52 protein-coding genes (2 of these 52 running past the window's edge) are annotated in these 57,671 nt (G+C 41.6%); 16 read left to right on the forward strand and 36 right to left on the reverse strand.

From position 1 onward, the window contains the following. Positions 1–121: the beginning of a cystathionine gamma-synthase gene (metB, locus tag PASHI_RS13390; protein WP_062566004.1), read on the reverse strand. It extends 1,139 nt beyond the left edge of the window; only the first 121 of its 1,260 coding nucleotides appear in the window; its start codon is at positions 119–121; the stop codon falls past the left edge of the window. A 224-nt stretch (positions 122–345) separates the two neighbouring features. On the opposite strand from metB, the gene metJ reads away from it, so the two are divergent. Next, positions 346–666, forward strand: coding sequence for a met regulon transcriptional regulator MetJ (gene metJ / locus PASHI_RS13395; protein ID WP_036973203.1), 321 nt, complete (start codon positions 346–348; stop codon positions 664–666). Positions 667–766: 100 nt separating this feature from the next. On the opposite strand, the gene PASHI_RS13400 is transcribed toward metJ, so the two are convergent. Both PASHI_RS13400 and rpmE read right to left on the reverse strand, forming a co-directional pair. Further along, entirely contained in the window at positions 767–2,008 is a 1,242-nt protein-coding gene (locus PASHI_RS13400) for a malic enzyme-like NAD(P)-binding protein (RefSeq protein ID WP_054552813.1), read from the reverse strand. A gap of 699 nt (positions 2,009–2,707) precedes the next feature. Next, complete coding sequence (gene rpmE, locus PASHI_RS13405; RefSeq protein WP_036973208.1) at positions 2,708–2,923, reverse strand: 50S ribosomal protein L31; 216 nt, start codon at positions 2,921–2,923, stop codon at positions 2,708–2,710. A gap of 233 nt (positions 2,924–3,156) precedes the next feature. Here rpmE and priA point away from each other — a divergent pair, with 233 nt between their 5' ends. From priA to PASHI_RS13430, 5 genes are all read left to right on the forward strand, one after another. Continuing rightward, entirely contained in the window at positions 3,157–5,337 is a 2,181-nt protein-coding gene (priA, locus tag PASHI_RS13410; protein ID WP_062566005.1) for a primosomal protein N', read from the forward strand. Between the two features lie 16 nt (positions 5,338–5,353). After that, the gene (locus tag PASHI_RS13415; protein ID WP_054563328.1) at positions 5,354–5,881 is read left to right on the forward strand and encodes an SPOR domain-containing protein; all 528 of its coding nucleotides are present in this window, start codon (positions 5,354–5,356) and stop codon (positions 5,879–5,881) included. 80 nt (positions 5,882–5,961) lie between these two features. Beyond that, positions 5,962–6,480, forward strand: coding sequence for an ATP-dependent protease subunit HslV (hslV, locus tag PASHI_RS13420; protein ID WP_008115012.1), 519 nt, complete (start codon positions 5,962–5,964; stop codon positions 6,478–6,480). Between the two features lie 11 nt (positions 6,481–6,491). Beyond that, positions 6,492–7,820, forward strand: coding sequence for an HslU--HslV peptidase ATPase subunit (hslU, locus tag PASHI_RS13425; RefSeq protein WP_062566006.1), 1,329 nt, complete (start codon positions 6,492–6,494; stop codon positions 7,818–7,820). 70 nt (positions 7,821–7,890) lie between these two features. Beyond that, a complete protein-coding gene (locus tag PASHI_RS13430; RefSeq protein WP_062566007.1) occupies positions 7,891–8,265 on the forward strand; it encodes a gamma-butyrobetaine hydroxylase family protein in 375 nt (124 codons plus the stop codon). Between the two features lie 298 nt (positions 8,266–8,563). Here the strand turns inward: PASHI_RS13430 and PASHI_RS13435 are convergent, their stop codons facing one another. The 3 genes from PASHI_RS13435 to PASHI_RS13445 form a co-directional block, all read right to left on the reverse strand. Then, on the reverse strand, positions 8,564–10,444 hold the full coding sequence (locus PASHI_RS13435) for a methyl-accepting chemotaxis protein (RefSeq protein ID WP_062566008.1): 1,881 nt from the start codon (positions 10,442–10,444) through the stop codon (positions 8,564–8,566). 105 nt (positions 10,445–10,549) lie between these two features. Beyond that, positions 10,550–11,599: an MJ1255/VC2487 family glycosyltransferase gene (locus PASHI_RS13440; protein WP_062566009.1), complete on the reverse strand. Its 1,050-nt coding sequence runs from the start codon at positions 11,597–11,599 to the stop codon at positions 10,550–10,552. After that, positions 11,596–12,132: a phosphatase PAP2 family protein gene (locus PASHI_RS13445; RefSeq protein WP_062566010.1), complete on the reverse strand. Its 537-nt coding sequence runs from the start codon at positions 12,130–12,132 to the stop codon at positions 11,596–11,598. Before PASHI_RS13445 ends, PASHI_RS13440 begins: the two co-directional genes overlap by 4 nt. A 212-nt stretch (positions 12,133–12,344) precedes the next feature. Between PASHI_RS13445 and rraA the strand changes: the two genes are divergently transcribed. Then, the gene (rraA, locus tag PASHI_RS13450; protein WP_054552822.1) at positions 12,345–12,842 is read left to right on the forward strand and encodes a ribonuclease E activity regulator RraA; all 498 of its coding nucleotides are present in this window, start codon (positions 12,345–12,347) and stop codon (positions 12,840–12,842) included. A gap of 5 nt (positions 12,843–12,847) precedes the next feature. Continuing rightward, the gene (locus tag PASHI_RS13455; protein ID WP_062566011.1) at positions 12,848–13,897 is read left to right on the forward strand and encodes a formimidoylglutamase; all 1,050 of its coding nucleotides are present in this window, start codon (positions 12,848–12,850) and stop codon (positions 13,895–13,897) included. Between the two features lie 235 nt (positions 13,898–14,132). On the opposite strand, the gene PASHI_RS13460 is transcribed toward PASHI_RS13455, so the two are convergent. Together PASHI_RS13460 and hutI are read right to left on the reverse strand one after the other, a co-directional pair. Beyond that, positions 14,133–15,809, reverse strand: a complete 1,677-nt coding sequence (locus PASHI_RS13460) for a GGDEF domain-containing phosphodiesterase (protein WP_062566071.1) — start codon at positions 15,807–15,809, stop codon at positions 14,133–14,135. Positions 15,810–15,930: 121 nt separating this feature from the next. Continuing rightward, positions 15,931–17,172 (reverse strand): imidazolonepropionase, encoded by a 1,242-nt coding sequence (gene hutI / locus PASHI_RS13465; RefSeq protein ID WP_062566012.1) that lies wholly within the window; start codon positions 17,170–17,172, stop codon positions 15,931–15,933. A gap of 142 nt (positions 17,173–17,314) precedes the next feature. On the opposite strand from hutI, the gene hutC reads away from it, so the two are divergent. Beyond that, a complete protein-coding gene (hutC, locus tag PASHI_RS13470; protein ID WP_055021370.1) occupies positions 17,315–18,022 on the forward strand; it encodes a histidine utilization repressor in 708 nt (235 codons plus the stop codon). Here the strand turns inward: hutC and PASHI_RS13475 are convergent, their stop codons facing one another. Further along, positions 18,023–18,793 carry an NAD-dependent epimerase/dehydratase family protein gene (locus tag PASHI_RS13475; RefSeq protein WP_062566013.1) on the reverse strand — a complete coding sequence of 257 codons (771 nt, stop codon included), beginning with the start codon at positions 18,791–18,793 and terminating at the stop codon, positions 18,023–18,025. It abuts the gene before it with no gap. A gap of 113 nt (positions 18,794–18,906) precedes the next feature. On the opposite strand from PASHI_RS13475, the gene PASHI_RS13480 reads away from it, so the two are divergent. After that, positions 18,907–20,931, forward strand: a complete 2,025-nt coding sequence (locus PASHI_RS13480) for a methyl-accepting chemotaxis protein (protein WP_062566014.1) — start codon at positions 18,907–18,909, stop codon at positions 20,929–20,931. Here the strand turns inward: PASHI_RS13480 and PASHI_RS13485 are convergent. From PASHI_RS13485 to PASHI_RS13495, 3 genes are all read right to left on the reverse strand, one after another. Continuing rightward, complete coding sequence (locus tag PASHI_RS13485) at positions 20,916–21,125, reverse strand: hypothetical protein (RefSeq protein ID WP_062566015.1); 210 nt, start codon at positions 21,123–21,125, stop codon at positions 20,916–20,918. The genes PASHI_RS13480 and PASHI_RS13485 overlap by 16 nt on opposite strands. A gap of 253 nt (positions 21,126–21,378) precedes the next feature. After that, positions 21,379–21,537 (reverse strand): YqaE/Pmp3 family membrane protein, encoded by a 159-nt coding sequence (locus PASHI_RS21865; protein ID WP_064971745.1) that lies wholly within the window; start codon positions 21,535–21,537, stop codon positions 21,379–21,381. 57 nt (positions 21,538–21,594) lie between these two features. After that, positions 21,595–22,161, reverse strand: coding sequence for a BON domain-containing protein (locus PASHI_RS13495; RefSeq protein ID WP_062566017.1), 567 nt, complete (start codon positions 22,159–22,161; stop codon positions 21,595–21,597). 317 nt (positions 22,162–22,478) lie between these two features. Between PASHI_RS13495 and PASHI_RS13500 the strand changes: the two genes are divergently transcribed. Next, positions 22,479–23,138: a LiaF domain-containing protein gene (locus PASHI_RS13500; RefSeq protein ID WP_054563314.1), complete on the forward strand. Its 660-nt coding sequence runs from the start codon at positions 22,479–22,481 to the stop codon at positions 23,136–23,138. An 847-nt stretch (positions 23,139–23,985) separates the two neighbouring features. Here the strand turns inward: PASHI_RS13500 and PASHI_RS13505 are convergent. Further along, entirely contained in the window at positions 23,986–24,402 is a 417-nt protein-coding gene (locus PASHI_RS13505; protein ID WP_062566018.1) for a VOC family protein, read from the reverse strand. Between the two features lie 130 nt (positions 24,403–24,532). Continuing rightward, entirely contained in the window at positions 24,533–25,870 is a 1,338-nt protein-coding gene (gene pmbA / locus PASHI_RS13510) for a metalloprotease PmbA (protein WP_055021365.1), read from the reverse strand. 137 nt (positions 25,871–26,007) lie between these two features. Between pmbA and yjgA the strand changes: the two genes are divergently transcribed. Continuing rightward, a complete protein-coding gene (yjgA, locus tag PASHI_RS13515; RefSeq protein ID WP_054563425.1) occupies positions 26,008–26,529 on the forward strand; it encodes a ribosome biogenesis factor YjgA in 522 nt (173 codons plus the stop codon). A 198-nt stretch (positions 26,530–26,727) separates the two neighbouring features. On the opposite strand, the gene PASHI_RS21870 is transcribed toward yjgA, so the two are convergent. The 8 genes from PASHI_RS21870 to PASHI_RS13540 all read right to left on the reverse strand — a co-directional run bounded on the left by PASHI_RS21870 (position 26,728) and on the right by PASHI_RS13540 (position 35,536). Further along, positions 26,728–27,174: an REP-associated tyrosine transposase gene (locus PASHI_RS21870; protein WP_082710943.1), complete on the reverse strand. Its 447-nt coding sequence runs from the start codon at positions 27,172–27,174 to the stop codon at positions 26,728–26,730. 211 nt (positions 27,175–27,385) lie between these two features. Further along, positions 27,386–27,514, reverse strand: a complete 129-nt coding sequence (locus tag PASHI_RS22355; RefSeq protein WP_279625966.1) for a hypothetical protein — start codon at positions 27,512–27,514, stop codon at positions 27,386–27,388. 217 nt (positions 27,515–27,731) lie between these two features. Beyond that, entirely contained in the window at positions 27,732–27,866 is a 135-nt protein-coding gene (locus PASHI_RS22360) for a hypothetical protein (protein ID WP_279625967.1), read from the reverse strand. 41 nt (positions 27,867–27,907) lie between these two features. Then, positions 27,908–28,036 (reverse strand): hypothetical protein, encoded by a 129-nt coding sequence (locus tag PASHI_RS22365; protein ID WP_279625968.1) that lies wholly within the window; start codon positions 28,034–28,036, stop codon positions 27,908–27,910. Positions 28,037–28,162: 126 nt separating this feature from the next. Next, positions 28,163–30,235, reverse strand: a complete 2,073-nt coding sequence (locus PASHI_RS13525) for a M13 family metallopeptidase (protein WP_054563310.1) — start codon at positions 30,233–30,235, stop codon at positions 28,163–28,165. 695 nt (positions 30,236–30,930) lie between these two features. Beyond that, complete coding sequence (gene mutT, locus PASHI_RS13530) at positions 30,931–31,332, reverse strand: 8-oxo-dGTP diphosphatase MutT (protein WP_062566019.1); 402 nt, start codon at positions 31,330–31,332, stop codon at positions 30,931–30,933. 62 nt (positions 31,333–31,394) lie between these two features. Then, positions 31,395–34,103, reverse strand: coding sequence for a preprotein translocase subunit SecA (gene secA / locus PASHI_RS13535; RefSeq protein ID WP_055022436.1), 2,709 nt, complete (start codon positions 34,101–34,103; stop codon positions 31,395–31,397). 959 nt (positions 34,104–35,062) lie between these two features. Continuing rightward, positions 35,063–35,536: a DUF721 domain-containing protein gene (locus tag PASHI_RS13540; protein ID WP_062566020.1), complete on the reverse strand. Its 474-nt coding sequence runs from the start codon at positions 35,534–35,536 to the stop codon at positions 35,063–35,065. A 592-nt stretch (positions 35,537–36,128) separates the two neighbouring features. On the opposite strand from PASHI_RS13540, the gene PASHI_RS13545 reads away from it, so the two are divergent. The 4 genes from PASHI_RS13545 (at position 36,129) to PASHI_RS13560 (ending at position 40,119) form a co-directional block, all read left to right on the forward strand. Further along, positions 36,129–37,016, forward strand: a complete 888-nt coding sequence (locus PASHI_RS13545; RefSeq protein ID WP_062566021.1) for an NTP transferase domain-containing protein — start codon at positions 36,129–36,131, stop codon at positions 37,014–37,016. Between the two features lie 41 nt (positions 37,017–37,057). After that, positions 37,058–38,137, forward strand: coding sequence for a phosphotransferase enzyme family protein (locus PASHI_RS13550; RefSeq protein ID WP_062566022.1), 1,080 nt, complete (start codon positions 37,058–37,060; stop codon positions 38,135–38,137). 200 nt (positions 38,138–38,337) lie between these two features. After that, positions 38,338–39,741 (forward strand): MBL fold metallo-hydrolase RNA specificity domain-containing protein, encoded by a 1,404-nt coding sequence (locus PASHI_RS13555; RefSeq protein ID WP_062566023.1) that lies wholly within the window; start codon positions 38,338–38,340, stop codon positions 39,739–39,741. Positions 39,742–39,771: 30 nt separating this feature from the next. Next, positions 39,772–40,119, forward strand: coding sequence for a four helix bundle protein (locus PASHI_RS13560; protein WP_062566024.1), 348 nt, complete (start codon positions 39,772–39,774; stop codon positions 40,117–40,119). A gap of 77 nt (positions 40,120–40,196) precedes the next feature. Here the strand turns inward: PASHI_RS13560 and PASHI_RS13565 are convergent, their stop codons facing one another. The 14 genes from PASHI_RS13565 to PASHI_RS13630 form a co-directional block, all read right to left on the reverse strand. Then, the gene (locus PASHI_RS13565) at positions 40,197–42,335 is read right to left on the reverse strand and encodes a YjbH domain-containing protein (RefSeq protein WP_062566025.1); all 2,139 of its coding nucleotides are present in this window, start codon (positions 42,333–42,335) and stop codon (positions 40,197–40,199) included. 258 nt (positions 42,336–42,593) lie between these two features. Continuing rightward, a complete protein-coding gene (gene galU, locus PASHI_RS13570; RefSeq protein ID WP_062566026.1) occupies positions 42,594–43,502 on the reverse strand; it encodes a UTP--glucose-1-phosphate uridylyltransferase GalU in 909 nt (302 codons plus the stop codon). A gap of 261 nt (positions 43,503–43,763) precedes the next feature. Next, positions 43,764–44,720, reverse strand: coding sequence for a DHHA1 domain-containing protein (locus tag PASHI_RS13575; RefSeq protein WP_062566027.1), 957 nt, complete (start codon positions 44,718–44,720; stop codon positions 43,764–43,766). A gap of 163 nt (positions 44,721–44,883) precedes the next feature. Continuing rightward, positions 44,884–45,483: an adenylyl-sulfate kinase gene (gene cysC / locus PASHI_RS13580; RefSeq protein ID WP_062566028.1), complete on the reverse strand. Its 600-nt coding sequence runs from the start codon at positions 45,481–45,483 to the stop codon at positions 44,884–44,886. Positions 45,484–45,640: 157 nt separating this feature from the next. Continuing rightward, on the reverse strand, positions 45,641–46,030 hold the full coding sequence (locus PASHI_RS13585) for a four helix bundle protein (RefSeq protein ID WP_062566029.1): 390 nt from the start codon (positions 46,028–46,030) through the stop codon (positions 45,641–45,643). 232 nt (positions 46,031–46,262) lie between these two features. Then, positions 46,263–47,990, reverse strand: coding sequence for an SLC13 family permease (locus tag PASHI_RS13590; RefSeq protein WP_062566030.1), 1,728 nt, complete (start codon positions 47,988–47,990; stop codon positions 46,263–46,265). 29 nt (positions 47,991–48,019) lie between these two features. After that, a complete protein-coding gene (locus tag PASHI_RS13595; RefSeq protein WP_062566031.1) occupies positions 48,020–49,318 on the reverse strand; it encodes an oligosaccharide flippase family protein in 1,299 nt (432 codons plus the stop codon). A 50-nt stretch (positions 49,319–49,368) separates the two neighbouring features. Continuing rightward, the gene (locus PASHI_RS13600; RefSeq protein ID WP_062566032.1) at positions 49,369–50,760 is read right to left on the reverse strand and encodes an undecaprenyl-phosphate glucose phosphotransferase; all 1,392 of its coding nucleotides are present in this window, start codon (positions 50,758–50,760) and stop codon (positions 49,369–49,371) included. A 179-nt stretch (positions 50,761–50,939) separates the two neighbouring features. Next, the gene (locus PASHI_RS13605) at positions 50,940–52,358 is read right to left on the reverse strand and encodes a phosphomannomutase (protein ID WP_062566033.1); all 1,419 of its coding nucleotides are present in this window, start codon (positions 52,356–52,358) and stop codon (positions 50,940–50,942) included. Between the two features lie 111 nt (positions 52,359–52,469). Further along, positions 52,470–53,876 (reverse strand): mannose-1-phosphate guanylyltransferase/mannose-6-phosphate isomerase, encoded by a 1,407-nt coding sequence (locus PASHI_RS13610; protein ID WP_062566034.1) that lies wholly within the window; start codon positions 53,874–53,876, stop codon positions 52,470–52,472. 15 nt (positions 53,877–53,891) lie between these two features. Further along, a complete protein-coding gene (locus PASHI_RS13615) occupies positions 53,892–54,359 on the reverse strand; it encodes a GDP-mannose mannosyl hydrolase (protein WP_062566035.1) in 468 nt (155 codons plus the stop codon). Between the two features lies 1 nt (position 54,360). Continuing rightward, positions 54,361–55,326 carry a GDP-L-fucose synthase gene (gene fcl / locus PASHI_RS13620; protein WP_062566036.1) on the reverse strand — a complete coding sequence of 322 codons (966 nt, stop codon included), beginning with the start codon at positions 55,324–55,326 and terminating at the stop codon, positions 54,361–54,363. A 66-nt stretch (positions 55,327–55,392) separates the two neighbouring features. Continuing rightward, a complete protein-coding gene (gmd, locus tag PASHI_RS13625; RefSeq protein WP_062566037.1) occupies positions 55,393–56,511 on the reverse strand; it encodes a GDP-mannose 4,6-dehydratase in 1,119 nt (372 codons plus the stop codon). Then, a protein-coding gene (locus PASHI_RS13630; RefSeq protein ID WP_062566038.1) for a WcaI family glycosyltransferase crosses the window boundary here: on the reverse strand, positions 56,504–57,671 show its 3' portion. The gene runs 83 nt beyond the window's last position; 1,168 of the gene's 1,251 nt are visible here — the last part of the coding sequence; the start codon falls outside the window, past its right edge; it ends in the stop codon at positions 56,504–56,506. Before PASHI_RS13630 ends, gmd begins: the two co-directional genes overlap by 8 nt.

Raw genomic sequence — 57,671 nt, forward strand, 5'->3', positions numbered from 1 at the left:
TATCAAAATCAGCAAATGAATAGGTGGTTGATAAGTAAATTGGTGGTACAACCGCACCATGATGTTTATCGGCTTCGATGCCGTGACGAACAGCAATCGTCGCTTTATTTTTTTCGCTCATTTCATCACCTATTCTTAAATTGGATGTTTAGACGTCTAAAAGGTTAGATGATCAAATATGAGAAGTCAAAGCATTTATGGCTTACACATAGAAGTTTATACATTTACACCACTAGATGGCTAAATAACTAGTATTTGACTATCTTTTTTAAAGAGATAGAATTTCCGCATCTTGCGCTGTGAATAAGGCGTAAATCACTGACAACCGAGGCAACGAAACAACTTATGGCTAAATGGAACGGTGAATACATTCACCCATATGCAGAACACGGTAAAAAATCAGAACAAGTAAAAAAGATTACCGTATCGATCCCACTTAACGTATTAAAAGTATTAACTGACGAGCGTACACGCCGCCAGATCAATAACTTGCGTCATGCGACGAATAGTGAGTTATTGTGTGAAGCTTTCTTACATGCTTTTACAGGTCAACCATTACCAAATGATGACGACCTACGTAAAGACAACCCTGAAAAGGTACCTGAAGAAGTTAAAAGAATTATGCAAGAAATGGGATTAGATATCCCAGTGCTTGATTCAGAATAAGTATTTCGGCCATCGGATCACCGCCGATAATCGCAGATATAAAAAAACTCAGCCTAGGCTGAGTTTTTTATTGCGCGATATACCTAATAGCTAATTAAGCTTAACGCATGTAATCTTCTGGCATGTCGATTTGCGCCACACCCGACTCTACTGCTGCTTCAGCAACAGCACGTGCAATACGTGGTAATAAACGCGGATCCATAGGCTTAGGAATGATGTACTCGGCACCAAACTCAAGTGACTCAACGCCAGCTGCTTTTAATACTTCACTTGGTACAGGCTCTTTCGCGATGCCGCGAATAGCATGAACTGCAGCAATTTTCATTTCATCATTAATTGCCGTTGCACGAACATCTAACGCACCACGGAAAATGAATGGGAAACAAAGCACGTTATTTACTTGGTTAGGGAAATCTGAACGACCCGTTGCCATAATTAAATCGTTACGCGCACTGTGTGCAACTTCTGGAGCAATCTCAGGATCTGGGTTTGAGCATGCAAACACGACTGGCTTATCAGCCATCAGCTTAAGATCATCTGCTGTTAACAGGTTAGGACCTGATACACCAACGAATACGTCAGCATCAGCAATAACATCTTGTAATGTACGCTTATCGGTATTGTTAGCAAATAATTGCTTATACTCGTTTAAGTCATCACGACGTGTATGGATCACACCTTTACGGTCAAGCATATAAATGTGTTCACGCAGTGCGCCACACTTAATTAAAAGCTCCATACAAGCCACAGCAGCAGCACCGGCACCTAAACATACGATGATGGCATCTTCGATGTCTTTACCTTGCACTTCAAGGGCGTTAAGCATACCAGCAGCAGTTACAATAGCTGTACCATGTTGGTCATCGTGGAAAACTGGAATATCACAGCGCTCGATAAGTGCTTTTTCGATTTCAAAACACTCAGGCGCTTTAATATCTTCAAGGTTGATACCACCAAACGTATCAGCGATGTTAGCAACCGTATTAATGAAATCTTCTGTTGTGCGGTGTTTAACTTCAATATCAATTGAATCAAGACCAGCAAAACGTTTGAATAGTAACGCTTTACCTTCCATTACAGGTTTTGATGCAAGCGGACCTAAGTTACCTAAACCTAAAATTGCGGTACCGTTTGAAATAACTGCAACCATGTTGCCTTTGCCTGTGTATTTATAGGCATTTGCTGGATCAGCAGCAATTTCACGGACTGGTTCAGCCACACCTGGGCTATAAGCTAAAGCGAGATCGTTAACCGTTTCGGCTGGCTTGGTTAGTTCAACACTAATTTTACCTGGAACGGGGTGAGCGTGGTAATGTAATGCTTGTTCACGAAAATCTGACATAACGCGATAGTATCCTGCAAAAAGTTAAAAAGTGAGAGAGCTTGCATCAGTACGATACCTGTAATGTATAAAAATTCCAAGTATTATCAGGTCTATCCTGTTATATGCTATATCGCTTAATTTTAAAGGATTTCCCAACAATTTCTGTGCATAGTTGCGATTAATCAGACATAAAAATTCACCTATTTATGACCTTTTAAGCACGTGTTTTTGTATTTTATACGCACGTACACTGCAATTAGCCGAAGTTAGCCCAAAACAGCCATTTCAACGAAGTTCACAGCATTTACTCACAAAGTTATTTAAATTTATTATTTCTAATAACTTTTAGATACCAATACGCTTAATTAAGTAGTCTATTTTGAGGCAATGAAACCTTGTTGATAGCAAGGCAAAAATTTCGTTATTTAGTTGTGTTCTAAATCAGAAATTTTTAACGCAGGTAGCGACAGGTTTAATCCCTCAAAATGATTAAGTATTATTGCGGATTGGTATACTCATTTATACAAAAAAGAATATAGCCAAGGGGTGGCACTTTGTCTGCAAAATTAGCGACATAATGGGCATAACAGCCAGAAATAGTTATGCAAGATACATAAGTGAAGATGATAAGTAAGTGGCAGCGTTAATAATGAGTTTTGTGAATTTTAGGCATAAAAAAAGCACCCTAAGGTGCTTTTTTTAACTAAACAGCAGAGATTACTTCTTGCTGCTAAGTGCACCGAAGCGCTTGTTGAAACGATCAACACGGCCGCCAGTGTCTAAAATCTTTTGCTTACCAGTGTAAAACGGGTGACACTCAGAACATACGTCTAAGTGGATGTCTTTACAAAGAGTTGAGCTAGTTTCGAATTTGTTACCACATGAACAAGTTGCAGTGATAGCTTCGTACTTAGGGTGAATACCTTCTTTCATAGGGAACCTCTAGTTAAGGCCGTATCGCTCTCCAAACCCGAAGTCTGGCACCATACGCAGTTAATACAATTAATAGGCCGCGTATTTTATAGCTCAAGTGACCTTGCGACAAGCTTTAAATGCATATTTCGCTAAAAAAATAATCAAGTGGGCTGTTGTTCAGTATTTGTTGGTAGGTTTTTAACAGTAATTTTAGTACATTATCTTTCTATCTTTGTTTCAGTTGAGTTGTTATGCACTTTGTAGAAGTTGCCATAAAAGTCCCTTTACAGCGTACCTTCGATTATAAAGTTGAACAGCTGCTGCATAGCCCTGAGTTAAAGCCTGGTATGCGCGTTCGTGTGCCATTTGGTAGTCAAAAAAAGGTTGCCGTGGTCTTGGCTCTTAAAACGTCAACCGATGTTCCTGCTGACAAAATCAAGTCGATTATTGATGTTATAGACGACACGCCAGTGTTATCTGAACAACATTTAGCGTTACTTAAATTCACAGCACGCTACTACTGTTACCCATTGGGCGAGACTATTCATACGGCACTTCCGGCTGCATTAAGGCAAGGCGAATGCCCAGATAAAACCAGCATTAACATGGTTGAGCTAACCGATAAAGGTGCAAAGCTGCCGTCGCTGAAAGCAAAAACCCAGTTGAGTTTATTAAAACAGCTAGCCGAATCAGGCAAATCATCGGTTACAGAATTAAAAGCACTCGGATTTACCAAAAAAACCATCGACAGTCTGCTTGATAAAGAACTGATCACTCAGTTTATTGAACATGATAACCAATGGCAGCAACGCGCGCCGACTGTTGGTAGCAAGCCGGTGCTTAATAAAGAGCAAGCTGTTGCCTGCACTAGCATTAACCAAGCTCGTGGTTTTACCAGCTTTTTGCTTGAAGGGGTTACCGGAAGTGGTAAAACCGAAGTGTATTTGCAATGCCTAGAAGAAGTACTCAAAAAAGGTCAGCAAGCCTTAGTATTAGTGCCTGAAATTGGCTTAACACCACAAACAGTCAACCGTTTTCGTCGTCGCTTTCCTGATACACCAATTATGCTATGGCATTCAGCCCTAACAGATAACGAACGTTTACAGACCTGGCGTTTTTGTGAAAAAGGCAGCTGCGCCATAGTGATCGGCACACGTTCGAGTATTTTCTTACCCTTTTTATCTCTTGGCATGATCATCGTTGATGAAGAGCACGACAGCTCGTTTAAGCAACAAGATACACTACGCTATCATGCTAGAGACCTAGCCGCTTATAGAGCATACCAGCATAATATTCCGCTCGTTCTAGGTAGTGCCACACCAGCACTTGAGACCTTACATAAAGCAACTAATAACAAATACCAGCTGTTGAGCCTCACTGAACGCGCCCAAACCAGCACCGATAACCAGTTTCAATTAATGGATATGAAAGGCCAGCCTGAGCAGGCGGGGATTGCCCATGCTAGCCTTGCCTATATGCGTCAGCATTTAGAACGTGGCAAGCAAGTGATGGTATTTTTAAACCGTCGTGGTTTTTCGCCTACCCTCATATGCCATGAGTGTGGTTGGCTAAGTGAGTGCTCACGTTGTAGCACCAGTGCAACCTTTCATAAAGCCATTGGCCAGATGATTTGTCACCACTGTGGTGAACAACATCAGGTGCCCCACCAATGCCCTGATTGCGGCAGCACGCAGATTTTTCCAAATGGCAAAGGCACTGAACAAATCGAAGAGTTTTTAACACAAACCTTCCCTGACATTCCGATTAGTCGTATCGACCGAGATTCAACTCGGCGTAAAGGCAGCTTAGAAAAAGCGCTTGATGATATTAACCAAGGCGGTGCGCGCATCTTAGTTGGCACACAAATGTTGGCAAAAGGCCACCATTTTGCCGATGTTAGCCTTGTTTTAATCCTAGATGTCGACAGTGGATTATATTCGTGTGATTTTCGCGCTACAGAGCATTTAGCGCAACTTGTTACGCAAGTGGCAGGCCGTGCAGGTCGCAGTGGTGAACCTGGGCAAGTATTATTGCAAACTCACTTTCCTGAGCACCCGCTACTGCAAGACTTAGTTAATAATGGTTACCAAGATTTTGCCCGTTACGCACTCACAGAGCGAGAAGACGCGCAGCTTCCGCCAATCACAAATATGGCTATGGTTCGTGCCGAAGGACATAACATAAATCAAGTGATGGATTTTTTAACTGATTTGGTTCCTGTCCAGAACGTATCTGGTATACAATTGCTCGGTCCGATACCTGCACCACTGGAACGTGTAGCAGGTAAATATCGCTTTCAGTTACATATTCAGGCGCAGGAACGCTCCCACTTACACCAATATTTAGCGCAAATGGTCGACTATATAAGTACCAGTAAATTAGCGCAAAAGGTGCGTTGGAGCTTAGATGTTGATCCTATAGATATGATTTAAAGGCCAATTAAGAGTCATGGCACAACACGATTACATAAATAAAAAACCAGCAAATCGAAATAATAAAAAACAAGCCCCGGCGAAAAAGCCCTTCCCTATTATTCTTGTTTTAATTGCGCTTATCTTAGTAGGCGGGTTTGGTTACGGCCTATGGTATATCAAACATAATGCTGATCCTGAGTTAGTAGAGCAGCAAGCAAACCCGACTAAAAAAGAAGAAGTAGTTATTCCACCACCTAAGACACCTGAATTTATCAAAGAGATTAAAGAGCACGAAGTTCAGGTTGAAGTAAAAGAGATTGAACAAAAAGGCCCATATGTAATGCAATGCGGCTCTTTTAGAACATTAGAGCAAGCACAAACATTAAAAGCTAAAATCGCTTTTGCCGGCTTAGTGGCCGAAGTTAAGAAAACACAAGGCAGCAATGGTGTTTGGTATAAAGTGCGCTTAGGCCCATACGAAACCAAACGTTTAGCCGAAAGTGACAAGAATAAACTTAAACGCATCAAAATAATGGGCTGCGGAATTTGGCTTTGGACTTGATTTTAGTTCATTCACCCATATAAACACCTCATCAATCGCTTTTTACGAGCGGCCTTGCCGCTCGATGATGAGGAATAATCATGACCACTATTGTAAGTGTACGCCGCGACGACAAGGTCGTTATTGGTGGCGACGGCCAAGTTTCACTTGGTAACACCGTAATGAAGGGCAACGCCCGCAAAGTTCGACGTCTTTATAATGGCAAAGTAATCGCTGGTTTCGCTGGCGGTACTGCTGATGCCTTCACCCTTTTCGAACGATTTGAAAGCAAACTAGAAATGCACCAAGGCAACTTAACCAAAGCTGCCGTAGAAATGGCCAAAGATTGGCGTAGTGATCGTGCACTTAGAAAGCTCGAAGCACTATTAGCAGTTGCAGACGAAACTGCTTCATTAATTATCACAGGTAACGGTGATGTTGTGCAGCCAGAAAACGACCTAATTGCGATTGGCAGTGGTGGTAACTTCGCACAATCAGCAGCCACAGCGCTACTAGAAAACACCGACCTAAGTGCACGTGAAATTGTAGAGAAAAGCCTAACGATTGCAGGCAATATCTGCGTATTCACGAATAATTTCCAAACTATTGAAGAATTGTAATAGGAACTGCCATGTCTGAGATGACGCCAAGAGAAATCGTTCACGAGCTTGATCAACATATTATTGGCCAAGCTAAAGCTAAAAAAGCAGTTTCAATCGCGCTACGTAACCGCTGGCGCCGTATGCAACTGAGCGATGATTTACGCGCAGAAGTAACGCCTAAAAACATTTTAATGATTGGTCCAACTGGTGTGGGTAAAACTGAAATTGCACGCCGCTTAGCTAAACTTGCTAATGCGCCTTTCATTAAAGTTGAAGCAACAAAGTTCACCGAAGTGGGCTATGTTGGTAAAGAAGTAGAAACGATCATCCGCGATTTAGTTGATATCTCAATTAAAATGACGCGTGAACAGCAAACCAAAAAATTCAAACATCGCGCTGAAGAAGCGGCAGAAGAGCGTATTTTAGATGCTCTTTTACCACCAGCACGCGATACCTTTGGTGAGTCAAAAACAGAAGAGAACTCTTCTACTCGTCAATCTTTCCGTAAAAAATTACGAGAAGGTCAGTTAGACGATAAAGAAATTGATATCGATGTTGCACAAGCTCAGCCAAATGTTGAGATCATGGCTCCTCCTGGTATGGAAGAAATGACCAACCAGCTTCAGAGCATGTTCCAAAACATGGGTGGCGATAAGCGCAGCAAGCGTAAGCTAAAAATCAAAGAAGCGTTTAAGCTATTGGTTGAAGAAGAAGCAGCAAAACTTGTTAACCCTGAAGAGTTAAAAGAGCAAGCTATCTTCGCAGTAGAGCAAAACGGTATCGTGTTTATCGATGAGATCGATAAAATCTGTAAACGTGGTGAAGCATCAGGCCCAGATGTTAGCCGTGAAGGTGTACAGCGCGACTTACTTCCTCTAATCGAAGGTTCAACAGTAAGCACTAAACATGGCATGGTTAAAACTGACCACATGTTATTTATCGCATCTGGCGCATTCCAAATGTCTAAACCATCAGACATGATCCCAGAGCTACAAGGTCGTTTACCAATTCGCGTTGAGCTTGAAGCACTAAGTGCTGATGACTTTAAACGTATCTTAACTGAGCCTCATGCTTCATTAACTGAGCAACAACGTGAGCTGTTAAAAACAGAGCAAGTTGACGTTGAGTTTACTGATGATGCCATTGAACGTATCGCGAAAGCGGCTTGGCAAGTAAATGAGAAAACCGAAAACATCGGTGCCCGTCGCTTGCACACAGTGATGGAAAAACTAATGGAAGAAATTTCATTTGATGCCTCAGAAAAAGCAGGTTCAACACTAACAATTGATGCCAATTACGTTGAGCAGCATTTAGGTGCACTCGTTGAAGATGAAGACTTAAGTCGCTTCATTCTTTAATCAACAAATTAGCGTTATAATCTAAAGCCTCCTGTTGGAGGCTTTTTAGTTTTTATAAGGTAAGGCTCACATGAAAGAAGTCACTAGAGTGCATTATCACAGCGTTAGCAAAGTATTAGATGTTCATTTTGATGATCAGACTATTGCTCAATTTAGTGCTGAATTTTTGCGTGTTCACTCACCGTCTGCTGAAGTGCAAGGTCATGGCAATGAACCTATGAAACTCGTACTTGGTAAGCAACACGTAGGAATTAGCAAGATTGAGCCGGTTGGTCATTATGCAATTCGATTAGTGTTTAGCGATAATCATAATAGTGGCTTATTCAGCTGGCACTATTTAAGTGAGCTGCAAGCTAACCATGATGAGCTTTGGCAGCAATACCAAACAAGAGTCTCAGAGCACGAAGCAAGCAAAGACAGCGTGCCTATTAAGTTTGTGCCTTAATACCAACCCACAATAATACTTAATCATTTTGAGGGATTAAACCTGTCGCTAACTGCGTTAAAAATTTCTCATTTACGACTGCATGGATGCAGAAGGTAGAGCAATGCAGGAGCAATTGCCGAGCACAACTAAATAACGAAATTTTTGCCTTGTTATCAACGAGGTTTTATTGCCTCAAAATAGACTACTTAATTAAGCGGATTGGTATTAAAATCTTGTCGCGGTATACACCCCCAAACAACAAAAAAGCGCGATGACGACACCGTCACCGCGCTTTTGTTTTTCATCAGACTAATTCTTAAACTTTAAACTTATCGATTGCCTGGTAGAGCACACGTGCTTGCTCAGACACCTCTTCGCTGGTTTGCGCATTAGTCGCCGCATGGCCCGATGCTTCTTGGGCGATATCACGAATACGTACCACGTTTTTATTCACCTCAGAAGCCACTTGGCTTTGCTCATCAATTGCGGTGGCAATGTGAGTACTCATATCCATAATGGTTTGTACATCTTCGGTGATTGAGCGAAGTAACTCACCGGCTTTACTTGCCTGTGCTGCACTTTCACCACCTTGCGTACGACATTGCTGCATAATGCTCACCACTTCTTGCGTACGCCCTTGCAAGGTCGAAATAATACTCTCGATCTCTTGCGTTGAATCTTGGGTACGCTGCGCAAGTGAGCGAACTTCATCTGCTACTACCGCAAAGCCACGACCTTGCTCACCAGCACGTGCTGCTTCAATAGCCGCATTGAGTGCCAGTAAGTTTGTTTGCTCAGCAATGCCACGAATAACATCAAGGACAGAGCCAATGGTTTCAGCGTCTTTTTCTAACTGCGACACCACGCTTGACGCATTACCGAGTGAATCTGATAAGTGATTAATTTGTACCACCGTCGATTCAACCTCAGAACGACCTTGCTGCGCACTTAAGTTAGTTGACTCAGCTTTTTTCGCTGCGGCTTCTGTGTTGTGTGAAATATCTTGAATCGTCGCCTGCATTTCAGTGGCAGCTGTAGCAACCATATCTGCTTCGTGAAGCTGCTCTTGCATACCTGAGCTTGTTGCTGCTGTCGTTTCTGATAAATGCTCAGTTGCCACGTTAAGGGTACTTAGCGCGGTATTAACTTCATAAATTAGCTTTTTGAAATCACTGATCAAGCTATTAAAATCAACCGTCATTGTGGTGATTTCATCTTTACCCGATTGAGTAATCGACATGCTTAAGTCGTTATTACGACGAATTTCGTTAATCGTATGGTACACACGTTCGATAGGCTGAATAATTGAGCGGCTAGTAAAGTAAACTAATAGCATCACTAAAATGCTCGCAATAATAAATACAAGAATGGCAATCAACTGCGCACTAGCAGCACTCGATTCTACAAACGCTTTTGTTTGATCTGTAAGCTCTGTAACAATAGCATCACTAAGCTCAACACTGCGTTTCATCTCACCGAGCGCCCCTGATTCTAAATCAAGGCCTAAGGCAACTTGTGCATCAACTAAGGCTTTAAATTTACTTTGATAAGTCGCAAGCAAACTAAGTAACTGGTTTTCATAATTTGTATCGAACCCAGCGCTTTTAATCTCTGATCTAAAACTAGCAACTAAATCATCAAACTTGCCCATATACTTTAAATCAAAGCGCAGCATAAAGTCTTTTTCTGCACGGCGAAGCTGTAGCATTAAAGTGAGTAACTTATAGTTTTCGCGCTCGCTTAATAATGTTTCTACTTGATGCACCGCACCACGTAAATCACCATAAAGAGCATCTTTAGGGTGTAAACCTATTTTCTTTTGTAGTACCACAACCTCATTGAAGTCATCGTAATAAGTTTTCGCAAGGCGTCTAAATTCATTTAGCTTAGATGAGTCCATCGACAAATCTTTCACTAACTCGTCTAGTCGCGCCATTTTATTTTTTAGCTGCGAATACTCTTTTTCAAAAAGCTCAAGGCTATCGACATCTTTGTAAAACAAAAAGTTTTTTTCATGTTTACGCATCGCAAGTTCATGAATGTCGAGCTCCTCCGCATTTTGAATTGTTTCGTTGAGCTTTAGCATCATGCGCGACTCAAAGATAATTACACACAGCATCACAATCATTGCAAGACCAACAACGAGCGCGTTTAACTGTAAACGACGCTTAATAGTTAAGTTTTGTAATACATTCATTCAAAGTGCCTTATAGAAACATGCATTTAAAGTATAGCTAAACTATTTAAAGCAGCTAATAAAAAGTGGTTAAACTTGCCGCGCATTTTCCAATATAAGGTACTTTTAAACAATCAGTTTTTCTTCTAAATCAACCTGTTGCCATAGGTGTTTATGCAATTTATCCAGCTTTTCCCATTGTTTTTTTTGCAACCAATCAACCAAAGGTGCTGGATCACTCGGAAAATTCAGTTTTTTGTTCTGTGGCGATTGCAACCAATCATCCATCGCATTGGGGTTTAAATAGCTCATCACATGGGCTGCTCCCATCGACAATAGCGTCTGTGCATTAATCCCCTGCTCAAATTGTTTTCCAAGTGGTTTTAGCAATAGCTTTTTACCTAATTGTAACGCTTCACTTGCAAGTTCAAATCCGGCGTTGCCAATTACACCACCAGCATTAGCGAGATCATTTAAAAAGCCAACGCGTGAAGGCGCTCGCAAGTGAATATTTCCGATTGAACAGTCCTGGGCATCTGGGTGATAACAGTAAAACTCACGCTCAGGAAAGTCTTTAAGGTAGTCGACCACACTGTCTAAATTCTCAAAAGGTAGATACACCAACACCTTATTTTCGACCATCACCGGGTTATCATGATGATGATTTGCAATAAATGGCGGAATGATGTTTTCTGCATAAGGCTGCCAATGCACCCCTAAATAAACACTCGCTGGCGCATAGTTACGGATCAGGGCACGACGAAAGAAAGCTCGGCCAAACATCGGCACTTTATCAGATAAAAACGCCGCTTGATGGCTCATACCAATAACAGGGATACCTTGCTGTTTAGCAGCCCATGCGGTAATCGGCTCAAAGTCATTAAACACCAAGTCATAGTGACGTAAATCAAGATTTTTTATATCTTTTATAAGCTGCAACGGGCGCGCATTTTTCAACGTTTTAAAGCTATCAACTTGCCCCGATTTGCTGGTAAACGACAAACCTCGAAAAGCTCGGTAATCAGCAAAATCGTCCATATCAAAGTAGTCTTGCTCTTTACGACCCGAAAACACATAGTCAACATCGACTCCTAATGCTTTAAAGGTCGTTGCCATTACTCGTGCTCGAGTAATATGGCCATTACCCGTACCTTGAATACCGTACAAAATTCTCATATAGATCCCACCACCATTACAGCTAATACTGCACAACTTGACCCCATCACTGCGCCAATCACCACATCAGCAGGGTAATGCACACCAATAATCACTCTAGATGCCGCCACCCCTGATGCCCACATCAGCCACAGCACAGCAAATTCAGGAAAATAGATAGTCAAAATCGTCGCCACCACAAATGCCCCAGCACTATGCCCCGACGGTAAGCTAAATTGGTCGCTCGGCACCAAATACGCGCCTTGCACTAAGCAGTCGCAGGGTCTAACCCGCGCGATACGCTTTTTAGCTAAAAAGTAAATAGGTCGCTCAATGGCAAAGCCCACCAATATACTCATCGCCAGTTGTTGAAAGTGCAGCTGCTCGGTGAACCACCAAAACCCAAGAAACAACACCACGTAAAGTCCGCCATCGCCGCTTTTAGATAACCCAAGCGCTGATCTTCTGAGCCAAACTGGCGAAGCGTCGTTAAACACGCTTAAAAACAGCTGTTCATCCACTTTAGCCAATTTAGTAAGTATGTTGTTTGCCATGGTGAGCTCCTTGTCATACTTTGCGTCTAATTTTTATACTCATCTCAGCTTAGGCGCTAAAAATAACAATTAGGTGACGCTTTTGAGACACTAATGTTGCGATGGCGAAATTCCTTTGATTTAAACCAATAATCCGCTATTAAGTCGTTGTTATTGAGTTGTATCAGGGTATACTGAGTACTAAACAGACAGTCTCTTTAGAGGATGAAAAAATGGATTACAGCACTTCTGATTTATGCGACCACTTTGCAGATGTGGTTGATGTGCTCGAACCAATGTTTATCAATTTTGGTGGACGCCCAAGCTTTAGTGGTCGAGTAAAAACCGTTAAATGCTTTGAAAATAACGAGCTGATCCGCGAAATTTTATCAACCGATGGCACTGACAGCGTGTTATTGATTGATGGTGGTGGTTCTACCCGACGCGCCCTTATTGATATAGAGCTGGCTGAAATCGCATTAGAAAACAACTGGCAAGGCATTATCGTTTACGGTGCAATTCGCCATGTTGATGAACTTGAAGAGCTAGACTTAGGCATTCAAGCAATTGCCTCTATTCCTGTTGCTGCCGATAGTGAAGGCGCAGGTGAGGACGGCATTGGCGTTAACTTCGCAGGCGTTTCTTTCTTTGATGACGACTTTGTTTACGCTGATAGCACCGGTATTATATTATCTGCTGAAGAATTAGAGTTAGAAATAATAGAAGACTAATCTCGGTGACAAACTACCTTAAAATTTATGATGAAGCGGCGGTAAAGCACTTATGTGTCCGCCGCGCTAACGAACTTAAAGCTTGGCAAGCCCTTGCCCTTCTCGACACTCAAGTTAACGCTCCACAAGCACTCATCGATGCAAAACACTTCGGTATTCGCTATGTTTTAGTTGGCGTATGTGAAGATATTGGCCCTCGCGCTAACTTAGGTAACGGTGGCTCAGGACAAGCGTGGCAAGCATTTTTAAAGCGCTTTTTAAACCAAACGCATAACCAGTTTTTAAACCACGAACGTGTGTTGCTACTCGGCGAAGTTGCCCTTGATGACTTAAACCAACAAGCTGCTGACCTTGATAATAAAAACGACGCCGACTTAGCCAAACTACGTGAATTATGCGCTGATATAGACACCCGCGTTGAGCAAGTGCTTGCAATGATTTTTGCAGCTGGCCTTGAGCCAATTGTAATAGGTGGCGGCCATAACAACTGCTTAGGTATTTTACGCGCCCTTAGTAAGCAACATGGTAAACCAGTCAACGCTATCAACTTAGACCCTCATGCTGACTTCAGAGAGTGTGAAGGCCGTCATAGCGGTAATGGTTTTAGATATGCGTACAGTGAAAACCACCTTGCTGACTACCATGTGATGGGTTTACACGAATTTAAAAATAACCAAGCGATTATGGATGCCCTGACAAGCGCAAACTTCACGTTTGATAGTTACCAAGATATTCAAGTACGTCGTAAAGTCGATTTATCTTCGGCATGTAAACACGCATTAGCGCAGTTTGATAATGCACCGCTTGGAGTCGAAGTCGACCTAGACAGCATCTCACTAATGCCGGTTAGTGCATACACCAACTGTGGCTTTAGTGTAAGTGATGCAGAACATTTTGTGCATTTAGCAGCTAGCCAAACAACTGCTCGCTATCTTCATTTATGCGAAGGCGCCCCGTCACAACACCCAGTTGGTTTAGAAGCAGGTATGAACGACGCAGGCCAAATAATCACCGCCCTTGTGAATGCGTATTTGCAGGCGAGAGAGGCAAGTTAGAAAGAAGCGATGTAACGACTGATTTTTGGGGAAGTCGGGTCGAACGAGCGATACTCAACACATGGAAGCGATCATCTCTCAGCCTTCAGCTGTCAGACGCGCGAAACAAGTTTCACGCCTACCTGTACGACCCTTAAATTGGCAGCAAGATTCGAGATAAAACGCGATGTAACGAGTCAAACTGCTCTCTAACTTTCAATCTGATAGCTGACGGCTGACGGCTGACGGCTTTAACTTACCCCTGATGCTCTAACCGCCACTGTTTTAACCACGACATCATGCCTACGCTGCTAAGCGGGTAATTAAAGTAATAACCCTGAGCGGCGTAGGTGTTCAACGACTTAACAAATTTAAGTTGCTCTAGGGTTTCTACCCCTTCACAAATCACCTTGGCATTATTTTGATTATGCATATCCACCATGCCAGAGACTAGGCTACGAACTTGGCTTTGATGGGCAAAATCAGCGGTCAACGATGCTGCTACTTTAATATACTCAACATTAAGATTAGGCAACTTAGCAAGCCAAATTGGCGTGTCACCAAAGCCATCAATACATAGTTTAATACCAATGCTATTTAGCCTTGCGACCATGGCTTTACCTTGGTCGTCTAGGCTCATAAATAGATCGAGCGGGCATTCAATGATTAAATCGCCCGGCTCTAAGCGGTGTTCAGTCATAATGCGGTCAACAAATTCAATGAACTCTTCATGCAGCATTTCTGGGCCAAACACGTTAATACTGAGTGGTAGTTCAATGCCTTCCATACGCAATGCCATAGCAAGCTCAGCAGCACGTTCAATAACATACGCTGCCACAGGGTAACTTAAGCCAGCGACACGAATATCATCAATGAACTTGTTAGCCGAAAGAATGCCTTGCTTAGGATGCTGCCAACGTAGCAGCAATTCTAAAAACTCAATTTGCTCGTCGCTATTACGAATAACTGGCTGAAAATAAAGCTCAAGTTCGCTGGAAAAATCTAAGTGAGCTAATTCGCGTAGACGTGCTTGTTGCTCTAGTTGCTCAATCATCATTTGTGGGTGATAAGGCACAATTTCTCGCTCAGGGTTTGAATCAAGGGCAAGGTTGGCAAATGAAATTAAGTTCTCGAAGCTGTATTCTGGTTCGTCACAGTTCACGTAACTGGCGCGCACTTTAACTTCAATTGTACAATTAGCAACGTTGAATGGCTTTAATGTGACTTGCCTAATTTGACTGATCAGCTGCTCATGAAGATGTTTTTGCTCTTCGAGTGAGCAAATAAACGCAAAGTTTAAGCCCCCCAAATGCGCTAATTTTTCAGCATGTGCGGTGTTACCTGTCATACTCAGCACAGCATCAACACTGAGCTGCTGTTTAATACGTGTGGCCGATTGCGCTAATAATAAATCACCAAAGTCACGACCAATATGCTGGTTAACATCGTTAAAGCCTTCAAGGCGGATCATCACTAATGCACAGTTTGCTGAGTGCTCTTCAGTCCATGCAACAAAGCTATTTCTAAGTGCATTACGGTCTGGTAAACCAGTCAGTGGAGCAGCATCTAAGTCATCGTTATGGAGCGGTTCAACTTCAACCTGCTCATCTTCTTCGGGCTCTTCGTAATTAAAAAAGCCTGAAATAGATAAAATAACTACCGAGAAAACAAGCCAATATAAGGCTGTGTCGAGTAATAGGTGGGCAGAGTATAAAACCGCGAACGAAATTGCGGCAGAGACACTCAATATTATGGCAAGCCAATTAGTGGTGCGAAATGCTTGCCATAAATGAAAACATAAAGCTAAAGCAAGTAAGATAACCAGCCATGGTAATCCTAAGCTTAAAATAGCTAAACCTAGTACGCCATTAACGACTAGGCTTAGTCTTAAAATAGGGTTTTGGGTTACGCATAGGGCACAGATCATTGCCATAAAAACGCTACCAGCTAAAAACACTGGCACTACATCACTTGTTAAATTTACGAGTTGCGTGCTACTACTCGCTAAACTAAAAATCAATGACATGTAATCCAAACTGCGTAATAAAACTTATCTAACTAAGTCTACCCAAAATCCACAGATTTAACAGTTTATTTACGCCGAATTGGTAACTTAATTGTGCTGGGTGGGATATTTGCCAATGAGCAATATCAGCACGAGCCCCTACTTTTAGCACGCCACGATCATCTAGACCTAACGCACCCGCGGCGTTTCGTGTTACGCCAGCTAATGCTTGCTCTGGTGTCATACGGAAAATAGTGCACGCCATATTCATCATTAAGTGCAATGAACATAATGGTGAAGTCCCAGGGTTGAAATCAGTTGAAATAGCGATAGGAACTTGGTACTGCTGCAGTAGTTCAATTGGCGGATACTTTGTTTCGCGTAAAAAGTAAAATGCACCAGGTAACAATACCGCTGCAGTGCCCGCTTTGGCCATTGCTTGAATGCCAGCTTCATCTAAGTGTTCAATATGATCCGCAGATAAGCCATTAAATTCTGCAACAAGCTCTGCGCCATGTTGATTAGATAACTGCTCAGCGTGCAACTTAACCGGTAAGTTGTGCTTTTTAGCCGCTTCAAACACACGGCGAGTTTGCTCGTTGCTAAAGCCAACGTTTTCACAAAAAGCATCAACGGCATCAGCTAAATCAGCTTCAACAACACGGTCAAGCATCTCACCGCAAACCAAATCGATGTACTCATCACTACGGCCTTTATATTCAGGCGGTAATGCATGAGCACCTAAAAACGTGGTTTTAACATCAACCGGGTGATTTTCACCGAGTAAACGAGCCACTTCGAGAAGTTTAATTTCGTTTTCGCAATCAAGACCATAGCCAGATTTAACCTCGACCGTCGTCACGCCTTCTGCGTATAACGCATTTAAGCGCTCTTTAGCACTAACAAACAGTGCTTCGTGGTCGGCTTCGCGGGTTGCACGTACGGTGCTTGCAATGCCGCCACCGTTTGCAGCGATTTGTTCGTAGCTAACACCTTGCAAACGCTGCTCAAATTCTTCTGCACGGCTACCGGCAAACACTAAGTGAGTGTGACAATCAATCAACCCAGGTGTTAACCACTGCCCTTTTGCAGAGACTGTTGGCGTTGCTAACGCGTCAAACTTAGGTAAATCGGTTTGTGCACCTAACCAGGCAATTTTGCCATCTTTAACGGCAATCGCTGCATTTTCAATGGCGCCGTATGGTGCATCAACAGCAGGATCCATTGTGGCGATATTGGCATCTGTGATCAGTAAATCCCAGAGGGCTTGAGCATTGTTGGTTGTGTGCATTTTTCACCTATCTTGATGCTTGCTAAAGGCTCAGTATGAGCCTAAATTTAAATTTGCTTAAAGTTTATCAACTCATCTTGTATATACAAGAAAATTATGTCACCTTGTAACACACTGTTAACTTAAAAATAAACTTTTCATAATGAGCGTCCCTAAGTTTGCGCAAATAAAAGAATTCATTCTGGAAAATATTCAATCGGGAGAATGGCAAGAAAACGACCGTGTCCCTTCAGAAAACGAACTTACCAGTCAATTTCAAGTTAGCCGTATGACGGCTAGGCGTGCACTTAGTGAGTTAACCGATGCCGGTATCTTAACCCGCAGCCAAGGCCAAGGTACTTTTGTTGCCAGCTTCAAATCACAATCTTCGTTACTAGAAATCAAAAACATTGCCGATGAAGTTAAAGCGCGAAACAGCAATTACAGTTGTACTATTTTAGTGATGGAATCAATCAGCGCAATTGCCCCCATCGCGATTGCTTTGGGTGTCGAGGTCGACAGCCATGTTTATCGAAGTGTGATTGTGCACAATGAGAACGAGCAACCTTTGCAAGTTGAGGAGCGTTTTGTGAACCCTGCTCTTGCTAAAGACTACTTACAACAAGATTTTCACAGCCTAACACCCCATGAATACTTATCGCAAAATGCCCCACTCACCGAGGCTCGCCATACGGTCGAAGCAATCATGCCCAACCAAGAAATGTGTGAATGGCTCAACCTTTACAACGAAGAGCCATGCTTACAAGTGATCCGCCGAACGTGGTCATCGCAAGGCATTGTAAGCTTTGCCCGCTTAGTTTCGCCGGGTAGTAAATACCGACTGGGTGGCCACCTAACTTTTAAAAAATAACTAAATAGGCGCTTTATAACGAAAACTCAGTGACTCAATCGCCGAGCCATCAATGATACGCTCGCCTTTATCATGGCTAGTAAATGTCGGTGGCTGATTACCCTGCTCAGCGCATTTTTGTTGGTAGTAATCTGCTTTTGTAGGATGCGACGGATTGACCACATTATAAATGCTGCTCGCGCTTGACCAATTTTCGAGTACTGAAAAAATCGCCGCTATCACATCTTGCTGATGTACCATGTTCACCACTTGCTGACTTGAGCTAGACAGCTCTTTACCTGCAACAAACTTACCTGGGTCGCGCCCAGGACCAACAAGGCCCGCTAAACGCAACACTTTACCACCGGCATTGAGCACTAACTGCTCAGCATCAAATAGCAGTTGCTGGCGCGCTGATTGGCAATTAATTACTGTACTTTCGTCATAATGACCATTGTCAGTTGGGTAAACACCCGTCGAAGAACATAAAATAAAGCCTTTACAATTTAGTTGCTTGGCAAGCTCAAGTCCTGCTTGCAAAGTAGCTAAATAATTACTTTCTGAGCTGCGACTACGCGGTGGAATTGCACTCACCCACCATGCATCTTCAAGTGAAACATCGTGTTTAAGCACTGTACCTTCAAGCGCAAACTGGCGCTGAAAATCATGTTCGTGCTCGCTACTACGGTGTGTTCCCTGCACTTGCCATGCTAATTCTTTTGCCTCAACACAAAGCGCACTACCAAGCCAACCTGCACCTAAAACGACCAGTTTATTATTTTCATTACTCATTTATCCAACAACCTCATAGTATTTATTATTAACGTTCGCTTAACGGTATAGCGATTTGGGTGCAAATATGATTAGATAGATAACTCTACCCGATAATAAAAACACGTGCATCTATGTTAAATAACCTCTCTTTACGTAAAAAAATATTACTACTCATCGGCGGGACGATAAGTGTACTACTGATCATCGCGTCTAGTTTTTTTGTTAGCCATATTGCTGACCTATCGCGCCAAGCTATTCAACGCGAAGCCGACAGCTATTTACAGAGTGAACGACTTTCAATGCAAGGTTACTTTGCCAAATACGGTAAAGTGGTTCAAACCTTCATTACAAATCCGCATTTAGTGAATTGGTTCGACAATTGGACTGAACGTGATCAAAGCCTTGATAACCAACCTGGATACGACAGCGTTAATCAAGATTTTGTGCGTATCAGTGGCAACGATGACAACATCTTATCTGCCTTCTTTGCATCTGCAACAACAGGTGAGTACTTTAAAGAAAATGAGCGAACCACTCATTATAATGGCCAACCTTACTACGCTTACAAACGTGGTTGGTGGCAAGATGCTTTAAAGATCAACAAACTCTATGTAGGTCCTATTTCTGTGGATTTAACCACAGGTAATGCCTCTGCAGTTGTACAACAGCCTGTTTATAAACAAAACAAACTAATAGGCTTTGGTGGTGTTGATTTACAGCTAAATAATATCAACGACATGGTTGAAGAAATTCGCTTTAATGGCCAAGGCTTTGGTTTCTTACTTGATGGCAATCAAAAAGTTGTGCACTTATCTAAGCGCACTGGCCACAAGCTATCTGTGACTGACGAAGGTCCGAATGGCAAGGAAGGCTTAGATGCCCTCGAAAAACAATTTAACGACACATCAGGCTTTAGCGAATTAAACCGCGCGATGAAAAGCCAAAAAGATGGCAGCAGCTTCGTTACATTCAAAGGTGAGCAATATTACGTTGTTTACAACCGCCTTGAGCTAGAAACCCCTTACCTTGATTGGTACGTGGGTATTTTAATTCCGACCAGTATGATTGATGAGCCAGTAAATGATGCGGTGATGACAACCACAACCTCAGTGATCATCATTCTTGCGATTATCATTGCGATGATCTTCTGGGCCACGCAAATGATCACCAAGCCGCTGACTAAGCTAACTTACATCATGCGTGATATCGCATCAGGTGATGGCGATTTAACACAGAAAATCGAAATCAAGAGTAATGATGAAGTGGGCCAACTTGCTCATCACATGAATACCTTCATCGATAAACTTCGTGCAATGATGCTTAATACTGCTGCGCAGGCTGAGCAACTAAGCCAAGCTGCGAGCCAGTTAAAAATTGTATCGCAAAAAACCAACGATGAAATTCAGCAAGAAAAGCAACAAGTTGACAGTGTGAGTGCGGCGGTAACCGAAATGGCGTCTACAGTAATGGAAATCTCGCGTAATGCCCAGCATACCAATAATGCCGCTGAAGAAGTGCAAACCATTACCGTTGACGGTACGAAACGTTCTACTCAAGCTCAGTCAGTCATGACCGCCCTTGCAAGCCATATTGGTGAAGCGTCTAAAGTGGTTGCGGGTCTTGAGCAAGAAAGTGGCAATATCGGCGCGGTGGTTGATGTTATCAACTCAATAGCTGAGCAAACCAACTTACTCGCACTAAACGCGGCGATAGAAGCAGCCCGCGCGGGTGAACAAGGCCGAGGCTTTGCTGTTGTTGCTGATGAAGTTCGTTCACTGGCAAGCAGAACGCAAGAATCAACAGATGATATTCGCAACATGATCAGCCGTTTACAGCAAATTGCTCAACAAGCATCAACCATGATGCAACAAGGTCAAGAGCGTGCTGAAGGGTCAGTTGAGCAAACACAAATTGTATTGCAAGCACTGCAAGATATCGCCCAATCAGTGACAAATGTACAAGATCAAAGTCATCAAATTGCGACTTCGACAGAGCAGCAAACTGTGGTTGCAGAAGATATCAACAATAGCTTGGCAGCAATTAATCACTTAGTGAATAGTACAGCGGATCATGCCCATGAATTGGCGGATGAAGCACGTGATTTGAATGAATTGGCAGCCGCTTTAAATAAGACGGTGAATCAATTTAAGCTATAAAGATAAATTGCTGAAGCAGTTAAAAACCCGATGTCACCTGAAGATGACATCGGGTTTTTATCGTCAGCCTTCCCTGTTAGTCGTGGCGCAACCGCTTTCGCGTGTTCCATAAATTCGTGCCACTGTTGCTTGTTCCATAAAGCAACTCCTTTGTTGGTCAATCCTTGTGTTGGTTGCGTTTGTACTTGTTCCATATAGTCTCCTCCTTACGCTAGCTTCATCCTGTTTGGCTCCTGCCTAAGCTTATTCCTTGCTGTCATCTCCGTTCACTTTATCCATAAAGCGTTGCCATTGTGCGCTACTCCATAACGCCTTGTTACTTCCTTGTTGTCCTTTGTGCGTAGTTACATTATCCATACTGTAAACTCCTTGCGGTTTATCGTCCGTTACTCCTACAGCCCTTCCTTGCTGTGCTCCATTACCCATCCTTGTAGATTAATGCGGTGATTATCGCTTAGCGATGATATACACAGCATGAATCAAACCTGGAATGTACCCTAATAAGGTTAAAAGAATATTAATCCAGAACTGCGCACCTAAACCTACCTGTAAAAATACGCCGAGAGGTGGAATTAAAACCGATAAAATAATACGTATTAAATCCATGACTCACTCCTTGAAAAAGATAAGCCCAGCCAAAGCTGGGCTATATAGGGCTTGCTATTATTCAGCAACAATAGTTAATTCATCGATTACTTTGCGAACATCTTCAGCATTTTCAGCAATGCTTACCGCTAATTGCTTTTCTGCATCAGACTCAACAGTACCTTTTAGTGTTACCACACCCATGTCAGTATCAACATCGATGTCTGTACCACCAACTTCTGAGTTAAATAAATAACGTGTCGTGATTACAGTACTGATTTTTGCGTCGGTTAAGTCGCTTTCTGCTGAATCAGCTTTTTCTGATTTCATGTGCTTAGCTTTCATGTTTTTAACAACAGTTAGTTTGTTATCAACAGAGCTAACACCGTCTAGGCTAAGAACTAGCTCTTCAGCAAGCTCTTTATCTAATTCGCTATCAACTTTACCTGTAAGTACAACCTTGCCATTCGTTACATCAGTGTTGATGTCAAAGTTGTTAAGGTTTGTGTTCATAAGAAGCACAGTTTCTGCCTTACCATCAATCCAAGCATCTTTACTTTCATTTTCCCAGCTGCTTGCCTGAGCTGACATGCTAGTTGCACCAATTACTAAAGCGGCAATCATAGATTTGTTAAAAGTGTTCATAATCTTTCTCCTTTTGATTAAAGACACTTTTACTAATGCGACTATGATGCCAACTATTTACTTGTTTATTTTCAGTGGGTTAAGCACTTATTCAGCGGCTATTTATATTCATTTAGGTAAAGATTTACAAGCTGCTCGGTAAGAAGTTCACGATGTTGCAAAAATGGCCACTTAGTTGCGGATTTTATTAATCTGTGGTTAATTTAACGAAGTTGTTTATTAGCAAAAAACACAAATCATTGATTTATTTGAAAATAAACTTTGGCCTAAGGCTTGCTTCGTAATTAATAACTAAAAAATCACAACAGGGAACTATCATGGCCGTTAAACTTGAAGATCGCCCAATCGATCAAGTAAGAGAAGAAGTCATTGATCAACTCATTTATAACTACAGTCATGCTGTTATTTCAGCCGAAGCATTTGAACGCCGACTAGACCAGGCAATGGCAGCCACTAGCAACGAAGTACTGGTTGAACTAGTTGCAGATTTAGAGCTAAAAGCAGATATTGACTACAAATCGCATAAGCATGCGCAATTTAAACCTCACTACAGCCACAGCAGCGACAACGAAAGCCTGCAGCTTCGTAGTATTTTGGGTTCAAATGAGCGCAGCGGCCAATGGGTAGTACCAAAAGAAATTCACCTAACAAACTGCCTAGGTTCAATCGAACTAGACTTTAGCGAAGCAATTTTCCAACATCAGCATGTCACCATTTACGTGAACTGCATTTTAGGAAACGACGAAATCTACGTACCAGAACATGTAAATGTGGTATCTAAATTGTTTAGTGTGATTGGCAGCGTAGAGAATAAATCTGTAGCCTTAAATAAAGGCCAAGGCCCAACCATCACTATTGAAGGTAATGTATGGCTAGGCTCAGTCGAGATTTCAGTTAAACGTACTATGAAGGAAAAGTTCATCAGCTTTGCCAACAGCCTAAAAGCCAGTTGGAAAGAAATGAATAAGGTGCAGTAAAAGTTGCGAGGTGCTAGGTGCTAGGTGCGAGGTGCGAGGTGCGAGGTGCGAGGTGCGAGGTGCGAGGTGCGAGGTGCGAGGTGCGAGGTGCGAGTTATCGTAGCCGCAGTTTTACATCGCGCAATATAATAAGATAACGCGCGAAATAAATTTCACGCCTACATCAATCGTAGGCGTCAAGCTTGCTTGGCGCGTCTTACATACAACGCTTTTCCATCAATCAATGCCTGACCTACAAACAACACCGCTCGGCTCAAAACTGACGGCTGAAAGCTGATAGCTCACTAAACTTCACACCCACATCAAAGACATTTAATCGCACAAAGAGGATATGAGGCGCTTCGCTTTAGAGATAACAAAAATATTATTATCACTTCCTCATTCTTTTCTCATTCACTTCTCTTTGTGAATATATTTTCGCGCGAAATAAATTTCACGCCTACATCAACCGTAGGCGTCACGCTTGCTTGGCGCGTCTTACATACAACGCCATTTGATCAACCTATGCCTGACCTACAAACAACACCGGTCGGCTCAAAACTGACGGCTGAAAGCTGATAGCTCACTAAACTTCACACCCACATCAAAGACATTTAATCGCACAAAGAGGATATGAGGCGCTTCGCTTTAGAGATAACAAAAATATTATTATCACTTCCTCATTCTTTTCTCATTCACTTCTCTTTGTGCAATTATTTTCGCGCGAAATAAATTTCACGCCTACATCAATCGTAGGCGTCAAGCTTGCTTGGCGCGTCTTACATACAACGCTTTTCCATCAATCAATGCCTGACCTACAAACAACACCGCTCGGCTCAAAACTGACGGCTGAAAGCTGATAGCTCCCTCACTGGTCATTATTCCTCTCACTCGGGATATCACTAAAATACTCTACAAACTCAACTTCAAAACCTGCGGGGTCGATGAAATATACATTTTTACGATAAGGGTTTTCTGGGCCGTGTTTATCAATTTCATAACCGGCTGAAACAAGTCGCTCAACTACGGCATTAATATCGTTTGTCACATAAGCAAAATGAGCAAGGCCTACTTGGTGGCCTGCTAAATCACGGTTTTCAGCTTCACCGTTATCGCTTAATGCAAGATATTGGTAATCATCACCAAAGTGCAGCCACTTGCGCGGTTTGCCCGACCATTTGCTATCGCCTTGGCTACGCACACGCCAATGCGGGAACGCGGCTTTATAAAAGTGCAGCATGTCATCAACATTACTAACAACAAGGTTTACGTGTTCTAAATACATGGTAGTTTTCCTTTTTATTTTTAAACTGCCACCAAGATAAAACCTCAAGTTAAGTTTAGGTAAAGCGTTTTTTCAAATAAAAAAGCCCCACTAAAGTGAGGCTTTTAAAAAATGATTCGTTATTTATAAATTAACTACCTGCAACCTGCATTTGTTCAATCAATACAGAGCCAGTTTGAATACCGCCGCGACGCTCGATGTCGCCACCTAAGCCCACAACAGCCTTAAACATATCTTTTAAGTTACCAGCAATCGTGATTTCACTTACTGGGTATTGAATTTCACCATTCTCAACCCAGAAGCCCGCTGCACCACGTGAGTAATCACCCGTTACCGTGTTCACACCTTGGCCCATAAGTTCAGTTACTAATAAACCTGTGCCCATGGTTTTTAAAAGCGCTTTTAAATCGGCATGGGTTTGTTCAACTAGCCAGTTATGAATACCACCAGCATGACCCGTTGGTGCCATCGACAGTTTGCGTGCTGCATAGCTTGCTAATAGGTAAGTTTGCAGCTCACCACCTTGAATAATTTCACGGTCTACAGTTTTTAAACCTTCAGCATCAAACGGCGAAGACGCTAAACCTTTTAATAAATGCGGGCGCTCAGAGATATTCACACAATCGCTAAATACTTTTGTACCTAAGCTATCAAGCAAGAAGCTCGACTTACGATAAAGCGCGCCGCCACCAATCGCCGACACTAAATGGCCGAATAACGAGTTAGCAATATCTGCTCTAAAGATCACAGGCACTTTCATGGTACCGAGCTTTTGGCTGTTAAGTTTAGCCAAGGTTTCGGTTGCCGCCTCGAGGCCTACTTTTGCAGCGTCGTTTAAATCATCTTTATGACGCGCGATGGTATAAGCCGAATCGCGCTGCATTTGCTCGCCTTCTTTACCAATCACCATCGTACTAATGCTATGACGCGTACGCGGGTAACCTGCAATCATGCCATGGCTGTTACCATAAACACGTAAACCTTGGTGAGAAGAAAAACTCGCACCATCTGAATTTACAATGCGCTCATCGGCATTTAACGCCGCTTGCTCTGCTTGATGACAAAACTCAACACCTTGCTCTGGGCTAACTTCCCACGGGTGGTATAAATCTAAATCTTGCGGTGCAAATTCAAGTAACTCTTTATCGGCGATACCATTAAATGGGTCGTCAGAGGTGAACTTTGCAATATCAATGGCTTTTTCGACCACTGTACGTAATGTTTTAGGGTTTAAGTCAGCCGTTGAAGCAGAGCCTTTGTTGTTACCCACATAAACACTGATACCTAAGCCACCGTCTTGGTTAAACTCTATTGTTTCAACTTCGCCCATACGCGTGCTGACAGACAAACCTGACGTGCTCGACATCGCCGCTTCAGCCGCAGTAGCACCCAATTTTTTTGCATGCTCCAGTACTTCGCTTACAGCGTCTTTCACTTCAGAAATGTGTTGATAAATAGGATCTTTCATCTTGTGTGTCCTAGGTTCTGATATTTTTTATAGTGTAACGAATGCTAACACACTGCGAGACCAGCATCAGCTAATATTAATCATTAACTAAATGGCGTATAATAGCGAATAGTTAAGTTTACTGAATGAGCATCCTTATGGCGAAGAAGAAAAAGCCACTTATCGAAGAAGAAATTATTTACGTATCAAAAAGCGAATTAAAACGTGAAGCCATGCAATATCATGGTCTGGGTGCTGAAATTGCAAAAATGCCGAAAAAGCAACGCGATCGTTTACCTCTTAATCACGATTTAAAAGAAGCCCTTGTTGTTTCTGATAAAGTAAGTGATAAGAGCGATGCTTACCGTCGTAACTTAAACTACATCGCAAAAGTATTACGTACCACAGAAAACGTTGATGAAATCCAAGCGATGATCGACATCATGCTTAATAAAAACAATCAAGCGGATGTTTTGATGAACAAAATCGAAACCCTGCGCGATGATTTGATTAAACAAGGTGACGACCTGATCAATTCAACAATTGATCAATACCCTTCTCTTGAGCGCCAAAAAATGCGCCAATTAGTGCGCAGCGCCGCGAAAGAAGTGAAAGCAGAAAAGCCGGCCAAAGCATACAAAGAGTTATTCCAGTATCTAAAAGATGCGATTATGCTTTAATTTCCTTCGCGCAAAATAAATTTCACGCCTACATCAAACCGTAGGCGTCACGCTTGCTTGGCGCGTCTTGAACACCACTCAATACTCAACCATCGCGCGCAATAAATTTCACGCCTACATCACCGTAGGCGTCACGCTTGCTTGGCGCGTCTTAAACATCACGTAATACTCGACCATCGCGCGAAATAAATTTCACGCCTACAACCAAATACAATTCCAAAACGGGTAATCGCCAACGTGCTTAACTAATCTTGCGCGTAGAGGGTTTGCGACTACATATCGAGCTTGATGTATTAGGTCGTTTTCATCTCTGATTTGATGATCATAAAAATTACTTTGCCAGACTACGACTTTGCGCCCCTTTCTCTTACGAATAGACATGGTCACCATGCTTTTATACAGCTTAATTACTGCTGATAAGTTTTGCTGAGGGCGAAGTTGAAATATCCAATGTAAATGGTCAGGCATGAGGACAAAGCAGATTGTCTCTACTTTATCTTCTAAATAGTATATTGCTTTGGCAGCATCAACTGCATATAGATAGTTGGCAAATATAGGCACTCGACTCTCACAACAAAGAGTTACTGAATAATAGCAATTTGAATGTGAGTTACGCCCTTTAAGTCTCTTCCTTGACGAAAACATAAACCTATCAATCCTGAAGGTAAAACCTGATCTTAGAACTTAATAATGCACCTAGCCAATTTACACCACAAAATGTTTGAACCTCGCAATACAAAAACATCGCGCGAAATAAATTTCACGAATACATCAAATGTAGGCGTCACGCTTGCTTGGCGCGTCTTGAACACAACTCAATACAAACACATCGCGCGAAATGAATTTCACGCCTACCTCAAACGTAGGCGTCACGCTTGCTTGGCGCGTCTTGAACACCACTCAATACAAACACATCGCGCGAAATAAATTTCACGCCTACATCAATCGTAGCCGTCACGCTTGCTTGGCGCGTCTTGAACATCACACATCACACAAGACAAAAACACCGCGCGAAATAAATTTCACGCCTACATCAATCGTAGGCTTCACGCTTGCTTGGCGCGACTTGAACATCACACAATACAAAAACACCGCGCGAAATAAATTTCACGCCTACATCACCGTAGGCGTCACGCTTGCTTGGCGCGTCTTAAACACCACACAATACTCAACCACCGCGCGAAATAAATTTCACGCCTACATCAAACGTAGGCGTCACGCTTGCTTGGCGCGTCTTGAACACCACTCAATACAAACACATCGCGCGAAATAAATTTCACGCCTACATCACCGTAGGCGTCACGCTTGCTTGGCGTGTCTTGAACATCACACATCACACAAGACAAAAACACCGCGCGAAATAAATTTCACGCCTACATCAATCGTAGGCGTCACGCTTGCTTGGCGCGTCTTGAACACCACTCAATACAAACACATCGCGCGAAATAAATTTCACGCCTACATCAAACGTAGGCGTCACGCTTGCTTGGCGCGTCTTAAACACCACACAACACGCAACTAACGCGCGAAATAAATTTCACGCCTACATCAAATGTCGGCTGAAAGCTGACAACTCCTAAAACAAAAAAGGCTCTGAGCGTTCACTCAGAGCCTTTTTTAAATCGATAATCAATTACCAGATTTTTACGCGATCTTCTGGTTTGATATACATCTTGTCGCCTTCTTTCACATCAAATGCCTGATAGAATTCTGGCATGTTTGAAAGAATACCGATTACACGGTAGTGGCTTGGTGAATGAGGGTCTGTCATTAGGCGGTTGCGTAACTCTTCGTCACGGTATTTACGACGCCAAATTTGTGACCATCCCATGAAGAAACGTTGATCACCCGTGTAACCATCAATGATAGGCGCTTTTTCATCACCAAGTGATAATTGATAAGCAGTGTAAGCAACTGTTAAGCCGCCTAAGTCACCAATGTTTTCACCTAATGTAAGCTGACCATTTACGCTAGCATCTTCAAATGGTTTGTACTCGTTATATTGAGCAACTAACTGACCTGTGCGCTCTTCAAACTGTTTAAGGTCTGATTCGCTCCACCAGTTACGTAAGTTACCATCACCATCGTACTTCGCACCTTGGTCATCAAAGCCGTGACCTAATTCGTGGCCGATTACCGCACCGATTGCACCGTAGTTAACAGCGTCATCAGCTTCTAGGTTAAAGAATGGCGGTTGTAAGATAGCCGCTGGGAATACAATTTCGTTATTCACAGGGTTGTAGTAAGCGTTTACTGTTTGTGGTGTCATGTGCCACTCAGAACGGTCAACTGGCTTACCTAGTTTTGCAGTCATATCTGCATATTCCCACTCGCTGTGGCGAATGTAGTTACCTACTAAGTCATCACCTTTAACTTCAAGTGCTGAGTAGTCTTTCCATTTATCTGGGTAACCAATTTTTGGTGTGAACTTATCAAGCTTTTCTTTAGCAGCGATTTTTGTTTCTGGGCTCATCCACTCAAGGTTTTCAATCGCAACTGCATAACCTTTGATTACGTTATCAACTAACTCTTCCATACGCGCTTTCGCTTCAGGTGGGAAGTTTTCTTTAACGTATACTTTACCTAAGATTTCACCTAATACACCGTTTGATGCATCAACCGCTTTTTTCCAAAGTGGTGATTGCTCTGTTACACCGCGAAGTGTTGTGCTGTAAAAATCAAAGTTAAGGTCTACTAGCTCTTTATCTAGTAAGCGAGCATAGTTGCTAACAAAGTGGAACTTAAGGTAGTTCTGCCACGTTGCTAAGTCTGTATCGTTATAGATACCTGCGAATTTTTCTAGGTAGCTAGGTTGGCGAATGATTACATCTTCAGTTTTGATACCTGATGCATCAAGGTAAGCTGCAAAATCAAAGTCGCCAGTAAGTTTGTTAGCATCTGCAACACTCATCTTATTGTAAGATTTAGTTGCATCACGGCTTTCAACACGGCTCCACTGCGCATCAGCAATGCTTGTTTCAAGATCGATAATTGCTTTAGCCGCAGATTCTGCATCAGCTACACCAGCCTTGCTTAAGATTGCTGTTACGTATGCTTGGTAAGCTTCACGAATTTTTGTGAATTTCTCTTCATCTTTTAGGTAGTAGTCGCGATCTGGTAAACCTAAACCAGACTGATAAACATACATTGCGTTTTCACTAGAATTTTTCGCGTCGTTATTTACGTACCAACCAAACGGTAGGCTACCGCCTTTAATGCGAAGTTCAGCCATTAAAGCAACAAGATCTGACTTGTTCTTAACTGCATCAACGCTTTCTAGCACTGGTGTTAATGGCTTGATGCCTGCCGCTTCACGGCCTGCTTCGTCCATGTAGCTGTTATAGAATGCAGCTAGTTTAGCTTCATCAGAGCCTGGCTTAACGTCTTTATTTGCCGCTGCTTTTTCTAGCACTTCTTTCATCGCTTTTTGCGAATCATCGTAAAGCTGAGTGAATGAACCGTAGTTTGATTTATCACCTGGAATTTCAGTTTTCTCTAACCATTCGCCGTTTACGTGATAGTAAAAGTCATCTTGTGCGCGAACAGACTTGTCCATGTTCGCCAATTCAATGCCTGAATTTAAAGGTGCTTTTGCTTCAGTTACGGTCGCAGTTGCTGGTGCTTTAGTTTCTTGTTCTTTTTCACCACAACCAACAAGACCGAGGGCTAGTGCAATACTTGCCGCGGTAAGTGTTACTTTTTTCATGGGAGTCCCGTACTAATTATTTTTTGATGTATTTATCGAAAAACTAGCAAACCTAATTAATCATTAGTTTTTCGCTTTCACCATAATAAACCTCTCAAGCAAAACAATAAAACCGAATATGTAACAATTCTTATCAAAACAGGATGAGACGCATTTTTGAGCGGTGGGAGGGGGAGATTTAGTGGTTAGTGGTTAGTGGTTAGTGGTTAGTGGTTAGTGGTTAGTGGTTAGTGGTTAGAACAAAGTAAAATACAATTCATGTGTAGCAAGTTTTTTGTTTAATTACACAAAAAATAAAACCACCCTCTCGATCTGATCTGAAATCTAACTACTAAAAACTAACCTCTATTATATAACCTCCGCGCGAAATAAATTTCACGCCTACATCAAACGTAGGCGTCACGCTTGCTTGGCGCGTCTTACATTCATCACCAAGTCTGCAAATTAATAAAGAACCCGCAAACAATGCCGCTCGCTAGAAACTGACAGCTGAAAGCTGATGGCTCACTAAACTTCACACCCACATCAAAGACATCTAATCGCACAAAGAGGATGAGAAGCGCTTCGCTTAAGAGAAAACAAAAAATATTTTTATCACTGCCTCATTCTTTTCTCATTCACTTCTCTTTGTGCAAACATTTTCGCGTGAAATAAATTTCACGCCTACAAGCTTTCCCCTCGCTAACTTTTGTTATTTACCCTTGATACTTTTTCTTTATCTTTTCGATGATCTCAACATTCGCGGCTGGGAAGCTGTAATCATCAAGCTCGCTAAGTGCGACCCATTTGCCTTGTTGGCCTTCTGCGCCATGGGCTGTGCCTGTGAAATCATCAACAATGTGCACATCTAAACGCACGCATTTATCACCATAGTCATGTTCGATAACCATTAGCTCTTCACTGGCGTTTACGGTTAGGTTTACTTCTTCTAACAGCTCGCGCTGTAGCGCAGCAAATACGCTTTCGCCCTGCTCTACTTTACCGCCAGGGAATTCCCATAAGCCACCTTGGTGTTTGTCGTCTGGGCGCTTACAAATAAATAACTGCTGGTCTTTATAAATAACGCCAACAGCAACATGCACTACTTTTTTAGCCATTTGTTGTTTCCTTAATCATAAAAAAAGCGACGCAAGCGTCGCTTTTTATCACCGTGTTTTGGTTATTTTAATTTACCGCAACACTGCTTATATTTATTACCTGAACCACAAGGACACGGCTCGTTACGGCCTACTTTTGGCTCTGCACGTTGTGTTACTACAGCACCTTCTGGTGTTTCGCCACCGATGTGCTCAGCTTCTTCATGTTGGTATTCACGTGGTGCATTTTCGCTACGACGATGTTGCTCTTCAACTTTCTCAACGTCTTCTTCAGCACGAACTTGTACTTTACTTAAAATACCCACAACGTCGACTTTTAAGTTCTCTAGCATTTCAGAGAATAGCTCGAACGACTCGCGCTTGTACTCTTGCTTAGGATTCTTCTGTGCGTAACCACGTAAGTGGATACCTTGACGAAGGTGGTCCATCGCAGCTAAGTGATCTTTCCAGTGTTGATCTAGGCTTTGTAGCATAATCGCTTTTTCGAATTGACGTAGTACAGACTCGCCTACCATCTCTTCTTTTTGCTTGTATGCTTGTTCAACCGCTTCTTCGATACGCTCACGAAGTTTCTCTTCGTATAGTTTGCTATCGTCAGCTAGCCATTGTGAAATTGGCAGCTCGATTAAGAAATCTTGTTTTAAGCGTTCTTCAAGGCCTGGGATATCCCACATTTCAGCTAAGCTTTGCGGTGCAATGAATTGGTCAATCACACCATTTAACACATCGCCGCGAATTGCAGTGATAGTTTCTGAAATATCGCCTTCTTCAAGTAGCTCGTTACGTTGCGAGTAAACAACACGACGTTGGTCGTTTGCTACGTCATCGTACTCAAGTAATTGTTTACGAACGTCGAAGTTACGCGCTTCAACTTTACGCTGCGCGTTTTCGATTGCACGGTTAACCCAAGGGTGCTCAATTGCTTCACCGCGTTGCATACCTAGTTTGCGCATCATATTAGTCATGCGCTCACCAGCGAAGATACGCATTAGCGCGTCGTCCATTGATAAGTAGAAACGGCTTGAACCTGCATCACCTTGACGACCAGAACGACCACGTAGCTGGTTATCGATACGACGAGATTCGTGACGCTCAGTACCAATGATGTGTAAACCACCCGCTTCGATTACTGCATCGTGGCGTTTTTGCCACTCATCTTTAATCGCTTTGATTTGCTCATCAGTTGGGTTTTCTAGCTTTTCAACTTCGCTGTTCCAGTTACCACCTAACACGATATCGGTACCACGACCGGCCATGTTAGTTGCAATAGTTACTGTGCCAGGTAAACCGGCATCAGCAACGATGTCTGCTTCTTGTGCGTGGAACTTAGCATTTAGTACGTTGTGCTTAATTTTTTCTTTACGTAAGAACTGCGATAAGTACTCAGAACTTTCGATAGAAATAGTACCCACAAGTACCGGTTGACCACGTTCTTGGCAATCTTTGATATCAGCAAGGATTGCTTCGTACTTTTCTTCTTGTGTTAGATATACAAGGTCAGCACGATCGTCACGGATCATCGGCTTGTTCGTTGGCATTACTACTGTGTCTAGACCATAGATAGACTGGAACTCAAACGCTTCTGTGTCTGCTGTACCTGTCATACCCGCTAGCGTGTCGTATAAACGGAAGTAGTTTTGGAATGTGATTGATGCCAATGTTTGGTTTTCGTTTTGAATGCGTACACCTTCTTTTGCTTCAACAGCTTGGTGCAAACCTTCTGACCAACGACGACCTTCCATTGTACGGCCTGTGTGCTCATCAACGATGATAACTTCGTTTTCTTTAACAACGTAATCAACGTCTTTTTGATAAAGCTTGTGAGCACGAAGTGCCGCATACACATGGCTTAATAATGTGATGCTTGAAGCTGAGTAAAGTGAATCACCTTCTTGAATTAGGCCGCGCTCAATTAGTAGCTCTTCAACTTTAATTTGACCACGCTCTGTAAGGTGAACTTGCTTAGACTTTTCATCGATCGTGTAATCGCCGTCGCCTTCAACGCCTTCTTCATCTTCTTTTTCTTGAAGCTCTAGGTCAGGCACAATTTTGTTGATTTCGATGTAAAGCTCAGAGCTGTCTTCAGCTGGGCCTGAGATAATCAGCGGCGTACGTGCTTCATCGATTAGGATTGAATCCACTTCATCCACTACAGCGTAGTAAAGTGGGCGTTGTACACGCTCTTCAATGCTAAATGCCATGTTATCGCGCAGATAATCAAAGCCAAATTCGTTATTAGTACCGTAAGTGATGTCGGCAGCGTAAGCGATTTTCTTCTGCTGTGGCATCATGCCTGGTACGTTACAGCCAACTGTTAGGCCTAAGAACTCAAATAATGGGCGGTTAGTTTCGGCGTCACGTTTTGCAAGGTAGTCGTTCACGGTAATTACGTGAACACCTTTACCTGTTAAACCGCGAAGGTATGCAGGTAATGTTGCTGTTAGCGTTTTACCTTCACCGGTACGCATTTCTGCAATGCGACCTTGATGTAAAACCATACCACCTAGTAGCTGTACGTCGAAGTGACGCATGCCATTTACACGCTTAGATGCTTCACGTACCACAGCAAATGCTTCTGGTAGAATGTCATCTAGGCTTTGTCCGTTATCGTAACGCTCTCTAAATTCAGCTGTTTTTGCTTTTAAATCTTCATCAGAAAGCGCTTCTAATTGCTTTTCAAGCGCATTAATTAGAGCGACCGTCTTTCTTAGGTTTTTAATAGTGCGGTCATTGCGACTACCAAAAATCTTGGTAAATAAATTAGATATCATGATAAAACCGTTACAATGTATTCTTTGTTAGCTAGTCATTAGCTAACCCACTTTCTTCAATTGATAATTAATATGCGCTTATGCTCATGATGTAGGGCATATTAATTAACAATTTATCAGTACGCTGTTCAAAACACCGCTTATTTCGTGCGCTATCATACCAGAGTCTGCGCAACATCAAACCTTCTGTGTGTGAAGATATGGAATTTCGGCAAGAAAATTTAAAAATCAGCCATAATCTTTGATCTAACCCCATAAAAAGGGTGAAAACAAGATTACTGAATAGATATGGCGACAATCGAAATAAAATCAAGATCAGGGGAGAAAAAAGGCGATTCGAGGAACGAGATGCGAGGAACGAGATGCGAGGAACGAGATGCGAGGAACGAGATGCGAGGAACGAGATGCGAGGAACGAGATGCGAGATTCGGGGTGCGAGATTCGGGGTGCGAGATGTGAGGTGCGAGGGACGAGGTGCGAGATGCGAGTTTTCGTAGGCGTCACGCTTGCTTGGCGCGACTACCATACAACACGAATCATGCTTATAAACACATAACCAACAGGCGATGCTGAGAAGCTCAAAACTGACAGCTGAAAGCTGACGGCTCCTTAAATTTCACGCCTACACCAAAACGTAGGAACGGCTTTAGCCGTGAATAAAATAAAGATATTCGGCGTTAAAACGCCTCCTACAGAGTTTTATTGCTGAGGAAAACTCAACACCATACACCCCCACAGTTCGGCTGACGTCTGACGGCTGAAAGCTGACGGCTCCTTAAATTTCGGCACTAAAGTACCTCCTACGAGCTAGACCCACAAACCACACCGTTCAACTCAAAACTGACAGCTGAAGGCTGATGGCTCCTTAAATTTCGGCACTAAAGTGCCTCCTATGAGCTAGACCCACAAACCACACCGTTCAACTTAAAACTTGCAGCTTATAGCTTAAAGCTATGCCTTTATTTCTTCCGCCCATGTTGCGCTAAACGCTCTAACTTGGCTTTTAAAGATGGAGGGGCGTCTGCGGCGATGGCGCTGAGGTAATCGGCTGTTTGTTCGCTCATTTGGCGCTTCGAAACAGGCTTTTCTTCTGGCTTACTTGTTGCCGATAAGCGCTGTGTTGCCTGTGGGTTTGCGGTAATTTTAATTTGCCCAAGCTCTACCATGCCAGCGGCACGAAAATGCGAGAGCATATCCATTTTTAAGTAATTTAAACGCAGTGCAATCGGTGCCGAAACCGCTTCGATCATCAAAGTACCATCACGGTAATTACTTACCCGGCATTTTTTCGAAAGCGTTTCACCTAAAAAGTCATCAAGAATGGTTTGTTGAGAAGACAAGCCTTGGGTTTTACCAGCATAAGATGCCAAGCGACCACTCAAGCCCGCCACAATATCGCCAACAGCCTTTGGCGCGTATCTATCTTTTGCCATTAATCGTCTACCTAAAAGGGTTAATCACCACAAAGAGAATATACCACCTACGTAAATATGAAGCTATTAGGTTTGAGAGTCGAGATGCGAGGTTCGAGGTACGAGGTTCGAGATGCGAGATGCGAGATGCGAGGTGCGAGGTGCGAGGTACGAGGTGCGAGGAACGAGGTGCGAGATGTGAGGTGCGAGGTACGAGATGCGAGGTGCGAGTTATCGTAGGCGTCACGCTTGCTTGGCGCGTCTTACACTCAGCACCAAGTCTGCAAATTAATAAAGAACCTACAAACAACACCGTTCAACTAAAAACTTACAGCTGAAGGCTGACGGCTCCTTAAATTTCACGCCTACGTGGGAACGGCTTTAGCCGTGAATTGCTCTAAACACTTCGGCACTAAAGTACCTCCTACGAGGTAGGCCTTTGGCTAAGGCCTACAAATAACACCACTCAACTCAAAACTTACCGCTTATAGCTTATAGCTTATAGCTTATAGCTTATAGCTTATAGCTTATAGCTTATAGCTTAAAGCTTCTCTTCCTCCCCCGTGATTGTTTCTGGTACACTTTTCCTTTGTTTTTTTATTTAACTTTCGCGATGACTCAACACTCTCTTACTTTAATCGTATTGGCTGGCGGGCTGGGTAGCCGCTTTGGCGGAAACAAACAAATTGCCGAAATTCCTGGGCTGGGCTGTACCATCATGGAACTGAGTATTCAGGATGCGGTTAAAGCGGGTGTGAGCCAAGCGGTGATCATCATTAATAAAAAAATTCGTGCTGAATTTGAAGCAACGATTTTACCGCGCCTACCTGAGTCGCTCGAAGTAATCCTAGTTGAGCAAGAAATTAGTGCAGTGCCAAATAGCTATGAGCATCTAGCCACTGAACGACAAAAACCTTGGGGTACAGGTCATGCATTACTTTGCGCAAAACCCTATGTAAATAACCCTGCTATTGTCATTACAGCCGATGATTATTATGGCGAGTCTTCATTTACAATTATTAATGAGCACTTCAAGCAGCATAGCAATTGGGCGATGGTAGGCTACCCAATAAAAGATACGCTCTCCGAAGAAGGTGGTGTAAATCGTGGTGTATGCTCTGTTGATAGCCACCAGCATTTAACCGATGTGGTCGAGTATCTAGATATTAAACTCGAAAATAATGTTTTAAAAGGCAACAATCCACATGGTGAGAGATTACAAATTGCCGATGATGCCCTAGGTTCTATGAGCTTTTGGGGAATAACACCCAGTTTATTTAATGACTTAGAAACAGGTTTTATTGAGTTTTTAGAAAATACTGACAACGGTGTCACGAAAGAGTATTATTTACCAAATGAGATACAACTCGCGATTCAAGATAACCGCCAAGCTGTAACCGTTTATACTGCACAAGAGCCATGGTATGGCGTGACCTACAAAGCTGAACTGGATGCAATAGCACACACTTTATGTCAGTTACGTCGTAAGCTAAACGATTAAACCCTCGCCTCTTCTTGCAAAAAATAAGTAATGGAAAATTAATGAAGTCTAATCCTGTTGCAACTTATCTTTCTGAGCACTTTGGCTTAAGCACAGATAACGTAACGCTAAAGCCAATTGGCAATGGCCACATCAACACAACCATGTTACTTAAATCAGAAGAAAACGCTTTGGTTGTGCAAAAGTTAAATACCGACGTGTTTCCTAACCCTGAGCACCTAGTTGAAAATGCACGACTAATTGAGCAGCACCTAAGTGAAAAACACGACAATGGTGAATACAGCCTAGAAATTATTCGTCATGTTCCAACTATCGAAAGCGACTTTTTAGTTGAATGCGATCAAGGTGTTTGGCGTGCACTCGAATTTATTGGCGGCAGTTATAGTGAAGATGTGGTAGCAACTATCTCGCAAGCACAAACTGCAGCCAATGCATTTGGACAATTCGCGCTGGCATTACAAGATTTTCAGGCTGATCAGCTGCATCATGTGATCCCTGATTTTCATAACTTAGCGATGCGTTTTGATGCCTTTAAAAAGGTAATCGAAAAAGATCCTGTAAATCGTGTGGCCCTTTGCCAAGACGACATCGACTTTTGTTTAGCTCAACAAGGTTTGGTTGATGAGTTAAAACAACTTGAAGGAAACATTCCTTTAAGACCATGCCATAACGACACAAAAATCAACAACATGCTGTTTTGCACACAGTCAGATGATGCAAAAGCCGTCATCGACCTCGATACCTGTATGCCTGGTTATTGGTTATTTGATTTTGGCGATATGGTGCGTACCTTCTGCTCTCCTGAGCAAGAAGACTCTACCAACCTAAGTAATGTACGTGTTCGTGAAGAGATCTTCGCTGCTATCGTTAAAGGTTATGTTGAACCACTACAAAATGTGATCACCGACGCCGAAAAAGAAAGCTTCTGGCTAGGCACCAAAGTCATGACCTTTATGATTGGTCTACGCTTTTTAACAGACTTTATTGATGGCGATAATTACTTTGCCACCAAGCATGCAAACCACAACCTAGAACGCGCCCGCAACCAGTTTGCTTTATATCGCGATATTCTTGAAAAAGAACATACGTTAAAAGCGATATTAGAGATAAATAAGGGGTAAAAATATAGTGGTTAGTGGTTAGTGGTTAGTGGTTAGTGGTTAGTGGTTAGTGGTTAGTGGTTAGAGTAAAATACATTTCATATGTAGCAAGCTCTTTGTTTAATTATACAAAAAATAAAACATCCTCTCGATCAACTGATATCTAACTTCTAAAATCTAACTACTAAAATAATATCTAGCCTTAAAATCAGGAGATTATTATGCATATAAAACACCACGGAGCGGTGAAAGGCGTAACTGGGTCTTGCCATCAGCTATTTATTGATGACACAAATTCTGTACTTGTTGATTGTGGGCTCTTTCAAGGGGAAGACAGTAAACAAGACCTAGCGATTGAGTTTGATATATCAACGGTAAAAGCGCTGATTGTCACACATTGCCATATAGACCATGTTGGTCGCATACCCTACTTACTTGCTGCAGGTTTTAAAGGGCCTATTTTTACCTCGATTGCCACCGCCAAGCTATTGCCTATGGTGATTGAAGATGCCTTAAAAGTAGGTGTAACTCGCGATGAAGCAATGATCCGCACTTGCTTAAAGTTACTAAAACAACAAATTGTCTCTCTAGATTTCAACACATGGTACTGCATTCCCGCAGGAGTGGGCTTTAGCCTCGAAAAAGTAGCCCCAAGTGATCAAAGCCCCTTATATAAAATTCGCCTGCAACGCGCCGGGCACATTTTAGGCTCTGCCTATGTTGAAATTGAGCTAGGTAAAAAACCAAACACGCATAGAGTGGTATTTTCAGGTGATTTAGGTGCACCTTACACGCCATTATTACCAACGCCAAAACCGCCTTACCGCGCCGATACATTAGTTATTGAGTCAACCTATGGTGATAAAAACCATCAAGGTCGTAAAGAGCGCGTAGCCGTTCTTAAAAAGGTTATAGAACGTGCAGTAAGCGATAATGGCGTTGTACTCATACCCGCCTTTAGCATTGGCCGAACTCAAGAGCTGCTCTACGAGTTTGAACAGCTTATTCACTCTGCAAGCAAGCGCTCTATGTGGCATAAACTGCAAATTATTGTAGATTCGCCAATGGCAGCCAATTTCACAAATGAATATTTACATTTTAAAGCGCTATGGGATAACGAAGCAAAAAAACGCGTAAAACAAGGCCGTCACCCGCTCGACTTCAACCAACTACATACAATTGATAGCCACCAAGAACACCTTGCCCTTATAAACTTTTTAGCCTCAAAACAGCTGCCCGCAATAATCATTGCTGCCAGCGGTATGTGCAATGGCGGCAGAATAGTTAATTACCTAGAACGGTTTTTGCCCGACAAAACAACCGATGTCATTTTTGTTGGCTACCAAGGGCAAGGAACATTAGGTCGAGAGATTCAAAAATATGGCCCACGCGGCGGCTATGTATTTATCGATAATCAAAAAGTAATGATTAAAGCGCAAATTCATACCATCAGCGGCTACAGCGCCCACGCAGATCAAAAAGGACTAATCAGATTTGTCACCGGCATGCGTAAAAAGCCAAGTTTAATCAAAATCGTCCACGGTGATGAGCAAGCCAAACAAGCACTAGCAGAAAAGCTAAAAGCAGAGTTAGGCGAAAGAGTAGAGATAGTGGTTAGTGGTTAGTGGTTAGTGGTTAGTGGTTAGTGGTTAGTTATGAACTTTGAAAATCTAGATGTATGGAAACGGTCTGCACGATTAAGTGCTGAAATTTACAAATCAACAAATGAATTAAAAGACTTCGGTTTTAGAGATCAGTTAACCCGCTCAGGCTTATCAGTGCCTAGCAACATTGCTGAAGGAGTAAGCCGTGAAATTTACAAAGAGAAAAGTCGGTTTATAGATATCGCGAGATCTTCGCTTGCAGAAACAAGAACACAAATCTATATAGGCCTGGAGATAGGCTACTTAGAACGTGAAAAAGCATTGTATTGGATATCAGAAACCAAAGAGTTAGGGGCTATGTTAACAGGTCTAAAACAACAGTTTGATAATAGAAGTTAGTGGCTCTAACCACTAACCTCTAATATCTGACTTCTAATGTTTGCCTCGTATCTCGCCCCCGCTACTGCGAGTCGCTATTATTTATAACTCTCATACGCTTCTTTCATTCGCGCTAGGTTGCTATAAATATAGCTCGAAGTTAAACGGCCGCGTCTAAACATTGTATTGTCTAAAGAGACTTGTGTAGAAGGAGCGTAACCTTGGTTAAATACCAAGGTGTTTAATTTTCCTATTTGCGTTGATAGACCAACTCGCCACATTTCACGGCCTTTTAACTGGCCAAACGGTGTTACTTTCATATCTTTACGTGGTGTAAGTGGGATACTAAGCCCAACCCCTGCTTTTTGCGCATCTGTATCCTCATAGAATACTGCTATGTAGCTATCACCAAACCAAAAGCGACTTTCGAGTTTTACGCCACTGTCACCATAAAAATATTTACCAGCCGTAGCATGAAAAGTAATATCTTGCTCTACCCAGTTGTATTGGTATGTGAGAGTTTCGTACTCACGTGATGCGCGGTAGTCTGCATAATCAAAATAAGCAATTTTAGCACTTACTTTGTGACGCCCTTCAGGGCTTAACCAGGCAGTTTCGTTAATAATAGCTTTGTAATCAAAATAGTCTTTAAAGAAACCAATTTGCGTTTGGTTATAAAAGCCATACGGCAGTGCAAAGGTTTGGTGCAGCATTGCATTTACAATACCTTCATCTAGGCTGTAATTATCAAATACACCGTTATCTTCATAGTCGCTACTTTCATCTAAAATAGTTTGGCCGGTAACCTTTATACCACCACCTTGCCACAGCGGCACGTCAAGCTCGGCACGCAAGCCTACAGAGTAATCAAATACTCCAAACTCTGTTGCATAAGTATTAGATAAAGCAGGGCTCAAGGTTAAGCGCGGTTTAAAGTAAGGGCTTGCCTCTGCTTTACCGGCCCATATAACACCTTCAGGAATACTCGCTTTGCCTTGCTGAACATTTAAATCTGGGCTTACACCTTTTTCGATAAATAAGCGGTAGTTATCAACCTTGCCCTGAATCGCAATTAAAGGAATATCTGTTTTAGAAAGTTGTACGTTAAAGTGCGTGCTTTCGTTAGTTACACTTTCAGCAATACGGCCAAGTACAACACCAATGGCATCGATGTCGTTACGGTTAAATACCGAGTTTTCAAAGTTAACAAATACGGTATTCAGGTTATAACCAACCACTATATTTTCGAAGCCATCGTTAATCAGTGCTTGTTTTAATTCAATTACTTGGCTATTTAAGCTTGAGTTAGCTAGCTTTTGCGTATTTGCTGTTGGCGTTTGTTTTACACTTGCTACCGTAAGGGCTTTTGCTTGTTCAACTAATTCTGGCGCCATAGCTGTTTGTATAAAACCGATACCATGGTCATCAATTTTAGCAATTGGCTTTGTAGCAACCGGTGCTACATAAGGGGCTGCTTCAACTTTTTTATAATTTTGTTTATCTTCACTCGAAAGCGGCATACTAAAGTTCACACCCCAATAGGTGTCTTGTTTTGAGTAATCTGTGTTACTGTAAAATCGGCTGGTAAAGGTTAGCTCGCCAATATCATAAAGCCACTTTTTAGGAATAGTCACTTTAGCACCGGCATTAAATGCCTCTGCATCATGCTCTGCTTGCAAACTAAACCAGTCGAACACTTGGTACTCTATACCCCCAAATACACCATCCATCTCGCCATGAGGGCGTTTACTTTTTGCGATACCCGCTGAAAACCTAAAGTTCCATAATTCTTTTGATGCCACAGCATAATATGTTTCATAAAAATTAATATGCCCACCAACGTCTTTGCCACCAATAGCAAGGCTAAACCAATCTTTAGGAATATAAGGTATTTGGTACTTAGCATTAAATGATAAGTCTCTGATTTGTTTTCGACCTTCTCCTACAAACAAATTGTCGTGCATAGTGTTTGAAGCTATAAGGCCACTCACTTCTAAACCATCAAATAAGCCAGCACTAACAATAAAATTATGACCCTTTACATACTGGTTACTGCGATCAAAAAGCTCATTGTTATGACCAAAGCCTATTACTCCTTTTTCTTGAACTTCAGCGTTAGGAGTATTAATAAGGCCAGTATAACCAACGAAAGATTGATATGAGTTAATTTGTTCAGCAAAAACAAGCGGCGAACTTAGAGCTATTGCACTACCTATAAAGACATTAAGCTTAGACATAAACTATTCCGAGTTAAAATTATAAAAATCCTTAAATTAGATTAAATATAACATTAGATGTGAGAAACGAGAAGTTAATAGCGGAGGTGCTAGGTGCTAGGTGCTAGGTGCTAGGTGCTAGGTGCTAGGTGCTAGGTGCTAGGTGCTAGGTGCTAGGTGAACAAGATTATATTTGGGGTGAGGTAAAGCAAGTGGTTAAAAGCAATTAACTAACTTCTAACCACTAAAGCCTGATATCTAACTTCTAATATCTTATTTTTAGACCGCTTTTAAATGTCGCTCTGCTGGCGCTACCATTTCGGTTACAAAATCAGTGAATTCTTCACCTAGGTTTTCGTCACGCATGCTGTATTCAACAATCGCTTTTAAGTAGCCTAATTTATCGCCACAGTCGTGAGCACGACCACTCATGTGGAATGCTTCAACAATTTCGTGCTTCATTAGCTCATCAATAGCGTCAGTAAGCTGAATTTCGCCGCCTGCACCCGCTGGTGTTTTAGCAAGTAATGGCCAAATAGCTTTAGATAACACATAACGGCCAACAACAGCTAGGTTTGAAGGTGCTTCTTCAGCTTTTGGTTTTTCGACCATGGTTTTAATTGGTGCACTTTCGCCCGCTTTAATTTTAACGCCGCCGATATCAGCAATACCATATTTATGTACATTTTCTTGCGGTACTGGCTCTAGCATGATTTGGCTTGCTTTAACTTCATTAAAGCGCTTGATCATAGCTGCAATGTTTTCGGTTTTTTGATCAGCTGTATAGCTATCTAAAATTACGTCTGGCAGTACAACAACAAAGTCGTCATCGCCAACAATAGGTTTTGCACACATAACAGCATGGCCTAATCCTTTAGCCTCGCCTTGGCGTACGTGCATAATGGTTACATCAGCAGGGCAAATTGAGCGTACTTCTTCAAGCAAAGTACGTTTTACACGTTTTTCAAGCGTTGCTTCAAGCTCAAAGCTGGTATCAAAGTGGTTTTCAATAGCATTTTTAGAGCTATGCGTAACCAATACAACTTCTTTAATACCCGCAGCAACACATTCGTTTACTATGTATTGGATAAGTGGCTTATCAACCAGAGGTAGCATTTCTTTAGGAATTGCCTTTGTCATCGGTAACATACGTGTACCAAGGCCTGCAACAGGAATGACAGCTTTCATAATGTTTAGTCCCTTAATTATTGTGGTAAGAATAAATAATTACAAAGTATGAGTTATTAACTCATTTTGCGCAATAGTAAAAAAAGATTTATAACCAAGTTAGCAGTAATAATATTGACGGAGGATGAACAAGAACCGATAGGTTCTAGGAGCTAGGAGCTAGGAGCTAGGAGCTAGGAGCTAGGAGCTAGGAGCTAGGAGCTAGGAGCTAGGAGCTAGGAGCTAAAAGATGCTAGTGGCTGGAGTGCCACTAGCAAGGGGTTAGTTATAAAAATTAACTAGAGTAGTAATAAACTGTTCAACTTGTTGTTGGTCTAGTTCGTTTATACCTGCTGCAGCTGCACGGCCGCCGCCGGTGGCAAATTGGCTGCATACATCAACAGCGCCTTGTTTATTATTAAGTGGTGCTCTTACACTTACGGTATAACTTCCTTTATTATTATAGGTAAGCACTGCATGGGCTTTATTAGGTGCTTGGTTTGCAAGGTCGTTGCCTAATACACCACTTACACGGCGCGCCCACGGGGCGTCATCAAGTAAAATAACCTTTGCTGTATCGCAATTATGTAAAACCTTAGCGTCAGCCGCTTTTTGCATATCAGATTTGTAGGCTTTTTCTAACACGTAATAAACCGACTCACTGTCGTTAATGGCATCAAGAGGTGACTTATATTTTAGTAACTCGTTAAATAAGTCTTCTGGAGCAAAGTGTAAATCGGCTACCTCGCTGCCATAGCCGTTATAGTTAATATACGTACCAAATGCTTTAAGTTGTGACTTTTCGAGTTCTGTTAAGCCTAGTTTATCGGCTTCGCTATCGGCTTTTGCAAATAAATTATCGCCATAAGCAGCTGTGATTGCCCATAAGTGGTATTGCTTATCGATAAGATCGCTCACTATTAAGCTAGTACACATGTTTGCATCAAAATCGATGTGAGCAAATAAGTTTGCATGGTTTGGAATATCACCTGCTTTATGGTGATCTACATACATAACTCGTGCACCTACGCATAGAGCGTCGTGCAACTCTGCCATGTTTTTTTCCATCGAAATATCAAGTACACGAATATTATCACCGGCTTTTGGGGTAATTTTTTTTAGTAGTTGAATATCACGTTTCACACCTGTTACTTTCACGCTTTCAACAGGGTTAGCGAGCTGTAACTGTAATAGTGCGATGATGCCATCGGCATCACCATTAAAAATATCGTAGTTCATAAAGTCTCAAAGAATAATAGAAGTCAGATTACAGATGTTAGAGGTTAGACGTCAGAGATTAGATATCAGATTTTAGAAGTCAGATATCAGAAAAAAGATATCAGAGGTCAGAAGTTAGACGTCAGAGATTAGATACCAGATTTTAGACGTCAGGTTTCTGGCTCTAGATTTCTATAATCCCTGCTTCGCGTAAATAACCAATAATCTGCTCAACGCTTTGCTCAATGCTTTGCTCTGCTGTTTTTACATGAATCTCTGGTTGCTCTGGCACATCAAACGCAGAGCTAATACCTGTAAAATTAGGGATCTCACCGGCACGGGCTTTTTTGTATAACCCTTTAGGGTCACGGCTTTCGCAAACCTCTAATGGCGTATCGATAAATACCTCTACAAATTCCCCCTGGTTCATAATGCTGCGAGCGCGAGCACGGTCTTCTTTAAAAGGTGAAATAAACGCCGTTGATACAATTAAACCCGCATCAACAAACAGCTTAGCTACTTCACTAATACGGCGAATATTTTCAATACGGTCTTCGTCGCTAAAAGTAAGGCCCTTGTTTAAGCCCATGCGTACATTGTCACCATCAAGCAGGTAAGTATGGCAACCTAATTCGAATAGTTTAGCCTCAACCGCGTTCGCAATAGTCGACTTACCAGAGCCACTTAATCCCGTATACCAAAGTAATACCGGCTTATGCCCTTTATGTTGTTCTTTTTCAGCACGCGAAACAGTTTGATCGTGCCATACAATGTTCTCGGTCATGGTACCTCTTGGGGGTTCTAGGTTCTAGGTTCTAGGTTCTAGGTTCTAGGTTCTAGGTTCTAGGTTCTAGGTTCTAGGTTCTAGGTTCTAGGTTCTAGGTTCTAGGTTCTAGGTTCTAGGTTCTAGGTTCTAGGTTCTAGGTTCTAGGTTCTAGGTTCTAGGTTCTAGGTTCTTCAAAATGATATTCAATGGCTGATTCTTTTACGCAGCCTTTTCTTAATTTTATTAACGCTGCAATCATAGCAGCAACTTCTTTAGCTTCTGATATTAATTGCAAGCCAACATGCTTATCGATAAATTTTATCTCAATACCAATGTATAATTGAGTTACGAGCTCTCCTGCAGAGCCCTTTGCATAATATAAGAAACGAGCTTCATCATTCTCTGTTTCTCTTTCAAGGCCTTCAGCGATATTAGAAGGAATTGATAATGCAGCACGTGTTATTTGATCTTTAAAACCGTAATCTTTGCAAACAAGCATTACTTTATATATTTCACATGCTAATCGTGATGACTTCTTCCACACATCCATTTGTTCAAACTTCATAATTAGTCCCTTCGCCATAGGTGAAATCCATTCACAACTAAACCTTATCGCAAAATAAACCTAGCGCCTAGAGCCTAAAGACATATTTCTACCTAACGCCTAGCTCCTAGCAACCTAGCTCCTAGCACCTATTACCTAGCACCTATCACCTATTACCTAGCGCCTATTACCTAGCTCCTAGCATCCTAGCCCCTAGCGCCTATCGCCTAGCACCCAAAGCCTAATGGCTTTTCTAAAACGGAAAAAACACGGGTATCAGGGTCAGTACCACTAGGCTGTAGGTGATTGAGATCGGTAGGCCAAACTTTATGAAATCGGTTAGCTTGTAGTTGCCGGCATTGTAAACCATTAGGTTGGTTTGGTAGCCGTAAGGGCTAATAAAACTGCCACTCGCGGCAAAAGCGACTGCAAGTACAAATGGCATGTAACTTACGCCTAAGCCTTGAGCTATGGTAAATGCAATGGGGAATGTAAGCGCTGCTGCTGCGTTATTAGTTATTAACTCTGTAAATAATAGAGTAAGTAAAAATACACCAATAAAGGCGATATAAACGCTTTGTCCTGCAAGTAAGCCTTCGACTTGCTCGGCTATTAGTTTAGATACACCTGAGTTATCTAAGGCTGTAGCTAATGTTAAAGCGCTCATTACGATAAGCCAAAGCTCTAACGGAAAACGTCGCTTAATTTCGTTTAGCGATAAACAACGGAAACCCACCAGCACTGCTAGGTAAAAAATAAAGCTTTTTAATAAACTAATATCAAAAATTAAAGAGCCCGCAATGGTTGCCACAAAGCCCCAAGTAACAATACGCTCTTTTAAGCCTTTAAGCATGTTGTCGGCTTTAACACCGCTCAGGATAAAAAAGTTTTTAGTTAAGTTAGTTCGTTTAGCAAAGTCAGGGCCAACAGCAAGTATCAAAAAGTCGCCGCTTTGAATGGTAATATCACCTAACTTACCCGAAAGCTTTTCGCCTTCGCGGCGCACTGCAACTACAGCGGCATCAAAGCGTGCACGAAAGCCAGCCGTTTTAAGCGTTTTACCTACCACTGCCGCACCTGGTTTAATAACGACTTCGGTTAAGTTATCGCGCAGTAAACCATCTTGCTCTGCAAATAGGCTTAACCCCTCAAATTGCTGTAGCACCAGCACTTTAGTAACATCGCCTGAAAAAATAAGTTTATCGCCTTCACGAATCATCTGCGTCGGCGCTACTGGCGAAATTAAGCGGTTATCGCGTACTACCTCAACCAAAAATAGTGACTCTAAGCTACGTAAACCATTTTGCTCTACTGTTTTACCTATCAGCGGTGAGCCAACATTCACTTTAGCTTCAACAAAGTAATCGCTAGAGGTTTCATCTTTACAAACCTTACCTTTTAAGCGGTTAATCGTAAGTGCCATCACTAGTACACAGGCTGCCACTGCAGATAGGCCAATAGGTAAGAAGTCAAAGAATTTAAAGCCCTCTGCACCCCGTTCAATCAGCATAGAGTTAACAATTAAGTTAGTTGAGGTGCCAATTAAGGTAAGGGTGCCACCTAAAATAGCGGCATAAGAAAGGGGCAGTAACAATTTGGTAGGGGCAATGAGTTTATTGTTTTTAACCGGGCTAATTAAAGTAGCAACTACGGCTGTATTGTTTAAAAAACCAGAAGCCACAACTGTTGCCAATAAGGTTCTAACATATGACTTAACCACAGAGCCATTAAATAAAACATTGGCCAGTTTTCGTAAAAAGCTGGTGCGCTCAAAGGCAAATGCACAAACAACCAATAAGAGCAGTGTTACCAACCCAGGGTTTACTGCATTATTCAGTAATTGTTCGGTAGAAACCAAGTTTGTAGCAAAGCACAACAAACAAGCGGCAGCAAATACACGCTCAGGAAATTTTTGAAATTTAATTAAGCCTACAATGGTTGTAATAAATATAACCACTATCAACCATTGCTGTAAAATCATTCAAACATCCTTATTCGTAGCTCGCCAAATCATATCTTTTGCCAAAACTTTAAGGTATTAAAGCCGAGGCGCTTTTTAACAAAATAAACTGCCAGTAAGTTTTGTAAGCTAATAAAAAACGCGGTGGCAGTTGCGGCACCAACTGCCCCAAACAGCTTAGTAAAAATAGGCACACTAATTAAAACACCAAAGCCGCTAATGAGAGTAACCAAACGCATATCGCGCTCATGGCCGCTCATCATTAATAAGTAACCAACAGACCCCGTCACTACATTAACCGCTTGCCCTAAAACTAAAATCTGTAAAATAACAGCCCCTTGCTTAAATTCATTACCAAACAAGCTCATCAAAAATTCAGGAAACAGCAGCATAAATAGCACTATGGGTAATGCGCTTAAAACTAATAACCGCACCGAAAACAAAGCTGTTTTACGAATGCCATGCTCATCACCTTTGGCATGAAAAGCCGAAAATTTGGGTGCAACAACCAAATTTACCGCCATTAAAATAAACGAAGTTAAGAGTGCAATACGCTGGGCAACACTAAAAAAAGCGACCTGCTCTGCCACTAAAAATACACCAATGATGATTGGCGCACTCCACTGTACTGATTGGTTCATCATTATAATGACCCAGTTAGGCCTTGCGCTATGCCAAAGCTTTTTAGGGTCTGGCTTTTCGCCATTATTATTTAAGTTTTTAATGCTTAACCAATAAAAAAAGCTAGAAGTTACCCCCAATGATAAGCTTAAATAAAGCGCCGCATCACTTGCTGATTTAGCCGAAAATACAACAACTGCCGTGCCACACAACATTAAGTGAGCGATGTTTTGGCACGGGATACTAGCAACAAGTTTATGTCGAGCCTGTAAGCTCATTGCCACTAAAAATACAATACTCAAACCTATTACTGCAGGGGCTATTAATTGTAAAGTATAAGTTATCTTTGGCTTATTAAATACACTTACAGCAAGCCAAGGTGCAAGTATATAAATACTGACTGTAAATAAACTCGCTACAGGTAAAACATACTTAAGTGCGAAGTTTAATATTGCTTTCACAGTGTAGCCATTATCAGCATCAGCTGATGTAAAGCGCAACACAGTATTGTCAAAGCCAAGCCTGGCAATGCCAGCAAGCAACATAGTTAAAGCTAAACTTAAAAAAAAGTAACCGGCCTGCTCTGCCCCTAATTGCCTAGCAATAATTAAATTAAACAGAAAGGCCATACCAGCGCCTAAAACCCTAATTGTGAGGGCGATAGCAGCATTAATTGCTGTATGTCGGTGCTCAGCGTCGCGCAAAACAGCTTTAATTTTATAAAGCATTAAATTCTCGGTAAGTATGAAGAGTTTAAAAAAGGGATTCCTACTAAAAATTAGTAGGCATTTTTATTCACAAAGCCTTTGAATATAGTTAAGAACACTATTTTTAAATCAAGGAATAATGACCAATTACGAATGTACTCTAGGTCAAACTCTATGCGTTTTTCCATTTTATCTAATGTATCTGTTTCACCGCGCCAGCCGTTTATTTGCGCCCAGCCAGTAATCCCAGGTTTTACCTTATGGCGTAGCATGTAACCTTCTACCAATTTACGGTATTCTTCGTTATGTGCAACAGCATGAGGCCTTGGCCCTACAATCGACATTTGCCCTTGCAATACATTAATAAACTGTGGCAGTTCATCTAAACTCGTTTTGCGAATAAACTGGCCAATTGGCGTAAAGCGCGAATCATTTTTAGTAGCTTGGGTAACTTTAGCGCCGTCTTCCATTACATTCATTGAACGGAACTTCCATACCTTAATCGGTTTGCCATCAATACCATAGCGATTCTGCTTAAAGAATACTGGCCCCTTCGAGGTAAACTTAACCGCCAAAGCTAAACCCAGTAAAACCGGCGATATCATGATTAAAATAAGCGTAGAGAGTACAATATCTTCAATGCGCTTGATGATTGCGTTACTACCATCTAGCGGTGAATCGTAAATACTGATTGTTGGTATACCCATTATGACATCACTACGTGAGTGCAATAACTGATAAGTAAATACATCTGGCACTATATAAACACTTGCAGTGCTATCAGCTAGTTCTTTAACCAGCCACTTACGGCGCTCATAAGCTTGGGGTGGTAATACAATGTATACACGATCTATCCCACCTTCTTTACAATCAGCGACCAGCTTGTCCAAGTTACCTAGCACTTGAGCAGCAACTAACTGCTGCTTGGGAGTAGAGTCATCGTAGTAACCACCAAACACCAAACCAAAGCTTGAATTAGCTACAATATTATTTGCTAATTGTTGACCTAAAGTGCCTGCACCTGCAATCACAACCGAACGAGTATTAATACCCTGAGAGCGTAGTGTTCTTAAGAATAAACGCAGCACAACACGATATACAGAAAGCGAGACTAAAACAGATATAAACCAGTAAAACTGCAAGCCTTCAGGATTTAAGTATTGCGGGGCTAAAAAGTTAACACTTAAAAATAACAGAGCAGCACTAACAAACCAGTGTGAAATAGTTTTTTTTAGCTCTTTGTAAATAGAAAGACCACGCCATGATATATAAAGTTTGTCGAGTTCACTTGTAAAGTGAAACAGGAAAACTGCGAGTAAAGAGGCTGTTGTATGCTGAAGTAACCAAGGGATTTCTTGTAAAGCTACTGCTACCCATAAACAGCCAACAATAATAGTAATATCGAGGATCCGTTGCACGAATGCTATTACCGTTGAATTACTTTGCAAAATACCTTTATGCATTTATGTTTACTTCTCATTTTTATTATTACTAGGGGAAGGTTACCATCATTACACTACTGTTTGTTCATTATGGTAGCCTTTAAAGTATAATCTAACCGTTGGTTATTGCCATTTTTACAACGTTTATTTTTACTAAACAAAGGGGATAGCAGCAAGTGTCTTGCAGCTTGCTCGAAAAACTATGATGCTTGCACTGTAACTAATGCTTTATTTACAAGATCTATAGCTTTTTCGCTTGACTCAGCCTCAGCATAGCACCTTAATTCTGGTGCATTACCAGAAGGTCTTAAATGAACTATATCACCTGATACAAGCGTAATGCGTAAACCATCAGTTAAGTCTAATTCGTAGCTTTCATCATAGCCTAATTCTAATAAAAAGCTTTGCGCATTTTGCTGTAACGCAGCAATAATTTGTAAGCTTTTCTCTCTTGCAAAGTCCTTAATACGATCACTAGCAGTAAACCGTTGTGGTAGCTTGACTAGCAACTCAGATACATGCTTAGGTTGTGCTAACAAAATTAACGCAGGAAGCAAAGCATCTCTTGTTGGCAAAGCTTTAAGTAATTTACCACTGAATGTTATATCTGAACCTAGTAAGTAACCACCATTAGCTTCAAAGCCTGCAACTGAAGAGTATTGTTCAGCTAACTTTGAAAATTCAGCAATAACATATGGCGAGCCTATTTTAGTACGCTTGACTTGCTTAAAGCTTACTGATTTCTCAATTGCTGTATTACAACTTACAGGCGTTGCAAGGGCTTCGATATTTAATAACTGACTACATAATAACCCCAGTATATCACCACGTAACCAATTACCATTTTCATCAGCAATTAATGGTCGGTCACCATCACCGTCTGTTGAAAAAATAGCATCAAAACTGTATTCATTGGACCAATCAAGTGCACGTTGTTTATCTTCATCTGATACAGCTTCGGTATCGATTGGTACAAATTCATCACTTCTGCCAAGGCTGATGACTTCGGCACCTAATTTCTCAAACAGCACCTTATAGATATCACGACCAGCACTTGAATGCTCATAAATACCAACTTTTTTACCTTTGAGGGTATCAGCATTAAAAAGCGAGGTGTAACGCAGTGTGTAAGATTCACAGGCAGAAACATCTAATGGCAATTCATTTAGATGTTTTGGTAACGCTGCGAATATGGCTTTGCTGGCTAGGATAGCCTGTTCATCGGCTTTTGTGATCTCACCATCAGGGCGATAGAATTTTAAACCGTTACGATCAAATGGAATATGGCTGCCAGTAACCATGATGCAAGGCATATTATCTTGCATTGCTTTGTAAGCAAGTGCAGGCGTTGGTATTACTCCATAAAACACTACATTTAACTTGTATTGCTTTAACGCCTCAGCACATGCCTGCGCGATAGCATAACTACTTGGGCGGTTATCTATAGCAATCGCAACTGTATCAAAGGTGAATTCATTTTCTATTGCTGATATAAAGGCTAAAGCAAATGCCGCGTTTACATCAGGGGTAAAATCTTTTACAAGACCTCGTGCACCACTGGTACCAAATGCAATACCGCTCTTTGCTATGATTTCAGAGCAAACTAACTGGCTATCCATAAAAAACCTATTTAATTAATTCTTTTATTAAGCATACAACTAGTACAAATTGAACTGCACTAGCTGCTATTCTAACACCTAATATCTAACTTCTAATATCTGTCTATGCGTTTATTTCACTCGACCATAACGGTCTTCAAAACGTACGATATCGTCTTCGCCTAAGTAAGAACCCGATTGCACTTCGATTAATTCTAAGTCAACTTTGCCTGGGTTTTCTAACGCATGAACCGCTGTAATTGGAATATAAACAGACTCATTCTCTGTTACATATTGCTCTGTATCATCAATTTGAACTTTTGCAGTACCCGATACCACAATCCAATGCTCTGCGCGGTGGTGGTGCATTTGTACCGACAACTTAGCACCTGGTTTTACGGTTATACGTTTTACTTGGAAGCGCTCACCATTATCAACTGAGTCATATTTACCCCATGGGCGATACACTTCACGATGGAAAGTAACTTCAGAACGTTCTTCTGCTTTTAGCTGGTTTACAATCGCTTTAACTTGTTGTGATTTATCCTTATGGGCAACTAGAACGGCATCTTTCGTGTTTACAATTACTAGGTCTTCAACACCGACTGTTGCAACGAGTTTATCTTCACCAAATACAAGTGTATTTTTTGTATCTACCGCTTTGACATCACCTTTAAAGGCATTACCATTTTCATCTTGTGAAGACACTTCCCAAAGAGCAGCAAAGCCACCCACATCGCTCCAACCAGCATCCATTGGTACAACAACGGCATCTTTTGTGTGTTCCATTACGGCATAATCGATTGACTCATCAGGGCAGGCCTCAAAAGCAGCTTTATCTACGCGAATAAAGTCCATATCGCTGTTTTGTACTGCAATAGCTTTTTCGCAAGCTTCGTAGATATCAGGGCGAAATACTTTTAATTCTTCTAAATAGCGGCTTGCTTTAAATAAAAACATACCACTATTCCAGTAGTAATCACCGCTTTCAATATACTGCTTGGCTGTGTCTAAGTTTGGCTTTTCAACAAAACTGTCAACAACATAGCCATGCTCTACAGCGTCACCTCGTTTAATATACCCATAACCTGTTTCAGGGCTGTTACCTACAATACCAAATGTAACTAGTTTATCTTGGTTTGCTAACTCTGCAGCTTTATTTACACTTGCCTGAAAAGCAGCTAAGTCTTCAATTACATGGTCTGCTGCAAGAACAAGTAATAATGGGTCTTGCTCATTTTCAATGGCTTTAAAGGCAGCCAAAGCAATAGCTGGTGCCGTGTTACGCCCTACTGGCTCTAAAAAAATACCGCTATGCTCTGCACCTAATTGGCGCACTTGCTCTGCAGCAATAAAACGATGCTCTTCATTACAAATTAACATGGCTGGTGAGTGCGCTAAGCCCGCTAAGCGGCTTAGCGTATCTTGAAGCATGGTCTGCTCGCCGTTAAGCGTTAAAAATTGTTTTGGATAGTTGCCACGTGATAACGGCCATAAGCGTGTGCCTGAACCACCCGCCATGATTACTGGTAAAATCATAAAAATTCCCTGTGTTTATTTTGTTAATGCTTCAAAATACCATTTTGTATGCTTGTGGACCGCAGGCGATTTGAGTAATTCATCAAAACCAAACCATTTATATGCTGCATGCTGCTCGTTTAATGGTAATGCATCAAGCTGTTGCTTTGTAAGTTTTAATACATAAGCAATTGCGACATAGTGTGTTTTTATTTTATCGTTAAATACACAATCATCATAAAAGTGGTCATAAGGGCCGAGCAGCTCAGCCGTTGATAACTCAAGTTCGATACCCAGCTCATTAAAAGTTAGCCTTTCAAAAGCATTAGACAGTGACTCATTTTTTAAAATACGACCACCTGGAACAAACCAAAAACCTTCTGCGGGGCGGTTTAACCTTTGCCCAAGTAACGCTTCATTATTTTCGTTAAGTACAACAAGGTCTATAGATACCAGAGGGGTACTGTCGATGACGGTTTCAAACGTTCTTTGCTCTAAAAACATACTATTTTCTAAAGTTGTCTTGGTTGGCTAAAAACCACTCATACGTCTGCGCTAAACCACCTTCAAGGCTGATTTCATATTGCCAACCTAAAGACTTTAATCTAGAGACATCCATAAGCTTACGAGGGGCACCATCTGGTTTTGAAGTATCAAACTCAATTTTGCCTTTAAAACCAACTACCTTAGCTACAGTTTCGACTAACTCACGAATAGTACAATCGACACCTGTACCCACATTAATATGGCTAAGCATCTCTTGTGTATTTGAGTTATAAACATCATTACTAAGGTTCATAACATGTATCGAAGCCGCAGCCATATCATCAACGTGTAAAAATTCACGCATAGGCTTACCTGACCCCCAAGCAATAACCTTGTCATCACCAGCTAATTTAGCCTCGTGGAAGCGTCTTAGTAATGCAGGTATTACATGAGAGTTTTCTGGATGAAAGTTATCATTTTCACCATATAAATTTGTTGGCATCACTGAGCGATAATTTCGCCCATATTGACGGTTATATGATTCACACATTTTAATGCCGGCAATTTTAGCAATTGCGTAAGGTTCATTTGTTGGCTCTAATGTACCTGTTAACAAGGCACTTTCTTGCATTGGTTGCTCAGCTAATTTAGGGTAAATACATGAAGAACCTAAAAAAAGCAAGTCATTTACCCCAGCTAAATGAGCACTATGAATAATATTATTTTGAATCATCAAGTTCTCATATATAAACTCTGCAGGGTAAGTATTATTAGCAATAATTCCCCCAACTTTAGCCGCAGCTAAATACACTTGATCAATATCATTCGATTCAAAAAAATTAGCAACTGCACTTTGGTCCAAAAGGTTTAACTCTGAGCGAGAGCGAGTGATAACTGTCACTTCAGGTTGCTTTTGTAATTGCCTAACAATAGCACTACCGACCATTCCGTTATGACCAGCGACAAAAATAGTTTTAGCTTGCATTGTTCTTTCCATAATAAAACCCAGCTTTGCGCTGGGTTAATAAGTTTATAACTAAAAGTCCTGTAGTTACTCTACAGAAACACTAATGTCATAACCGTGCGACTTTAAAATTGCATGTTGCTTCGCTTTAGCTAAGTCATTTTGCACCATTTCAGCACACATTTCTTCTACAGTGATTTCAGGTACCCAACCTAACTTTTGTTTCGCTTTTGTTGGGTCGCCAAGTAGCGTTTCTACCTCAGCAGGGCGGAAGTAACGAGGGTCTACGCGAACAATTACATCACCTACACTTAGAGCCTCAGCATTATCACCCTCAATAGCAGCGACAGTGGCAATTTCGTCAATACCTTCACCACTAAACTCTAAAGTAATACCAAGCTCTTTAGCAGAAAGTGTTACAAACTCGCGTACAGAAATTTGCTTACCGGTTGCAATAACAAAATCTTCAGGTGTATCTTGTTGAAGCATCATCCACTGCATACGCACGTAGTCTTTAGCGTGACCCCAGTCACGTAGTGCATCCATATTACCTAGGTATAAGCATTTTTCTAAACCTTGCGAAATATTAGCTAAGCCACGGGTAATCTTACGTGTAACGAATGTTTCACCACGGCGAGGTGATTCATGGTTAAATAAAATACCGTTACATGCATACATACCATATGATTCACGATAGTTAACTGCTATCCAATAAGCATACATTTTAGCTACAGCATAAGGTGAGCGAGGGTGAAAAGGTGTTGTTTCTTTTTGCGGGATCTCTTGTACTTCGCCATAGAGCTCAGAAGTCGATGCTTGATAAAACTTAGTTTTCTTTTCTAAACCTAAAAAACGAATTGCTTCTAAAAGACGTAATGTACCAATAGCATCAACATCAGCGGTATATTCAGGGGCTTCAAACGATACAGCAACATGGCTTTGCGCACCTAAGTTATAAACTTCATCTGGCTGAACCTCTTTTAAAATGCGGGTCAGGTTTGATGTATCTGTTAAATCACCATAGTGCAAAAAGAATTTAGGGTTATCTTCGTGGATATCTTGATAGATATGATCTACACGTTCTGTATTAAAACTCGATGCACGACGTTTAATACCATGTACTTCGTAGCCTTTTTCTAACAAAAACTCCGCTAAATATGATCCATCTTGTCCTGTTACACCCGTTATTAAGGCTACTTTAGTCATTATCTTTTCCTTTTACTAACTTATCTATATCGCTTACAAAGCGTTCAATTATATTATTAATATCTAAATTTTTGAGCGCATAATTGCGCGCAATCATATTTGGTTTACTAGTATCTGTTGCGAATACAGCTTTTAAACCCGCAATAAAGTCTTTTGTATTTTCGGGTTCAACCCTTGTATATATCCCAGAGTTTGCTTGCTCAATTTTTCCAAGCTCTGTAGATTCTTCGGCTGTTACTAGTGCATGCCCTCCAGCTGATAATATATTGGTTAGTTTTGAAGGTAATACTGCATCTGCAGCTCCCTTCTTTTGTACAACCAAATGAACATCAGCCATAGACAACATCGCAGGAACATCCTCCCAGTCTTGAAGAGGTTTAAAATATACATTATCTAAATTGCTAGCTTTAGCGAGCCTTTTTAGAATATCAACATAAGCACCAGCACCAACAAAAACAAACTTTACATTTTTATCACCTTCAAAGCTTTTAGCTGCCTCTATCACAATTTCAAGGCCTTGTTTTTGGCCAATGTTACCTGCATAAAGTACAACTTTGTCTGTTTCTGCAAACCCCCACTCTTTCCGTAAAGCAGAACCATCTGTATCAGGTGTTACAAAACTGGTATCAGCCCAATTAGGGAAAAAAAGTAACTTAGACTTATCGACTCCTTTTCGCTCAGCGTTTTCAAGCATACTGTAAGAAATACTAGAGACTACATCAAACTTTTTCATTAGCCAAGATTCAGTTCGCCTTACGATTTTTGTAATCTTTCCCTCACTAACCATACCAAGACCAAACATAGCATCTACTTCAAAATCTTGAATATGCAATATAGTTTTCACACCAAACAGTTTTGAAAATAGCAATGTCGCTGGCGCACAAAACAAAGTCGGCTGTACTAAAAAAATTACATCTGGCTTATTTTTGATAAACTTAATTAGTAAAGCAATGCTAGATGAAACTGAAAATGTACTTAGGTGTAAAAGTCGCTTGAATGTAGTAACCTTTGAAGGGACATACAAAGGACTTCTAATTACTTTAACCTCATTTATGTTTTCAGATTTGTATAAAAAACTACTGTAGCTGTGCTCAACTTCCCAATTAGGATAATATGGAGGAGCAACTAAGGCTGTAACACTATAACCATAAATATCACTT

It is taken from the genome of Pseudoalteromonas shioyasakiensis (genome assembly GCF_001550135.1).
Taxonomy (GTDB): domain Bacteria; phylum Pseudomonadota; class Gammaproteobacteria; order Enterobacterales; family Alteromonadaceae; genus Pseudoalteromonas; species Pseudoalteromonas shioyasakiensis.

Excerpts from the sequence above, each read along its gene's own strand:
- PASHI_RS13555 (WP_062566023.1), top strand. The coding sequence starts at position 38,338 with ATGCATATAAAACACCACGGAGCGGTGAAAGGCGTAACTGGGTCTTGC.
- PASHI_RS13595 (WP_062566031.1), bottom strand. The coding sequence starts at position 49,318 with ATGCTTTATAAAATTAAAGCTGTTTTGCGCGACGCTGAGCACCGACAT.
- pmbA (WP_055021365.1), bottom strand. The coding sequence starts at position 25,870 with ATGAAAGATCCTATTTATCAACACATTTCTGAAGTGAAAGACGCTGTA.
- PASHI_RS21870 (WP_082710943.1), bottom strand. The coding sequence starts at position 27,174 with ATGTTTTCGTCAAGGAAGAGACTTAAAGGGCGTAACTCACATTCAAAT.
- PASHI_RS13485 (WP_062566015.1), bottom strand. The coding sequence starts at position 21,125 with ATGGAACAAGTACAAACGCAACCAACACAAGGATTGACCAACAAAGGA.
- yjgA (WP_054563425.1), top strand. The coding sequence starts at position 26,008 with ATGGCGAAGAAGAAAAAGCCACTTATCGAAGAAGAAATTATTTACGTA.
- priA (WP_062566005.1), top strand. The coding sequence starts at position 3,157 with ATGCACTTTGTAGAAGTTGCCATAAAAGTCCCTTTACAGCGTACCTTC.
- PASHI_RS13600 (WP_062566032.1), bottom strand. The coding sequence starts at position 50,760 with ATGCATAAAGGTATTTTGCAAAGTAATTCAACGGTAATAGCATTCGTG.
- hutI (WP_062566012.1), bottom strand. The coding sequence starts at position 17,172 with ATGCACACAACCAACAATGCTCAAGCCCTCTGGGATTTACTGATCACA.
- PASHI_RS13545 (WP_062566021.1), top strand. The coding sequence starts at position 36,129 with ATGACTCAACACTCTCTTACTTTAATCGTATTGGCTGGCGGGCTGGGT.
- PASHI_RS13525 (WP_054563310.1), bottom strand. The coding sequence starts at position 30,235 with ATGAAAAAAGTAACACTTACCGCGGCAAGTATTGCACTAGCCCTCGGT.
- PASHI_RS13585 (WP_062566029.1), bottom strand. The coding sequence starts at position 46,030 with ATGAAGTTTGAACAAATGGATGTGTGGAAGAAGTCATCACGATTAGCA.
- PASHI_RS13400 (WP_054552813.1), bottom strand. The coding sequence starts at position 2,008 with ATGTCAGATTTTCGTGAACAAGCATTACATTACCACGCTCACCCCGTT.
- PASHI_RS13435 (WP_062566008.1), bottom strand. The coding sequence starts at position 10,444 with ATGAATGTATTACAAAACTTAACTATTAAGCGTCGTTTACAGTTAAAC.
- PASHI_RS13560 (WP_062566024.1), top strand. The coding sequence starts at position 39,772 with ATGAACTTTGAAAATCTAGATGTATGGAAACGGTCTGCACGATTAAGT.
- PASHI_RS13605 (WP_062566033.1), bottom strand. The coding sequence starts at position 52,358 with ATGGATAGCCAGTTAGTTTGCTCTGAAATCATAGCAAAGAGCGGTATT.
- hslU (WP_062566006.1), top strand. The coding sequence starts at position 6,492 with ATGTCTGAGATGACGCCAAGAGAAATCGTTCACGAGCTTGATCAACAT.
- PASHI_RS13445 (WP_062566010.1), bottom strand. The coding sequence starts at position 12,132 with ATGGCAAACAACATACTTACTAAATTGGCTAAAGTGGATGAACAGCTG.
- PASHI_RS13415 (WP_054563328.1), top strand. The coding sequence starts at position 5,354 with ATGGCACAACACGATTACATAAATAAAAAACCAGCAAATCGAAATAAT.
- rraA (WP_054552822.1), top strand. The coding sequence starts at position 12,345 with ATGGATTACAGCACTTCTGATTTATGCGACCACTTTGCAGATGTGGTT.
- hutC (WP_055021370.1), top strand. The coding sequence starts at position 17,315 with ATGAGCGTCCCTAAGTTTGCGCAAATAAAAGAATTCATTCTGGAAAAT.
- PASHI_RS13540 (WP_062566020.1), bottom strand. The coding sequence starts at position 35,536 with ATGGCAAAAGATAGATACGCGCCAAAGGCTGTTGGCGATATTGTGGCG.
- mutT (WP_062566019.1), bottom strand. The coding sequence starts at position 31,332 with ATGGCTAAAAAAGTAGTGCATGTTGCTGTTGGCGTTATTTATAAAGAC.
- metJ (WP_036973203.1), top strand. The coding sequence starts at position 346 with ATGGCTAAATGGAACGGTGAATACATTCACCCATATGCAGAACACGGT.
- fcl (WP_062566036.1), bottom strand. The coding sequence starts at position 55,326 with ATGCAAGCTAAAACTATTTTTGTCGCTGGTCATAACGGAATGGTCGGT.
- PASHI_RS13550 (WP_062566022.1), top strand. The coding sequence starts at position 37,058 with ATGAAGTCTAATCCTGTTGCAACTTATCTTTCTGAGCACTTTGGCTTA.
- galU (WP_062566026.1), bottom strand. The coding sequence starts at position 43,502 with ATGAAAGCTGTCATTCCTGTTGCAGGCCTTGGTACACGTATGTTACCG.
- cysC (WP_062566028.1), bottom strand. The coding sequence starts at position 45,483 with ATGACCGAGAACATTGTATGGCACGATCAAACTGTTTCGCGTGCTGAA.
- secA (WP_055022436.1), bottom strand. The coding sequence starts at position 34,103 with ATGATATCTAATTTATTTACCAAGATTTTTGGTAGTCGCAATGACCGC.
- gmd (WP_062566037.1), bottom strand. The coding sequence starts at position 56,511 with ATGACTAAAGTAGCCTTAATAACGGGTGTAACAGGACAAGATGGATCA.
- PASHI_RS13500 (WP_054563314.1), top strand. The coding sequence starts at position 22,479 with ATGGCCGTTAAACTTGAAGATCGCCCAATCGATCAAGTAAGAGAAGAA.
- PASHI_RS13430 (WP_062566007.1), top strand. The coding sequence starts at position 7,891 with ATGAAAGAAGTCACTAGAGTGCATTATCACAGCGTTAGCAAAGTATTA.
- PASHI_RS13460 (WP_062566071.1), bottom strand. The coding sequence starts at position 15,809 with ATGGCAATGATCTGTGCCCTATGCGTAACCCAAAACCCTATTTTAAGA.
- PASHI_RS13475 (WP_062566013.1), bottom strand. The coding sequence starts at position 18,793 with ATGAGTAATGAAAATAATAAACTGGTCGTTTTAGGTGCAGGTTGGCTT.
- PASHI_RS13480 (WP_062566014.1), top strand. The coding sequence starts at position 18,907 with ATGTTAAATAACCTCTCTTTACGTAAAAAAATATTACTACTCATCGGC.
- rpmE (WP_036973208.1), bottom strand. The coding sequence starts at position 2,923 with ATGAAAGAAGGTATTCACCCTAAGTACGAAGCTATCACTGCAACTTGT.
- hslV (WP_008115012.1), top strand. The coding sequence starts at position 5,962 with ATGACCACTATTGTAAGTGTACGCCGCGACGACAAGGTCGTTATTGGT.
- PASHI_RS13590 (WP_062566030.1), bottom strand. The coding sequence starts at position 47,990 with ATGATTTTACAGCAATGGTTGATAGTGGTTATATTTATTACAACCATT.
- PASHI_RS13575 (WP_062566027.1), bottom strand. The coding sequence starts at position 44,720 with ATGAACTACGATATTTTTAATGGTGATGCCGATGGCATCATCGCACTA.
- PASHI_RS13565 (WP_062566025.1), bottom strand. The coding sequence starts at position 42,335 with ATGTCTAAGCTTAATGTCTTTATAGGTAGTGCAATAGCTCTAAGTTCG.
- PASHI_RS13495 (WP_062566017.1), bottom strand. The coding sequence starts at position 22,161 with ATGAACACTTTTAACAAATCTATGATTGCCGCTTTAGTAATTGGTGCA.
- PASHI_RS13440 (WP_062566009.1), bottom strand. The coding sequence starts at position 11,599 with ATGAGAATTTTGTACGGTATTCAAGGTACGGGTAATGGCCATATTACT.
- PASHI_RS13505 (WP_062566018.1), bottom strand. The coding sequence starts at position 24,402 with ATGTATTTAGAACACGTAAACCTTGTTGTTAGTAATGTTGATGACATG.
- PASHI_RS21865 (WP_064971745.1), bottom strand. The coding sequence starts at position 21,537 with ATGGATTTAATACGTATTATTTTATCGGTTTTAATTCCACCTCTCGGC.
- PASHI_RS13615 (WP_062566035.1), bottom strand. The coding sequence starts at position 54,359 with ATGTTTTTAGAGCAAAGAACGTTTGAAACCGTCATCGACAGTACCCCT.
- PASHI_RS13610 (WP_062566034.1), bottom strand. The coding sequence starts at position 53,876 with ATGATTTTACCAGTAATCATGGCGGGTGGTTCAGGCACACGCTTATGG.